Origin of the sequence: Variovorax sp. Varisp85, assembly GCF_047304045.1 — a bacterium.
GTDB lineage: Bacteria > Pseudomonadota > Gammaproteobacteria > Burkholderiales > Burkholderiaceae_C > Variovorax.
The window spans coordinates 1-56778 of sequence record NZ_JBGLYN010000022.1 but is presented as its reverse complement, the minus strand read 5'-3'; the positions used below and the strand labels follow the sequence as shown (position 1 = coordinate 56778).

The window sequence follows — 56778 nt, the reverse complement described above, 5'->3', positions numbered from 1 at the left end:
CCGCCGAACACCTCGTGGATGTCGCGCACGGTGAAGGCCACGTGGTTGAGCCCGCGCTTGCCCGAAGGAATCTGCAGCAGGAACAGGTCGTGGTGGCCACCCTCCGCCGCGCAGCGCATGAAGGCGCCGCGGTTTGGATAGCTGTCGGACGAGACGAAGCCGAAGCGCTGCGCATAGAACGCGCTGGTGGCCTTCACGTCGCTCACGAAGAACACGACGTGGCCGACCTCGATGGGCGTCGCGCGTTCGTAGATGGGTGCGGCCTGGTTGATGCGCGGCTTGGCGTTCCAGGTGTTCATGGCGCCGCATTCGACGTCGACGGCATGCTTGCGGCTGACCTGCAGGCGCACGGCGAGGCCGTTGGGGTCGATGCAGCCGATGCGGCGTGCGCCGTCGACGGTGCTGTCGGTGAAAGCCGGGTCCTGCGCGATGGCGGCGGCGTAGCGGTCCAGGTCGGCGTCGCTCTCCACGCCCCACACCACTTCGCGCAGCGTCGGGCCCTCTTCCATCGCGGGCGGCAGGCCGGGCTTGTCCAACGCCGCAACGACGACTTTGCAGCCATTGAGACACTCGAAGACGAGTTCGTCGGCGGCCTCCGACTTCAATGCAAGGCCCCAGTCCTGGAAGAACTGGCGGCAGGCGGGCAGGTCGTCCGCCCCGTAGGTGATCTGGTCGATGCCAAGTACGCTCATGTCAGTGCCCACGACAAGGGTTGTTCGTTCGTGCCCCAGTACATGCTCTTCTGCTCCATGTACTGGAAGATGCCTTCGCGGCCCTTCTCTCGGCCCAGGCCGCTGTCGCGCCAGCCGCCGAACGGCGTGGACACGGAGAACTGCTTGTAGGTGTTGACCCAGACCGTGCCGGCCTGCACCGCGCGGCCGAGCTTCCAGGCGCGCTTGAAGTCGCGGCTCCAGACGCCGGCGGCCAGCGCGTAGACGCTGTCGTTGGCCTGCGCGATCAGCTCTTCCTCGTTGTCGAAGGGCATCGCGACGAGCACCGGGCCGAAGATCTCTTCCTGGCTGATGCGCGCACTGTTGTCGAGGCCCTCGATGATGGTCGGCTTGTAGAAGTAGCCGTTGTCGTAGACATCGCCATGGGGCCGGACACCACCGGTGCGGATGCGCCCGCCTTCGGACACGCCCAGATCCACATAGCGCTCGATGCCCTCGCGGTGCTTCGCCGTGATGAGCGGCCCCATCTGCGTGCGCTCCGAGGCCGGATCGCCCACGCGCAATGCATTGGCGCCTTCGGCCAGCCGCGTGAGGAACTCGTCGTAGATGCCGCGCGCCACGAACAGGCGCGAACCCGCGATGCACGACTCGCCCGACGAACTGAAGATGCCGTACAGCACGCCGCTCACCGCATGGTCGAGGTCTGCGTCGTCGAGCACCATGGTGGGCGACTTGCCGCCCAACTCCAGCGACACCGGCATCATCTTGTCGGCCGCGATGTGCGCGATGTGCTTGCCGGTGGTGGTGCCACCCGTGAACGACACGCGCTTGACCAGCGGATGCTTGGTGATCGCATCGCCGATGACCGAGCCCCTGCCCGGCAGCACGCTCACGATGCCTTTCGGCACGCCGGCCTGCTCGCAGATGCGCGCCAGCTCCAGCGCCATCAGCGGCGTGACTTCGGCGGGCTTCACGACCACCGCGTTGCCGGCTGCGAGCGCGGGCGCGAGCTTCTGGGCTTCGCTCGCAATGGGCGAGTTCCACGGCGTGATGGCCGCAACCACACCCATCGGCTCGTGCACGCTCATCGTGACGAAGGCGCCGCGCGAAGGGGTGATGGTTTCTTCCAGCGTCTCGAGCGCTGCCGCGAAGAACTGGAAGGTGCCCGCGGCACTGGCCACGAGGTTGCGCGTTTCAATGATCGGCTTGCCGTTGTCCAGGCGCTGCTTCTGCGCGAGCGACTCGCCCTCTTCGCGGATCAGCTGCGCCACGCGGTGCAGCACGGCGGCGCGCTCGTGCGGCAGGCGCTGGGCCCAGCCACTGGTGCGGAACGCGTTGTCGGCACGGGTGATGGCCTCCTCGACATCGGCGAGGCTCGCGGCCTTCAGGCGTGCGATGGGTTCGCCGGTGGCCGGATAAAGGCTCTCGTACACGTCGCCGCCGCCCAGGCGCCATTCGCCGGCGATGCAGATCGGGAGAAGTTCTGAGGAAATCATGGGGTGACTCAGATGGAGAGCGCGGCAACGCGGTTGCGCAGCGCGCGCACGGCGCTGTACACGGTCAGCGCCGAGGTCTTGGGATTGGCCGCGAGCGGCTTGTTGCGCATGGTCAGCTCGAAGCTGCCGAAGGCGCCTTCGGCTTCGACGGTGTGCACGTTCTCGGTGGTGGCAGGGTCCGCAATGAGGCGCACCAGCGTCTTGTCCAGGCCGAGCCCCGCGAGCGAGACGGTGGCCGCGACGTTGGCGTTCTTCGGAAACAGCAGGGCCGCTTCGCGCGCACTACCTTCGAAGATCACGGTTTCCTGCGCCAGCCTGTCGAGGTCGCGGCCCTGCTCGGCCGGCGTGCCCTTCCAGGCCTGCGGCGGCTTGCGGCCGGTGTAGCGCACGCTGTCGAGGCCGCCGATGCGGGCCGCGGCGAGCGCGTCGATGGCGCCGATGGCACCGGGAATCAGCTGCACCTGCGTGTTGCCGGCAATGGCGGCGGCCTCGAGCTTCTCGGCGAAGCCTGTGGCCGACAGCGCGCCCACAGACGCCACCACGCAGGGCGTGCCGCGTGCCAGCGCAGGCAGCACGTGCTCTTCGATGGCGGCATGGCCGGCCGTCTCGACCACGAGGTCGATGCCGGCGGCGGGCACGGCGCTGCCCACCTGTGCGTCGGGCGCGGCCTTCTGCGCGGCGGCGACGCCCTCCGCGGGCACGACGATGGCCACAACCTCGAGGGCCGGATCGCCCCGGAGCAGTTCGAGCACCGAGGTGCCGATGGCTCCGCAACCGATGAGTGCAATGCGCGTGATGGCGGGCATGGGAAAGGCTCCGCTCACTTGGCCGCGCCGAGCGCAGGAATCTGCGTGACCGTGTTGGTCGGCGGGCCGGCGAAGGTGGTCTTGAAACCGCCGATCGACAGCATGTCGATCTCCAGCAGGAACGGGCCGTTGGCGGCCAGCGCCTCGTCCAGGCGGGCCGGCAGATCGGCAAGGTCCTGCACGCGCGCGTGCGGCAGCGCGATCGACTTGCACAGCAGGTCGTAGTCGGGCGTGTGCAGCTCGGCATAGCACTGGCGGCCGCCGTACTGGGCGTCCTGGATGTTCTTGATGACGCCGTAGCTCTTGTCGTTCATGAGCACGATCACCATGGGCGCCTTCTCCTGCACCATGCAGGCCAGTTCGCCCAGGTTCAGGATGAAGCCGCCGTCGCCGGCCAGGCAGAAGGTCTTGCGGCCCGAGCCCGTCACCGCCGCGCCGATGGCCGCGCCGATGGCCATGGGCATCCCCTGGCCGATGCCGCCGCCCGTGGCATGCACGCCGGCGCTGGGTTCGAAGACGCGCAGTTCGCGGTTGCCCCAGGTGCTGTTGGAAACGGTGACGTCGCGCACCCAGTTGAACTTGCGGCCGGCCACCGATTGGATCTGGCGCACGAGTTCGGCGTACGGGCCGAGGCCGTCGCGCAGCGTGGCGACCGCCTGGTCGTGCGCGGTGCGCAGGTCGACCAGCAGCTGCGGGTCGGCCTTGTACTTGGCGGCTTCGAGGCGGTCGGCCAGGCCGTCGAGGGCCAGCGCGGAATCGCCGCAGACGAAGGCCTCGGACGCGTAGCAGCGGCCCTCGGCGGCGGCATCGGCGTCGATGCGGTACAGCGGATGCGGCAGCTTCAGTTCGTACTTCAGCGTCTCATTGCCGCGCAGGCGCGAACCGACCACGAGCATCGCATCGCAGGTCTGGTAGAGGGCCTCGACCGGCTTCTGGATGTTGTAGGCGCCGAGCGAGCCGGCATCGTCCTCGGGTACGGTGCCGCGGCCCTGCGTCGTGGTGACGACGCCGAAGCCCAGCTTCTGCAGGCGCTGGATGGCGGCGCGGGCGTGGCGTGCACCGCCGCCGACCCACAGCATCGGGCGCTTGGCAACGACGAGGCGCGCGGCCAGCGCGTCGAGCGCGGCGGCCGAGGGCACCGGCCGCTCGATGGGCAGCGGCGACAGGTCGGCCGGCATGGTCGTCAGCGCCGACTGGATGTCGATCGGAATCTCCACGCTGACCGGACCGGTGGGTGCGGTCAGCGCAAGCTGCACCGCGCGCTTGAGCGTGCCGAGCACCGTCTCGACGCTGCGCACACGCAGCGCGGCCTTCGACACGGCCTTGAGCATGGTGAGCTGGTCGGGCGCCTCGTGGATGTACGACATGCCCTTGTCCAGGTACGGCGTCTCGATCTGCCCGGTGATGTGCAGGAGCGGCGCACCTGCCGTCAGTGCCTCGACCATGCTGCCCGCGATGTTGCCCGCGGCCGGGCCCGTGCTGGTGATGCACACGCCCAGGCTGGCGGTGGAGCGCGCATAGGCATCGGCCATGTTGCCCGCGCCCGCCTCGCCCCGCGCCGAGATGAAGCGGATCGTGCTGCGCTGCGCGAAGGCATCGAGGATCGGCATGTTGTGGATCGAGATCACGCCAAAGGCAGCCTTGACGCCGCACTGCTCGAGGAAGGCGGCAACGACTGCGCCGACCGTGACGGTTTTGTTGGGGTTATGCATGGCGCGAAAGGCCTCCGGAAATGTCGATGTGGCTGCCCGTCGTGTACGACGCGAGGGGCGAAGCAAGAAAAAGGATCGCGCGCGCGGCTTCGGTCGGAAGCCCCAGGCGACCCAGCGGGATGTGTTTGTTCTTCGCGAGTTGGCCGCTCCAGGCGGCCCAGTCCTGCGACCTGTCTTCGCGCGCCTCGAAGCGGCGGCGCCACTGGCCGGACTCGACGAGGCCGATCAGGATGCCGTTGACGCGCACGCCCTGCGGCGCGAACTCGGTGGCCATCGAGCGCACGAGGTTCAGCAGGCCGGCGCGCGCGGCCGAGGTCGCGACCATGTGCGGCTCGGGCTGGCGCGCGAGCAGCGAGTTCGCGCAGACGATGGAGGCGTCGCCCAGCACCGCGCGCTGCGCCTCGAGCTGCGGCAGGAAGGCACGCGTGGGATTGATGACGGAGAAGAACTTCAGGTTGAGCTCTTCGGTCCAGGCCGCATCGTCGGTGTCGGCGAAGGTGGAGACGCGGCCCTGCCCTGCGTTGTTGACGAGCATCGAGGCCGGCCCGAGCGCGGCTTCGCTGGCGGCGGCAAATGCCTTGACCGATTTGGCGTCGAGCACGTCGCAGGCCTGCGCGAAGAGCTTCGCATCCGGGTGCTGCTTGCGCAGGCCAGCCACGGCCGCGTCGAGCCGTTCGGCATTGCGGCCACACAGCGCAACGGCCGCACCGCAGCCGAGCAGCAGCTCGACGGTCGCGAGGCCGATGCCCGACGAGCCGCCCGTGACCACGGCCACGCGCCCGGCCAATGCGTCGGCGGCAAGGAGGGAAGAAGAATGCGTCTTCATGATCGTCATGCGCTGCGAAGCGGCACCACTTTTGCAGCGCGCGCGGGCGAATAGTTCAGCAGGCCCGAGATCTCGTCGGCCGTGCCGCGCACGCGCAGCACCATCTCGTCCATGCGGCTCTCGTCGATGTGGTCCGAGGTGACGGTGGCTCCCAGCGCCGCCACGATGTGGCCGCTGTGGTCGCGCACCGGCGCGGCGATGCTGGAGATGTTCGATTCGAAGAAGCCCTCGCCCAGCACATAGCCGCGCTGGCGGTCGGCCTGCACCATGTCGAAGAGTTCGTTCACGGTCTTGGGCGTGCTCGGCGAGAAGGTTTCGAGCTTGTCCTCGGGGTAGAGCGCGCGCAGCTGCGGCAGCGTGAGGTCTTCGAGCAGGATGCGGCCGAGCACCGTGGCATGGGCCGGCAGCCGCGTGCCCACCGTCACCGAGCTGGCGAAAGGCGTAGGCGGCGCGACCTTGGCCACGTAGACGATGGAGCGGCCGTCGCGCACCACCAGGTTGCAGGGCGTGCGCAGTTCGTCGCACAGGCGGTTGAGCAGCGGCGTGCCGAGTTGCGTGAGTTCCAGCGACGCGAGGTATTCGAAGCCCAGGCGCAGCACGGCCAGGCCCAGGCGATAGTCGCGCCCGCCCTCGGCGCGTTCCAGAAAGCCCATGTTCTCCAGCGTGGTGAGCAGGCGGAACACGGTCGAGCGCGGCAGGTCGAAGCGGCGGGCCAGTTCGGGGGCGGAGAGCGTGCGGCTCTCGCGGCTGAACTCGCACAGCAGGCGCAGGCCGCGCTCCAGCGCCGGCACGTTGTAGCGGTCGGCGCCCTCTTCCATCGCTTCGTTGTCGTTGGTGGCCATGCCTGTTCTTTCCTTGAATTTCTTGTCTGTGTGTATTGCGGTCAACCGGCGAGCGATTCGCGCAGCAGCGTGGCAACGGCCTGCGGTTGCTCCACATAGCCGGCGTGCCCCGCATCGTCCAACAATTCGAGCGTCACGCCGCACTGGCGCGCGACCTCGGCGCACGACGCCGGCGGCGTGACCACGTCGAGCGCGCCGCAGGCCACGCGCACCGGCATCGGCGGCGGCAGGTCGGCCAGCAGGTCGGCGTTGCACAGCAGCTCGACGGCCTGGCGGTAGCCATGGTCGTTGAGGCGGGCCATGTTCCAGAGCACCCACCGGCGGGCATGGTCGCTCGCCTTGTCGGACACGAGCCGGCCCGCACGCTTCGCGGCCATGCCGGCGATGCCGAGTTCGTCGAGTGTGGCGAGGCGTTCGGTGCGGACCTTGGCGCGGGCTTCCGCGCGGGACGGCGCGCCGTAGCCGATGGCGGGGCTGACGAGCACGAGGCGGCGGATGCGCGAATCGGTGCGTGCGGCCGAGGCGGCGGTGATCGCGCCCAGCGAATGGCCGACGAGTACGCACGAATCGATGGCGAGTGCGTCCAGCAAGGCGCCCAGCCGCGCCGCGTAGTCGGCGGCAGTCGGTGCGGTGGCTTCGAGCGGCGTCGATTCGCCGTAGCCCGGCGCGTCCCACGCGATCAGGCGGGCCTGCGACGCCAGCAGCGCGGCGGTGTCGAGCCACGACGCCGCACCCGAGCCGATGCCGTGCAGGCACACGACCACCGGGCCCTGACCGCATTCGCGCACCGACACGACGGCACCGCCGCCCACGCCCACATGGCGGGCCGGAAAGCGGGCGTCGAGCCGGGCCAGCTCGGAGGCCGGCAGGTCGGAAGCGATGGCGTCGTTCATGGCCGGCTCGCTCAGCGCTTGATCTTGGCCAGCGGGTGATCGGCAGGGTACGTCGGCGTGACCGGCTTCTTCGCGCCGAGCATCACGCACATCAGCGCGTCTTCGTCGCCGATGTTGATCTCCTCGCGGTACACGCCGGGCGGCACCGAGATCAGGTCGCGGTCGGTCATGATGGTCTCGAAGCGCTCGCCGTCTTTCTCGATCACCACCTTGAGCTTGCCGCGGATCAGGAAGAACACTTCTTCCACGTCGGTGTGCAGGTGCGGCGGTCCTTCGTGGCCGGCGGGGATCACCATGGTCGAGAAGGTGAAGTGCTCGGCGGGCACGGTGTTGACGTCCTTCGCAACGCCGGTGCCGCCCGTGCCCACGTAGCGCATCTGGGCGCGGCGGAACTTGGGGTCGAAGTCGGCCTGGAACTTCAGCGCATCCCAGTCGTACTTGCGGGTTTCGTAGCGTGCGATGCGGGTGTTCATCCACTCCGCGAGGCTCGCGCCTTCGGGCTGCGCCAGGCTGCTGTTGCCATCGGTGATCTTTTGCTGTTCGGACAGATCGCTCATCAGGTGTACTCCTTGGTCGGAAAAATTCGTTCAGTGCATCGCAAAGCCGCCGTTGACGGCAAGCAGTTGGCCGGTCACGAAGCGCGAGAGGCCGGAGAGCAGGAACAGGGTCGCGCCGCACACGTCGGCGGCCTGCTGCTCGCGCGGGATGGCGCGGCCTTCGAGGTATTTCTGGTGGCGCGCCATCGGCACGTACTCGGTCGCCTCGACCAGCGTGAGGCCGGGCGCCACGGCGTTGACGGTGATGTTGTCGCCGCCCCATTCGCGTGCCAGCGAACGGGTCATGGCAATGACGGCGCCCTTGCTCGACGCATAGGCCAGCAGGTTGGGCGCGCCCCACAGCGCGGTGTCGGACGCGAGGTTGACGATGGCGCCGCGGCCGCTTTCGGCCAGTGCGGGCCGGCAGGCGCGGCCCATGAGCCAGCTGCCTCGCACGTTGACGTCCATCACGCGGTCCCACATGTCGATCTCGAGCTGGTGTGCGTCGCGCCCGCCCGAGTTGGTGATGGCGGCGTTGTTCACGAGGCCGTCGAGGCCGCCGAGCAGTCGAACAGCTTCGGTGGCGCAGGCCACGATGGAGCCCGGATTCGACAGGTCGACCGGCAGCGCGTGGGCGATGCGGCCCGCTTTGCGCAGCGCCTGCGCTTCGGTGTCGGCCAGCTCGCCCAGGATGTCGGCCAGCACCACGCTCGCGCCTGCCGCGGCGATGCACTGCGCGAAGGCAAGCCCGAGGCCGCGCGCGCCGCCGGTCACGAGGATGCGGCGACCCGCCAGCAGGTTGGCGGGCAGTTCGGCCAGCAGTGCCTGCAGGCTCGAAGGATCGGGAATGGCTTTGAGTTCGGACATGGGATGCGTGGTTCAGTCGGCCTGGATGCCGAGCTCCTTGATGACCTTGCCGAAGCGCGTGTAGTCGGCGGCGTTGGTCTTGCCGAGCACGCCGGCCTCGCCGCCCACGGGCGTGGTGCCGAGCACCGCCATGCGTGCTGCAATGTCGGGCATCCTGAGGATCTCGTTGAAGTGGCCGTTGAGCATCTTCACGATCTCGGGCGGCAGGTTGCGCGGGCCCCACAGGCCGTTCCAGGCCGTGACCTCGACGTCCTTGTAGCCCATCTCCGCCAGCGTCGGCACGTTGGGCGCGAGCGGCGAGCGCTGGGCCGAGGCCACTGCCAGCGGGCGCAGCTTGCCGTTGGGGATGTACGGCGCCACCGGGCCCAGCGTGATGAAGGTGACCGGCACGTGGCCGCCGAGCACATCGTTGATGGCGGGTGCCACGCCCTTGTAGGGCACGTGCGAGAGGCTCGCGCCCGAAGTGCGGGCGAACATCTCGCCGAGGATGTGCATCGGCGAGCCGCTGCCCGGGCTCGCATAGCTCAGCGACTTGCCGTCCTTCGCAGCGGCCACCGCATCCTTCACGCTCGCGAAGCCGCTGCTGCCGGCGGCCACGAGAAACAGCGGCTGGCTGCCCGTCTGCACGATCGGCGTGAAGCCGTTCAGCACGTCGTAGCCCGCGGAGCCGTTTGTCTTCAGCACCAGCTGCGCGATCGAGAAGGTGCTGGGCGCTAGCAGCAGCGTGTACCCGTCGGGCGCGGCCTTGGACACGTAGGCGCTGCCGATGATGCCGCTGGCGCCGGGGCGGTTGTCGACCACCACGGGCTGGCCGACGCGCGTCGACAGCTTTTCGGCGAAAAGCCGCGCCAATGCGTCGGTGTCGCCACCGGCCGGATAGGCAACGACCAGGGTGATCGGCTTGCTCGGGTAGCTTTCTGCCCAGGCGAGTCCGGTGGCGCAAGCGGCCGCCAGGGAAATGGCAGCGGCAAAGGCATGGCGGCGTGTGTGTTTCATCGGGTTCTTTGGATCGTGGTTTTGTTTCACTAACGAAACAACGATTTATTAATGGAACGCCACCAAGAATACCGAGGAAGACAACTTCATGACTAAGTACAAACCCTGATCTCTGTGACACAACGAAAACAGGGCGGCCTTTGCGGGCCGCCCTGCGGGATTGGAAAGCGCGGTTGCCGCTTCAGCCGCCGTAGCGCGCCACGGTGAGACCTTCCATGTCGATCTCGGGCGCCCGGCCCGCGATCAGGTCGGCCATCACGCGGCCGGTGCCGGCCGCCATGGTCCAGCCAAGGGTGCCGTGGCCGGTGCTCAGCATCAGGTTGGGAATGCGGGTGGCGCCGATCACCGGCGTGCCGTCGGGCGTCATGGGGCGCAGGCCGGTCCAGAAGGAGGCGTCGCGCACGTTGCCGCCCCTGGGGAACAGGTCGGTCACGACGTGTTCGAGCGTGTCACGCCGACGCGCGTCCAGGCGCAGGTCGAAGCCCGAGAGCTGCGCGGTGCCGCCCACGCGGATGCGGTTGCCAAGCCGCGTGACGGCCACCTTGAAGGTCTCGTCCATTACGGTCGACTCGGGCGCGCCGCCGGCATCGGAGATGGGCACGGTGATCGAGAAGCCCTTGACCGGATACACCGGCAGGCGAATGCCCAGCGGCCTGACCAGCGCGGGCGAGTAGCTGCCGAGCGCGACCACGTAGCGCTCGGCGGTGAAGCTGCCGGCATCGGTGCGCACAGCCGTCACGCCCTTGACTGCATCGTGCTCGAGGGCCTGGATGTTCACGCCGAACCTGAACTTCACACCCTCGGCTTCCGCCAGCTTGGCGAGTGCCTGCGTGAACTTGAAGCAATCGCCGGTCTCGTCGCCGGGCAGGCGCAGGCCGCCCACGAACTTGTCCTTCACCGATGCAAGCGCGGGCTCGTACTGCACGCAGCCTTCACGGTCGAGCACCTGGTAGGGCACGCCGGAGGCCTTGAGCACTTCGACGTCTTTCGAGGTGCCGTCGAGTTGGTGCTGCGTGCGGAACAACTGCAGCGTGCCCTGCATGCGCTCGTCGTAGGCGATGCCGGTGTCGGCGCGCAGGGCCTTCAGGCAATCGCGGCTGTACTCGGCGAGCCGCACCATGCGGCCCTTGTTGACCTCGTAGCGCGCCTGCGTGCAGTTGCGCAGCATCGCAAGGCCCCAGCGCCACATGGCCGGATCGAGCATCGGCTTGATGACCAGCGGGCTGTGCTGCATCAGCATCCACTTGATGGCCTTGACCGGCACGCCTGGCCCGGCCCACGGCGCCGAGTAGCCGGGCGAGACTTCGCCCGCGTTGCCGAAGCTGGTTTCGAGCGCGGGCGCCGGCTGGCGCTCCAACACCGTCACCTCGTGCCCGGCACGCGCCAGGTAGTAAGCCATCGAGGTGCCAATGACACCGCTGCCGAGAATCAGGACCTGCATGAGAACAACCCCTTGAAAGCTGCTGCAACGCAGCCGAGGGTACAGGCTAAGCGCTACAGGCCGAGCGCATCCTGCAATTGCCGTGCCGTCCAGCGCTTGGGGCTCTGCGGCCAGGCCTCGAGCAGCGAGACCATGCGCGCATTGCGCGGCGCGCTCAGGCCGTGCTCCTGCGCGAGGCGCACGACCTCGCCGCTGAGCGAGTCGATCTCGGTGCGGCGGCCCAGCGCCAAGTCGTCGGCCATGCTGGAGCGGGCCTTGGCATCGATGCGCAGCATGCGCGCCGCAACGATGCGAAACAGCCAGTCGGGCAGGCGCAGCAGGTTGACCAGCCGGTGCGCCGGAACGGCAGCGACCTGCGCCGGTGCAATGCCCGCGACCTTGAGGATGTCCAACGCCTCCTCGATCAGCGACGCGAAGCAGCGGCGATAGCCGCGCAGCATCAGCTCTTCGCGCAGCGGCAGGCCCGAGAGCGCGTTGACCGAATTGTTGAGGTTGAGCATCAGCTTGCCCCACTGCACGGGCAGCAGGTCGGCATGCAGGTCGAGCGGCACGCCGGCGCGCTCGAACACGGGCAGCCAGGGTCGCAGCGCCGCATCGTCTTCCGCGGCCAGCCGGCCAGCGGTGCCGCGATGGAAGGCGCCGGGGCCGATCTCGGCCACGTTATACGGCACCATGCCGGCCCGCACATTCAGCGAGGGGCCGGTCTGCGATGCGGCCGCGGAATTGGAGATGCCGTTCTGCAGCGAGACCACCGTGGTGCCCGCGGGCAATGCAAAAGCCAGCTCGCCGGCCGCCGCGGCAGTGGCGCCGCTCTTCACGCACAGCAGCACCAGCGAAGGCCGCGCACCCACCGGGACCTGGTCGCACAGCCGCAATTTCTCGGCAGGCAGCCTGCGCGTCGCCCCGTCGATGTCGGTGAGCGTCAGGCCATGCGCCGCGAGCTTGTCCAGCATGCGCGGACGTCCGACGAAAGTGACGGGCACGCCGGCCGCTGCAAGGCTGCCGCCGATGAAGCACCCGATGGTGCCCGCCCCCATCACGAGCACTTCACCGGGGATTGCGTCTGGCATGAAGTGCTTGTGCGGGTCGAGACGGGTGGATGGTCAGGCGCGTTCCGCAACCCAGGCCTGCACCGACTGCAGCGCGGCCGCAAGGCCCGCCGCGTTGGTGCCGCCGGCCATGGCCATGTCGGCCTTGCCGCCGCCCTTGCCGCCGACCTGCTGGGCCACGAAGTTGACCAGCTCGCCGGCCTTGACCTTGCCCACGCTGTCGGCCGTGACGCCGGCCGCGATCTGCACCTTGTCACCGTCGACGGCGGCCAGCACGATGGCGGCGGTCTTGAGCTTGTCCTTGAGCTTGTCCATGGTGTCGCGCAGCGTCTTGGCGTCGGCGCCGTCGAGCTTGGCCGCGAGCACCTTGATGCCGTTGACGTCCACGGCCTGCGAGACGAGCTCGTCGCCCTTCGACGACGCGAGCTTGCCCTTGAGCGCCCCCACTTCGCGCTCGAGCGCCCTCACCTGTTCCAGCACCTGCGTAAGCCGGCCCTGCAGCTCGGCGGCCGGCGACTTGAGCGTGGCGGCCACGCTGTGCACGGTCGATTCGAGGTCCTGCAGGTAGGTGAGCGCGTTGGCACCCGTAACGGCCTCGATGCGCCGCACGCCGGCGGCCACGCCGCCTTCGCTGACGATCTTGAAGAGGCCGATGTCGCCCGTGCGGCCCACGTGGGTGCCGCCACAGAGTTCGCGGCTCGTACCGATGTCGAGCACGCGCACGGTCTCGCCGTACTTCTCGCCGAACAGCATCATGGCGCCGGTTTTCTGGGCCGACTCCATGTCCATCACGCGGGCCTGGGTCGGCGCGTTGGCGAGGATCTCGGCGTTGACGCGCTTCTCGATCTCGACGATCTGGTCGTGCGAGACGGGCGCGTTGTGCGCGAAGTCGAAGCGCGTTTTGTCGGCATCGACCAGCGAGCCCTTCTGCTGCACATGGTCGCCCAGCACTTCGCGCAGGGCCTTGTGCATCAAGTGGGTGACGCTGTGGTTGCGCATGGTGGCGGCGCGGCGGGCGGTGTCGACCGCGGCCTTGACCGCGTCGCCGACCTTCAGCGTGCCCTGCGTCTGGGTGCCGTGGTGGCCGAACACGTCGGCCTTGATCTTCTGCGTGTCTTCCACGCCGAACTGCACGCCTTCGGCAACGAGCACGCCCTGGTCGCCGACCTGGCCGCCGCTCTCGGAATAGAAAGGCGTGGTGTCGAGCACCACGATGCCGGGTTGGCCTTCCTTCAGTTCCTGAACGGCAGCGCCTTCGAAGTACAGCGCCACGACCTTGGCGTTTTCTTCGAGGTGGTCGTAGCCGGTGAAGGTGTTGCCCGCACCGGCGTATTCGACGTTGCGGTCCATCTTGAACTTGCCGGCGGCGCGGCCCGCAGCCTTCTGCTTTTCCATGGCGGCGTTGAAGCCGGCCTCGTCGACGCTCACGCCACGCTCGCGGCACACGTCGGCCGACAGGTCGAGCGGGAAGCCATAGGTGTCGTGCAGCTTGAAGGCGACTTCGCCCGGCAGCACCTTGGCACCACCGGCCAGCGCCGCGTCGAGGATTTCCATGCCGTTGGCCAGCGTCTCGAAGAAGCGCTCTTCCTCGGCCTTCAACGTATCGGTGATGCGCTTCTCATCGGCCACCAGCTTGGGGTACGCATCGCCCATGAGCTTCACGAGGTCGGGCACCAGCTTGTGGAAGAAGGGCTTCTTCTGGCCCAGCTTGTAGCCGTGGCGAATGGCACGGCGAATGATGCGGCGCTGCACGTAGCCGCGGCCTTCGTTCGACGGGATCACGCCGTCGGCCACCAGGAACGAGGTGGCGCGGATGTGGTCGGCAATCACCTTGAGCGAGTTGTTCGCGAGGTCCTGCGTGCCGGTCTCGCGGCCGGCCGCCTTGATGAGCGCGTCGAAGATGTCGATCTCGTAGTTGCTGTGCACGTGCTGCAGGATCGCGGCCAGCCGTTCCAGGCCCATGCCGGTGTCGACGCAGGGTGCGGGCAGTTTCTTGACCGAGCCGCCGGGCTGCATGTCGAACTGCATGAACACGTTGTTCCAGATCTCGATGTAGCGGTCGCCGTCTTCGTCGGGCGAGCCGGGCGGGCCGCCGGGGATCTCGGGGCCGTGGTCGAAGAAGATCTCGGAGCACGGGCCGCACGGACCGGTGTCGGCCATCATCCAGAAGTTGTCGGACATGTAGCGGCCGCCCTTGTTGTCGCCGATGCGCACCACGCGCTCGGGCGGCAGGCCGATTTCCTTGGTCCAGATGTCGTAGGCCTCGTCGTCTTCGATGTAGACGGTGGCCCAGAGCTTCTCGGCCGGCAGCTTGTAGACCTCGGTCAGCAGCTCGAAGGCCCACTTGAGCGATTCGCGCTTGAAGTAGTCGCCGAAGCTCCAGTTGCCCAGCATCTCGAAGAAGGTGTGGTGGCGCGCGGTATAGCCCACGTTCTCGAGGTCGTTGTGCTTGCCGCCGGCGCGCAGGCAGGCCTGGACCGAGGCGGCGCGCACGTAGTTGCGCTTGTCTTCGCCCAGGAACACGTCCTTGAACTGGACCATGCCTGAGTTGGTGAACATGAGGGTCGGGTCGTTGCCCGGCACCAGCGAGCTCGAGGCCACCACCGTATGGCCCTTGGAGGCGAAGAAATCGAGAAAGGTCTTGCGGATGTCCGCGACCGTGAATGTGGGCTGGCTCATCTTTGGATTCGTCTTCTGTCGAGGGCGGCGCGGCGATGGCGACCCTCATGTCGAACCCACTGCGGCGAACCGGCCTAACTGCTTGATTTGCTTGAACAAACGATTATAGGTTTGGCCATGCGCCCGCGCCGCCTCGCAAGCTGCACGATCCGGAGGCCACGGCTAATATGTGACTTGGCGCAAAAGAAGAGAACCAAATACGGCCGGCGCCATCCGTACTTGTACGGACACAAGATCAAGGAGCTCGAATGGCAAGCCAAGAGGCGGATCAGCACTGGAAGATCGAAGACCTGGATTTCTCGCGCATCGCGCTCGACAAGGTACGCCCGGACGAAAATCTCTTCTACCTGGTGACCTCCGCCTCCTTCGTCGAGAGCGGCTCGGACCTCTACACACACAACCTGGTCGATTTTTTCCGGGGCGACGACGAGGTCACCGACTGGTTGTCGAACCACTGGGAACTCGAGGAACTGCAGCACGGCAGGGCCCTGCGCGCATATGTCCGCCACGTCTGGCCGGAGTTCGAATGGGATGTCGCCTATCAGGGCTTCCTGGAGGAATACGCGACCTACTGCAAGGTCGAGTTGCTGGCCCCGACCCGCGCCCTCGAAATGACCGCCCGCTGCGTGGTCGAGACCGGCACCGCCACCTACTACCGCGCCATGGCGCGCTGCACCGACGAACCCGTGCTGCGGGACCTGGCGACCCGCATCGCGACCGACGAGGTCAACCACTACAAGCACTTCTACCGCTTCTTCCGCCGCTACCGCGAGCAGGAAAAGCTGGGCCGCCTGCGCGTGATGGGCACCATCGGCCGCCGCACGCTCGAACTCAAGAGCGAAGACGCCGACTGCGCGATCCGCCACGTGGTGAAGACGCGCTCGCCCGGCCGCGCCACCGACACGGCCTACGTGCAGCAACTGAGCGCGGACATGAACAGCACCATCCGCACCAACCTGAGCCCCGGCCACACGCTCAAGATGCTGATGCGGCCGCTGGAACTACCGGCAAAGGTGCAGACGGTCATCCAGTACCCGATCATGCAGTTCATGCGGCACGTGTTCCTGCGCTGATGGCCGGAAAAATATTGCCAAATAGTTCACGTTTTTATGAGTGTCCTACGGCAACTGCCTATTTCCGACTGACACCCGGACCCCAGGGGGGCATCGACGATACCGATGCTGTCACGCAACAGGGCCCATAAAAGAAGAGCTCTCGGTCAGTGCCCAGAGCGCCCCTCCATGGGCTATTCGTACCCGCTTCGGCGGGTATTTTTTTGGACTCGCCCCACGCACGGCCCAGAGGCCGCCCCCTGGCTCAGGTCGCCGAAGTCAGCCCGGGTTTGCGGGTTCCGTCCAGCGAATACAACTGCGGCCGCTCGTCGGCGGCGGCACCTTCGGCGGGCATTCCGTGCGCCACATTCTGCGGCTGGCGATAGAGCTCGTTCTCGAGACGCCTGACGCGTTCGGCGTACATCCTGGCGAGGGCGCTGTGATGCTCTGCCGCAGCCTGATGCTCGATGCGCGCCATCTGCGCCTCTTCCAGAAGTGCCGCCGCGCGCCGGAGATACGCGGTGTGAGTCGGGCGAAACAAGAAGTCGAACGTCATTTCACGCTCCTTTCCGCGAGGGTGCGGTGGGAAGCCATGTTCCTCCGCGCCAGCCTTCAAGTCTGTCGGAACACGCCTACCTTCGGGTTACCTGCTTTTGTTGCGGCATTTCCGCCCCTGCTCCATGCCCGTGGCACGTTGTCCGTTCTTTGTTTGATCCGATGGCGACGAAGCTACCCCAAGTCCGACCGCTTGCAATCCAGGACCGTGCTTGTCTCGATCGTTCGCAGTGCCGGCACCTTGCCGACGAACGTCACCCCGGCACGTATCAGGCGCCACTCCCCTGCCTTGAACAGCTTGAAGAGGTGCGTAACTTCGTCACTCGCGGCGGGAATGGCGTTGAACACGTAGACCGGCTCGCCCCCCTGGGTCTCGTCCATGCTCAGCAGCTCGGCCCTCATCTTGCCCATGGTGTCCGCGTCTTTCGTCCTCTGGCGAACGACGTCCATGTTGACGGTGCGAGAGTGCTCGTCGATCGAGATCCTGCGGATCCAGGGAGCCGGCCCTGCGCCGCTCGAAGCAGGCGCGCACACGATCGTTCCAGCGGCGCACGACCCGGCTGCCGCGGCGAGGAGCAGATGGACAGCCAGCCTGGTGGGTTTGAATTTCATGCTCGATATGGTGCCAGCCTCCTCCTCGGTGGGGTGAGCATCGAAGGACATGCCACCGCAGTTCGAGCGGGAGGGAGCGGCCCGGCGCAGGCACGTTCTTCAGTAGGAGCCGGGCGGCGGCGTGTGCTTGAAACGTCGCGCCGTCGTCATGCTGATGAGCCGGGCGCGCGCGGCGCCGAGCCTGGCGCGCCCTGCACCGACCATGCCGCCGAGGGCCGATTTGACTGCGTCCGCGGTGGGCGATTCCCTCGGATACGAGGGGGACAGGCCGCACTTGCGCATCAGCCGGTTCACCTGATGGATGCGGGCAACCTCGCGCGTGGCAGCGGTGTAGAAGGTCACCCCGATCGAAATCGACAGGCGATCGCCTGGGCCAGCCCCGTCGACCTTGGATCTCGTCATGTGGGGCGAGGTGCTCGGGAAATAGATGGCATCCCCTGGCTGCGCATTGAACTCCAGCCCGCGCGGCAGGAACGCTTCGTCGAAACGCACTTTCTTGAGCGACTGCGTGACGATGAAGTCCTCCACGGCATCGGCCGGCACGATGGTGCGATCGCGGTGATCCCAGACGTTGAGGGTCTTGTGCCCATGCAACTGCAGCCAGAAGTTGTTCTCTCGGTCGATGTGAAAGGGCGTGACGGACGGCGGCGCAGAGAAGAAGACGAATCCGTTCACCCTGAAGATGTCCGGCTGCTCACGTTCGACGAGAGCGCGCATCGAATTCACCACCGACATCAGCAGGGCCTGATAGCGGGGAATGACTTCGATGTTGTAGAAGGAAACCGACGAACCCGGCTCCTCCATGCGCTGGAAGAATTCCTCGATGCTGCGCCCGTCAGGATGCCGGCTGTCGTGCGCAAGCGTGGACGCGACCGTCCTGTTCGGGTTCATGAACCTGCATTGGTCCAGCTTCGAGAGTTCCATCCCGAGCTTCACGAGTTCGGGCACCTGAAACAGGGGATGCTCGTGAAAGTTGTGGTGCATCGGCGTGATCCTCTGGGTGGAGAAGCCGCCAGGGTCATCCGGCCACACGCGAAACGTCGTTTCCGAAGTCCCGACCCAATTCAAGTTGGTCACGCGCATCGCACCCTCCAGATCGCTTTTGGGCCCCTGCCGCCGAACCGAGGCTCGGGCAAGGCCTGCGAGCGAAAGTAGTACTTTCTATTTCAATGCTGGATCGAATACCTGACCTCCACCTGACAACGGGAGGCTTGTCGGGAAAGTCCCTATGGCAGCGAGGAGGTTGTTGAGCGCGCGAGCCTTGAGCAGGCTGGGAAATACATACCGCCTGTACCCGGCGAGTAGGTGCGTTCGCTGCGGCGATGACATGGCCTGCGTAGCAGGCATGGAGCGGGTGAAGGGAATCGAATTAGTTCTTCTACCTCCCAAGAAAATTGAAGATCATCCCTTGGATGCAATACTTGTTCCCCGCTTTGTTCCCCTGAACTTGGGATTCGAATCCCTTGAGGATGCTGCCCGAGTGAATTTGTTGCCCTCCCGCGACGCGATATCGGACTAAGCACCCTGCTTGCACCCCGCGGTATCCCGCGAACATCGGTAGGCATGTTCCGTCGACTCAGGTGCAAATGCCCTCGAGGTGTGCGCGTACGGACTCGGCGACCGGCCAGACCGAATGGTCAGCCGGATAGCTGCAGCAGCCCTTTCACTCGCACCAGTCGAGCGCCACCGTGGTGGCGGCCCTTGCGCCATGCGCAGAAATGCACGCGCCCGTCTTCTTTACTTCCCAACCCTTTCTGGCAATCAAGGTTGGTACAGTTGAAGTGAGGGCCCCACGCCCTCCCTTCGAGCAATCGAAAGGACGGAAGGCAACTTTTCGAGAAGACCCGGCGTGCAGAAGACCGATATCCAACTTCCCCTCGATGATCCCATCGATCTTTGGGATTTCACCCGGCTCATCGCCAAGTCCATCTGCCCCAGCATGCGAGAAGCCGAAGACTATGCCTGGCTCCAGAAGAAACTCGTAAAGCTGCCGACCTCGGATCTCGAGGTTCAATCCGATATGTCAGCGGCAGAACGAACAGCGCTGCTTCGAATCCTGCCAGGTCTGCCACCACACGCCGGCATGCCCCCAAAAGAGCGAGAGGCGTTCATGGATGCCTATCTGAAGCATCCCGACCGCCTCCCTTGGAGGCCCGTGTTTGTGAGCGAAGAAGCGGTTGCCGCCAACGGCTACCAGATACTCCAAATTCAGGAGCAGCATCGCCTCGCACTTCAACAAGAAATCGCATCAGGCAATCTCATCGCATTCAATCAGCATCACATCGACGAGGGCCGTGCAGGAAAGAACACTTTCATCCGTCGCGAAGATGCGTTGAACTACCTCAAGGCACATCGGTTTCGCACGGTTGATGATCCGGCCTCTCGCTCCACCCACTCCGCATCGAAACTGAAAGCTTCGGCCACAAAAGCGGCAATACCGCCCAAAGCACTTGAAGCCGATCACCAAAGTGATTTGGTGAAAGAAAATTCGACCAAAGGCGCAGAAGGGACGACAGCACTCGTTGACTTCGCTGCTCCCGTAACGACGTCAATCGCGGCATCGCCGCGGCCGAAAATGAAGCCGCCATCCTCCCGACAGGACAGCAAGACTGAGCGATCACCGAGGGAAAGCCAAGAAGCTTGGGTAGCACCCACGCAGCACAGCACTGCCACCGTGATCTTGCGCCGGCGCCAAGTCGAGGCCCGAACCTCGTTGTCGCGCTCGGCCATATATGACCGACTCGACGCAAACTCCCCGCGCTATGACCCCACCTTTCCCAAGCAGGTGAAACTCGGCAGTTCAAGCGTCGGTTGGCTGGAAAGCGAAATTGAAAACTGGCTCGCCTCGAGGACACGCGCGTCGCGCCTCTGAAGCCAACGAGAGTCAAAGCAGAGCTACCGGAAAGACGAACTTGATGCCTGGATCGCATCTCGCCCGCCGAAGGAACGTTGATTCTCGCCGACGTTGATAAATCACGATCAACTGCAGCAATGAGCCCATTCGCTTATGCCCGTTCATCGTCGCGCGCAACTTCCAGACATTCGGACAGTCGCTCAAGATAGGTTGGATTTGTATCTGAGCCGATATGGCGCCACTGATAGTGCGGTTGATCGATGGCAAGTTGACCCAGCGCGGTAGCCCACAAGTGAGCGCTCAACGTTGCAGCATCACAGACTGAACTGCGATTCCGAATGGCTGTGCAAAGTACTGCGCGAAGCCGCTCCAGTCCAGCTTGCATGCCAAGTATCTGGTGGATGCGATCGGCCTCCTCGCTCGCTAGGCGCGCGCCCATCTCACTCTCGCGCGCTAGCGTGGACTGCAGGCTGACGCCGATTCGGGCGTCGCGATTCGTTCTGCCTACGCCGGTTGCGGTGGAGGCAAGCATCAACTCGGAAATTGCGATGGTGAGCTCTTCAGCGGAGGCCGGCGGCGGCTCTGGGTTGTCCGGCTCGAAGACGCCAATTTCGCGGTCTGCCCGCTCGCGCAGGAGCGCCGGCCGAATCTCGCCCATCGCAACCAGCAGATCGACCTCGACTTCCGAGACACGCCGCGCGATAGCGAGCCGCTCGATGCTGCGGTCGCTCCCGTTGCGCCAGGCTAGCCCCATCGCGTCGCATGTGATACCCCACTTCAGGGTGCCCAGAACCTGCCAGTAGTGAACGCGCTCCTCATCCACACGCCGCCCCGATTCGGCCTCGTAGCCAGCGAAGAGCTGCGCCCGTGTGCCCAGGCCTCCGGCCTCCAGCCCCACGTTACCGAAGCGCCAAGAATTGACACAAAACCATCCCAAATCCTCCATCGGATCGCCCAGGTGCGCGAGCTCCCAGTCAAGCACCGCCCGCACGCCGTCCGCGCCTACCATGAGGTTGCCGTTGCGGAAATCGCCGTGAACGAGCACCAATGGCTCGCTATCCGCGGGCTCATGTTCCGCAAGCCAGCGCAGCGCCAGCTCGAACACCGGCCGCAGCGTGCCGTTGGCGCGATGTGCCGCTTCCCAATGTCGATGCTCCTGCACCGCACCGCCGCGGCGCAGACAAGGTAACTTCGCCTCCGGCATCGCATGGATTCGAGCCATCAGTGCGCCGCATTCGGCAGCCAGGGTGCACCGTGCCTGCGCAAAATCCGAATTGCGAAGAATCGCGCGAGCCGACGACTCACCCTCCACCCGTCGCATCAGGTAGCCATCGCCCAGCCCGTCGGATGGCAACAGTTCGCCGATCACCTCGGGCACCGGCACACCGGCCTCCAGGGCGGATCGCAACAACGCGGCCTCGGCGGCCATGCCTGCGCTGCCTTGCTGGCCGCTCTCACTCCATTGGCGGCTACGCCGCAGGATCAGCCCCTGCGCGCCACGCGGCGACAAGGCATCGAAAGACCAGACCTCCTGGCTCGCACCACCTGAAACCGCTCTCAGCGCAGCAATGGCCGACGCATCGGGGCGGTGGCGACGCAGTGCCATCAGCAATCGATCTGCGTCAACGGCCTGCACGGATGCCCTCGAACGCGTCACCGTCAGCAGGATCCTGATGGTCGAGATACTCCGCCATGCCGAAGCCGACGCGCTCGCCCAGGCGATAGCGCGTCATGCACTCCATGATCCGCGACTTGTCGGTGCGCCCATCGGGCAGCTTGCGCCAATGCCGGCACGGCACGCTAGCGAGCACTTCGCCCTCGATGTCGTAGCGTTGGCCCACGTCGTTCTCGAAGCTCAGAGAGAAGCCCGTGGGATAGCTTCGCGCGTCATAGCGCGTCTGCAGCCGCACGCTGTGCACATGGCGCAGGCGGCCGCTGCCGTCGTGCACGTAGCCCGTTTCCAGCAGTTCTCCGTCGCCCTTCTGAACCACGATCACGCACATCGCCAAGCCATCGCCGAACGTGCAGGGAAACCAGCGATACCACGGAATCGCTTGCCACAGCCGTGGACCCCAGGAATGATCGCGCAGGCCATGGCCTGAAATCTCCCAGGAGGTCTCTCCGACGCGCAGCGTGCCCTGCCCTCTCACTGACTGGTCGTAGTGCGCCCGTGCAAAGTAGCGCCCCTTCCCTTCGTCGAAGGGCTCGCCCTCGTCGCCCAGCAATTCGCCGCCGTGAGCGGGTGCTACGGCTTCGAAGACCAACGCGATCTCGGCATCCACCTGTGATTGCGGTGTAAAGGCGGCTCGCGGGTTCTCCATCGCCGCACCATCTGCCATCACGTGGACCGGCCCGGCGTAGTGCAAACGCGAACGCTGCATAGGCTGATCGAAGTCGAAGCGCAGCCCGGCGGCTTCGACGCCGTCCTGGCTGATCGTCCCAGGCTTCGCGAACATAAAGCCCACGCGTCCGTCCGGAAGGTACAGGCACACGGTCATCTCGGAAAAGCCCTGGTTCGCGCGCTGTCCGATCCGGAACCAGCCGCCGACGCGCTGACGTCCATCGATCAGATGGACGTAGCGGCTCTCGTTGAAGAAGGGATGCGCTTCGACCGGATGGTTGAAGTCGTCCTCCGGTCGCAGCGGGCGAACCGGGCGGTAGCGGCCGGAGTAGTCCATGTCAGCCCCTGCCGGCCAGCGCGATGAAGCTCACGCCATGAAGAAGCGCGGCCACTTCAAGCCTCCAGATAGCGGCCACCCGCAGCCGCCAGCTCGCGCAGTGCCGATGGCACCTCGAAGCGTTCACCGTGATGACGCGCCAGGTGGTCGCACTCCTCGACAAAGCGCGCCGCACCCACGGTATCGATGTGGCTGACCGCGCCACCCAGGGCCGCCGGAAATCCCCAGCCCAGCAACGAACCGACATCGGCATCACGTGCGCTGACCACGCCCTCGGCCAGGCAGCGCGCCGCCTCGAGCGACTGCGCATGCATCAAACGCCGGCGCACCTGCTCCACGTCCGGCTGATCGGCGGCGAGCGGATAAAGCTCCGCCAGGCCCGGCCACAAGGTCTTCTTTCCGTCGGCCGGGTGGTCGTAGAAGCCCTTGCCCACCTTGCGGCCGAGCCGCCCGAGTTTCTCCACCATGGTCACGAGCACGGCGTCCTGCGGCTGTTCGCGATAGGCGGCGCCCTGGTCCATTCGGCTTTGCTTGAGCGCCTTGTAGAGCAACTCGGCCGAGAACTCGTCGATGAGCGCGAGCGGCGGCATCGGCATGCCCGCCATGCGGCCGGCGTTCTCGATCAGGTTGGGGTTCACGCCTTCGGCCAGCATCGTCATGGCCTCGTAGGGGAACATGCCGAAGGCACGGTTGGCATAGAACGCCGGGCAGTCGTTGACCACGATCGGCGTCTTGCGGATGCGCTTCACGAAGTCGAGTGCCTGGGCAATGGTGGCCTCGGCGGTCGCCTTGCCGCGGATCACCTCGACCAGTGGCATCTTCTCGACCGGCGAGAAGAAATGCAGGCCGACGAACTGCGCAGGCCGCGCCGACACCTCGGCCAGCCCGGTGATCGGCAGCGTCGAGGTGTTCGACGCGAAGATCGCGTCGGGCGCTATCGCGGCCTCAGCCCGGCGGGTGGCCTCAGCCTTGACGGCGCGATCTTCGAACACCGCCTCGATCACGATCTGACACTCCGCCAGCGCCGCGTAGTCTGTGGTCGGCTCTATCAGCGCCAGCGTGCGGTCGCGCACGTCGGCGGTCATCCGGCCCTTGGCAACCTGGGCGTCGAGGATCTTCGCGCCGTAGGCCTTGCCCCTCTCCGCCGCTTCGAGGCTGGTGTCCAGCAGCACCACCTGCAGGCCGGCCAGCGCGCTCACGTGCGCCAGGCCCGCGCCCATCATGCCGGCGCCCAACACGCCGATGCGCGTGTAGTCGCGCTTGGGCACGTTCTTGGGTCGGTGCGCGAGCCGGTTGGCCTCGCCCATCGAATAGAAGAGTGTGCGGATCATGTTCTTGGTCGCCGCCGAAGTCGCCAAGTGCGCGAACTGCCGCTGCTCGATCTTCAGTCCAGCGTCGATGCCGACCTGGCAGCCGTCGTACACGCACGCCAGGATGGCTTCGGGTGCGGGATACAGGCCCTGCGTCTTGCCCAGCAGGTTGCCGGCAATGCCGAAGTACAGCTGCGTCGGCCCCGGCGTCTGCGGCGTACCGCCCGGAAACTTGAAGCCCTTGGCGTCCCAGGACTTGACGGTGGCTTGCGGACCTTCGGCCAGCACCCAGGCCTTGGCGCGCGACAGCAACTGGTCGGCCGGCACCACTTCGTCGATGAAGCCGGCTTCGAGTGCCTGCGCCGGTGCGACCTTGCGGCCTTCGAGCAGGTAGGGCAGCGCGGCCTTGATGCCGATCATGCGCGGCAGGCGTTGAGTACCGCCAGCGGCCGGCAGCAAGCCCAGCAAGACTTCGGGCACGCCAAGCTGGATCTTCGCGTCGTCCGCGACGATCCGACGATGGCAGGCCAGGCAGATCTCGAGCCCGCCGCCCAGCGCCGTGCCGTTGATCGCGGCGACGAAGGGCTTGCCCGAGGTCTCCAGCGTGCGCAGCGTGCGGCTGAAGGGGCCGGAGCTGGCCATCGATTCCTCGGCCGTGCGAATGCGGCGGATCAGGTCGAGGTCGCCGCCAGCCACGAATTCGGGCCGCGACGAGGTGACGATGACGCCCTTCACGGCGCTGTCGCCGATGGCGCGCTGGACCGCCGCGTCGAAGGCGGCGATGGACGCCAGGTTCAGCACGTTCATCGGCCGGTCGGCCACGTTCCAGGTCAGGGTGGCGATGCCGTCGGCATCGAGCGTGTAGTCGATCATTTTTCTTGCTCCTGCGTCAGACGCGTTCAATCACCATCACCGAACCCATGCCACCGCCCACGCACAGCGTGACCAAGCCGGTCGACAAGTCGCGGCGTTCGAGTTCGTCAAGCAGCGTGCCCAGCAGCATGCCGCCGGTCGCCCCCAGTGGATGGCCCATCGCGATGGCCCCACCGTTGACGTTGACCTTGTCGTGCGGCACGCGCAGCGCCTGCATGAAGCGCAGCACCACCGCGGCGAAGGCCTCGTTGCACTCGAACAGATCGATGTCGCCGGCGCTCATGCGGGCCCGCTTGAGCGCTGCTTCGGCGGCCGGCGCGGGGCCGGTCAGCATGATGGTCGGCTCGCTGCCGATGGTGCCGAAGGACACCACGCGCGCGCGCGGCTTCAGCCCGAGCCGGTCGGCCATTTCGCGCGAGCCGATCAGCACCGCCGAGGCGCCGTCGACGATGCCCGACGAATTGCCGGCGTGGTGCACATGCGTGATCGCACCGAGCTCCGGGTAGCGCTGCAGCGCCATCGCGTCGAAGCCCATCTTCTCGCCCTGCACGGAAAAGGAAGCCTCGAGCTTGGCCAGCGTGTCCATCGTGGTGTCGGCGCGGACGTGCTCGTCCTGCGCCAGGATCTCCACGCCGTTCATGTCGCGCACAGGCACCACCGATTTCGCGAAGCGACCCTCGGCCCAGGCGACGGCTGCGCGGCACTGGCTTTCCACCGCGTAGCTGTCGACGTCCTGGCGGCTGAAGCCGTAGAGCGAGGCGATCAGGTCGGCCGACACGCCCTGCGGCACGATGTGGTTCGGAATGGTGATCTGCGGGTCGGTGATCCAGGGCCCGCCGCCGACGAACATGGGCACGCGCGACATGCTCTCCACGCCCCCGCCGATGGCCAGTTCGGCCTGGCCCGACTTGACCAGCGCCGAGGCGAAGTTGCAGGCCTCCAGCCCTGAGCCGCAGAATCGGTTGAGCTGCACGCCCGGCACCGCATGGTCGTAGCCGGCCGCGAACACTGCGGCCTTGCCGATGTTCGACGCCTGCTCCAGCGCCGGCTCGGCGCAGCCGAGGATCACATCGTTGACCAGCGCCGTATCCAGCCGGTTGCGGTCGCGGATCTGCTGGAGCACCTGGGCGGCGAGGCGCGCCGGTGCGACTTCATGCAGCGCGCCGTTGGCGCGCCCCCGGCCGCGTGGTGTGCGCACGGCGTCGAGAATGTAGGCTTCTGTCATCTGTCGTCCTTAGGGTTCTTGTCGTTGGTTGTGGAGTGCCTCGGCGCGCGAATCAGCGGCCCGTGAAAGCGGGGCGACGGCGCTGCTGGAAGGCTGCAATGCCCTCCTTCAGGTCGTCAGTGGCGAACACCTTCTGCAGCTGGCGTGCTTCGTGGGCGAGCATCGAATCGAAATCACCGCCTTCCAGAAGCACCTCTTTCGACAGGCGGAAGGCCGCGGTCGGCCCGCTCGCGATGTTCTGCGCCAGCTTCTGCGCCTCTTCCGCCACGGCACCCGTGGGCACTGCTCGATTGACCAGGCGCAGCGCGGTGGCCTCGGTGCCGTTCACGAGGCGACCGGTGTAGATCAGCTCGGAGGCCAATGCAAAGCCCGTGCGGCTCAGCAGGATGTTGTGGGCGCCGGTGTCGGGCACCATGCCGATGTGCCGGAACGGACTGCCGAAGAGCGCGTCTTCTTCTGCCAGGACCATGTCGCAGCACAGCGCCAGCCCGAAGCCGAAGCCCAGCGCGGGCCCCGCCACCGCGGCGATGGTGGGCACGGGCAGAGCCCGCAGCCGCTGGCACAGCGGGCCGACCACCTGACCGATCATGGCCATCGGGTCATCTGCGGCGGGGTCGATGGAACCGATGTCCCAGCCCGCCGAGAACACCGCACTGGCGCCGCGCAGCACCACGCAGCGCGCGCCGCCTTCGAGCGCAGCATCGAGCTGGGCGCCGAGGGCCTTAGCGTTCTCGACGCGAAAGCTGTTCTTGGGTTGGGGAAGGTCGATCGCGATCGTGGCGACCGCGTCCTGGAATTGCAGTGTGATGCCGGCCACTGCGATGCCGTTGTGCGGTTGATGTCCCATGCCTGGAACTGTCGCCGCAGCGAACCCGCCCGGTATCGTCGCATCCGACGAATTCGGCCCGCTCAGAGGTTGCGCGAGATGAGCTCCTTCATGATCTCGTTGGTGCCGCCATAGATCCGCTGTGCGCGTGCGTCAACGTACGCCCTCGCGATCGGCACCTCGGCCATGAAGCCATAGCCGCCATGCAGCTGCACGCAGGCGTCGACCACCTTGCATTGCAGGTCGCTGCACCAATACTTGGCCATCGAGGCGGCTTCGGCGTCGAGCTCGCCTTGCATGAGCTGCTGCAGGCATCGGTCGACAAACGTGCGACCGATGCGGATCTCAGTCTTCAATTCGGCCAGCACGAAGCGGGTGTTCTGGAAATCTGCGACAGCTTGGCCGAAGGCACGGCGGCCGCGCACGTACTCGACCGTCATGCGGTAGGCGTCTTCCGCGGCAGCGATGGCCGACACCGCGATCTGCAGCCGCTCCCAGGGCAGCTCCTGCATCAGGTACGCGAAGCCGCGCCCCTCCTCGCCAAGCAGGTGGTCGACGGGCACCAAGACATCCTCGAAGAACAACTCGCCGGTGTCCTGCGCCTTGAGGCCGATTTTCTTGAGCGGCGAACCTTTCTTCACGCCGGGCAGCGTGGTGTCGACCACGAGCAGGCTGACGCCCTTGGCTCCGGCCGCCGGGTCGGTCTTGGCAACCACCACCACGAGGTCGCAGGTGGTGGCATTCGAGATGAAGGTCTTGGCGCCATTGAGCCGATAGTGGTCCCCTTCGCGCAGCGCGGTGGCACGCACCGCCTTCACGTCGGAGCCGCCGTCGGGCTCGGTCATCGCGAGCGCCGCGACGGCCTCTCCGCTGACCATGCGCGGCAGCCACTTCGCCTTCAGCGTCTCGCTAGCGAAGTGCAGGAAGTAGTTGGTGACGATCTCGGAGTGCATCGTCAGCGACAACCCGAAGTTGCTGTACGGCGCCGCTTCCTCGAGCACCACGGCTGAGTACAGCAAGTCGGCGCTGGGGCCACCATAGGCCTCGGGCACGGTCGGGCACAGCAGGCCGAGTTCGCCGGCGGTGCTGAACACCGCGCGGTCGAAGCAGCCCCGCTCGGCCCAGCCCTCGAGCTTCGGGCCGACATGCTGCTGCAGGAAGCGACGCACGCTGTCGCGGAAGAGTTCGTGCTCGGGACGGAAGAGGTTTCGGTTCATGGGGTGGTGTTCCTTCAGGCGACGCGGCGCTCGCGGCCTTGCCAGTACGCTTCGCGCAGCTGGTGCTTGAGCAGCTTGCCGGCGCCAGACACCGGCAATTCGCTGCGAAACTCGACGCTGCGCGGGCACTTGTAGCCGGCGATCCGCTCCTTGCAGTGCGCGATCACGCGGGCCTCGTCGATCTGCGCGCCGGGCTGCAGCACCAGCACCGCGTGCACGCGCTCGCCCCAGTCGGCATCGGGCACGCCGAGCACCGCGCACTGGGCCACGCCGGGCAGCGAGAGGATCGCGTTCTCGACTTCGGTCGAGTAGATGTTCTCGCCGCCGCTGACGATCATGTCCTTCAGCCGGTCCACGATATGCAGCAGGCCCTCGGGGTCGAGCCGACCGCCGTCGCCTGTGCGCATCCAGCCCTGGTGCAGCACCTGCGCGGTCTGCTCAGGCAGGTTCCAGTAGCCCAGCATGACACCCGGGCCGCGCAGCCAGATCTCGCCGACCGCGTCGGCGGGCAGGTCATTCCCCTCCGGGTCCACCACCCGCACCTCCATGCAGGGTGTCGGCACGCCCGCGGCCAGGTGGCGGCCTCGCGCACGGCTCTCAGCGCTGTGGCACCAGGCCGGCAACGCCACCGCGATGCCCGCGGTCTCGGTCATGCCGTAGAACTGGGTGAACCCGACATCGGGCAGGCATGCGATGGTCTGCTCCAGCAATGTGCCGTCGATTGGTGAGGCGCCGTAGTACATGCGTTTCAGGCTCGACAGGTCGCGGCTGCAGATGTCCGGGTGGTCCACCACACGCTTGATCATGGTGGGCACCAGCGCCGCCTCGGTCACGCGTTCGCGCGCGATCAACGCCAGGAACACGGCCGGGTCGAAGACCGGCAGCATCAGCTGCGTGCACTGACCCACCATGGCCTGCAGCACGACCGCCAGGCCGCCGACGTGGAACATCGGCAGCGCGTGCAGGCAGATCGCCCCGGGCGCGCGCTCGCCGATGGCGATGGACGCGAGTGTGTTGCCGAGGAGTCCACCATGCGACAGCAGCACGCCCTTCGAGCGGCCCGTGGTGCCGCCGGTGTAGAGCAGCACCGCCGGCGCATCGCCCCCGACATAGGCATCGTCCATGGGAGCGCCGTGCCCGAGCAGTTCCTCGTAGCGCCACGCGCCTTCGGGCGCCTTGCCAGATTCACCTATGGCAACGACGGTGGGCGTCGACTGCGACTTCTCGCGCAGGGCCGGCAGCAGCGGCACGAAGGCGTCGTCCAGCAGCAGCACGCTGGCGCCGCTGTCGGCCAGCGCAAAGGCCAGTTCGTCAACGCTCCAGCGGCAATTGAGCGGCGTCAGCACCGCGCCAAGCCACCATGCGGCGTAGGCCACGGCCAGGAAGCGGTCGGTATTGGGTGCCAGCACGAGCACGCGGTCGCCGCGGCGCACGCCCGCGGCGTGCAGGCCGCCCGCCAGTTGCGCGACCTGCGCATGCAGCTCCGCGTAGGTGGTACGCCGGTCGCCGCAAATGGCCGCCAGCCGGTCGGGATGTTCACGTCGTGCCTTGTGCAGCGCCAGGGTGAGGGGCATGAAAGTCTCCGGATTCTTGTGGGGTCGCGCCACAGAGGTCGTCGCGACACGGCGCCGAGTGTGCAATCGGCATGGCGCCTCGATATCGTCGCATCCGACGAGATTGCGCCGGCGCTTTTCCCCACGCGAAGCCGGGACGCTCAGACGATAAGTCCCGCGCGCCGCGCGAACGCGATCGCCTCCATCCGGTTGCGCGCATCGAGCTTGACGTTGATGTTGCGCAGGTGTGTACGCACCGTGGTCTCGGCGACGAAGAGACGCTCCGCGATCTGGTCGTTCGACAGGCCCTCGGCCGCCAGCCGCATGACCTGGATCTCCTTGCGAGTGAGCAGCTCACTGGGCGTTGACGCGCCCATGCGCTGGCCCGCCTCGGTTGCGATCGCTTCGCCGCCTGCGACGGCAGTGATCGGCTCGCGCAGCATCCGGTCGATGAAAGCCAACGGGGCATCGTCGGAGACGGCAGCATCCTCGTCCAGCAGCGCATTGGGCGCGGAGCGCAGGTCGCGCAGCATCGTCAGCACCAGCGGGCCTTCGTCAAGAAAGGCGCGCACGTACCCTTCGGAGGCCGCGAGGCAAACGGCCTTGGCCAGCACGCGCATCGCCTTGTTGCGCTGCTCGTCCCGGTAGAGGGCCTGGGCCAGCAGGAGCCGCAATGTGAGCGCCCGGCGCTCGCGCTGAGCGCGTTCGGCGGCGTCAAGCTCCTGGCGCAGCGGAGCAACCATCTCCGCGGCGTGGCCGCTGGCGATCGACCAACGCGCCTGCGCCACGTCGTAGGTCTCGACCACATTGGCGCGCAACGAGAGGCGCGAGACGCGCGCCCACAGCAGCTTGTCGTTGCAGCGATCGAGTTCGGTCCTGGCACGCGCGAGTCGGCCTTCCACCACCGCCATGCGCACGCGTTCGAGCCGCGCGCTCGCCACCACGCGCGACAGCCCGTCGCGGTGTCCAATGTGCTCGAGTTCGGTGAGCAACTGCTGCGCGCGGTCGGCATCGCCTTGGTCGAGCGCGATGCGGGCCATGATCACGTGCGCGCAGATCAACTGGTCCGGAATGCCGACCCGGCAGATCAGCGGGATGTAGACCGCCAGCAGGCGCTCGGCTTGCTCGCACTGGTCGGCTTCATACAAGGCCTCGGCCAGCAGCACGCCGGCCATGGCGTTGCCATTGGTGGCGCGCGAAGGATCGACCGTGCCCGCACTCACCGCCAGCCGCAGGCGTGCGATGGCCTTGCGCAGCCGGCCCTGCGTCAGATCGACCGCGCCCTCCGCCGCCTCGGACAGGGCGAAGTTGAAGCTGCTGCTGTGCTCGGGCTGGCGGCTGCGCGCCGCATCGACCAGGCGAAGGGCCTCGTGGTAGCGCCCTGCGATCATGGCTAGGTTGGCCAGCACCACTTCCAGGAAGCCGCGCGCGAAGGTGGCCTCGACGGGCAGCGCCACCAACAGCTCGGTGGTCAGCGGCATCGCCTCATCGATACGGTCTGTCAGCACCATCAGCAAGGGTTTCATCGCCAGCCGGTGGGCGCGCACCTCGACGTCATCGTCGGTGCGCTGCTCCAGCCGCTCGAGCAACGGGGCTGCGGCCCGCGGTCCGCGCGCCAGGCAGACAGCCCAGGCGTGCAGCACCTGGAGCATCGGACGGTCGGCAAGCTGCCCGGCTTCAAGCAGCGGATCGAGCCAGCGCGACAGCAGCCTGACACGCCCCTGGTCGAGCAGCGAATGGGCCTCGGCCTCGAGCAGCGGAAACGCGAGCGCCAGGTCCCTGGCCGCGAGCGCATGCTCGATCGCCGGCACCGGGCGCCCGACGCCCAGGAACCACTGCGCAGCGGCGCTGTGCAGCGCCGGAATCTCCTGCGCGTGCTGTCGGGCCAGCTGGGCCCGCAGGAACTCCGCGAACATGCCGTGGTATCGGTACTCGCTGTGGTCGGCCTGCAGCGGGATGAGGAACAGATGGGCCTGTTCGAGGACGCGCAACATGGCGGCACTGTCGTCGCGCTGGCACACGGCATCGCACAGCGACGGATTGAGCTGAGCCAGGATGCTGGTGCGCAACAGGAAACCGCGCACATCGTCGGACTGCCGCGAGAGCACGTCTTCCACCAGGTAGTCAACCACCGCCGCGTTCGACCCCGAGAAGCCGGCGATGAACCGGCCCGGCTCGTCGCGGTGCTCCAGCGTCACGGACGCCAGCCACAGCGCCGCAGCCCAGCCCTCGGTGCTGCGGTGCAGGCGACGGATGTCCTCCGGCTGCAAGGTGAGGCCGCGCTGCTGGCGCAGGAATCCATCGACCTCAGCCTCGGAAAAGCGCAACTGCGTCGGCTCGACTTCGAGCAGTCGACCCCGTGCGCGAAGCCGGCCCAGCCCCAGCTCGGGCACTCCGCGCGAGCCGATGATCAGCTGCGCGCCGCGCGGCAACTGATCGATCAACTCCTGGACCAGGCCGAGCACGACGGGGCTCTGCAGCACCTCGAAGTCGTCAAGGAACAACGCCAGCGGTGCCGGATGCGCCGCCACAGTATCGATCAAGGCGAAGGCGAGTTCGTCCGGCCCCTGTCCGTCGAGCGGCTGCAGCTTGCGTAGCGCAGGAATCAGCGGCTCCAGCGAAGCCGTCAACGCCGCCAGAAAGCGCCCGACATCGTTGTCGGCGCGATCGAGCGTGAGCCAGGCCTGTTGCAGTCCGGTTTCCTCGAAGCGCCGGCGCACCTGCAGCATCACCGTGGTCTTGCCGAAGCCCGCTGGCGCACGCAACAACACCAGCCGCGCGGCGCCGGCATTGAAGATGCGCTCGCAGATTTCGGTGCGCTGCAGCTCGAACGCCGTGGCAAGCGGTGGGCGAAGTTTGCCGGCCAGCGGGAACGTTCGCAGCGCGGGCTGCGGCACCGTGACCGGAGGCGCGGCACTCCGGCGAGTGGGATCGTCTGTGTGACCGGGGGTGCCGGTCGGCATGGCAGGCTCCTCGAGGTTCGTCACGTCCGCGCCGCCGTGGCGACGGACCGGGGTCAGGGTTCCATCGCCGTGCACGGCCTCAGTCCCGTTGGTAGAGCGTCACCACGCAGGCGCCGCCGAGCCCCAGATTGTGCTGCAGAGCGACACGCGCGCCCTCGACCTGCCGGGCGCCGGCCTGCCCGCGCAGTTGCCACACCAGCTCGGCGCATTGGGCCAGCCCGGTCGCACCCAGCGGATGGCCTTTGGACAACAAGCCGCCCGAAGGATTGGTCACGACGCGACCACCGTAGGTGTTGTCGCCGTCGAGCACGAAACGCTCGGCACCGCCCTCGGGCGCGAAGCCCAACGCCTCGTAGCTCAGCAGCTCGTTGGTGGTGAAGCAGTCGTGCAGCTCGGCCACCGGGACGTCGTCGGGGCCGATGCCGGCTGCCTCGTACACCTGCTGCGCCGCCCGGCGCGTCAGGTCGTAGCCGACCAGCTTGCGCATGTCCTTCTCGTCAAAGCTGCTGTTGCCGTCGGTGCTCATGGCCTGCGCCGCGATCCGGACGCGGGCGTCCAGGCTATGGCGACGTGCAAAGTCCTCTGAGCACAGCACGGCTGCGGCACCGCCGCAGGTCGGCGGACAGCACTGCAGCCGGGTCAACGGGTCGAACACGGCCGGCGAGGCCAGCACTTCGTCGAGCGTCAGGGGCTGGCGGAAGATCGCGTTGGGGTTGTTCTGCGCATGGCGTCGCGCCTTGACCGCGATGCGAGCGAAGGTGTCGGCGCGGGTGCCGTAGAGCTGCATGTGCATGCGCCCGGCGCCCCCGAACAGCTGCGCCGCAATGGGCGCCTCGGCGTCCGTTCCCTGGATCTGCTGCATGGTGTCGAGCAGGCGTTGCGAGGGATCGGGGCGGTCCTGGAAATGCACACCCAGCGCGCCGCGCGCCATCTGTTCGAACCCCAGGGCCAGCACGCACTCTGCCGCGCCGCTGGCCACCGCCTGGCGCGCCAGGAACAGCGCGGTGGAGCCGGTGGCGCAGTTGTTGTTGACGTTGATCACCGGCACGCTGGTGAGCCCGACGTGGTAGACCGCCGCCTGCCCACTGCAGGAGTCGCCATAGACGTAGCCGGCGTAGACTTGGTTCACCGACTGGTAGTCGACCCGCGCATCGTCCAGCGCAGCCTTGGCGGCGCGAGCGCCGAGCATTGGGTAGCTCTCGCTGGCCCCGGGCTTGGCGAAGGGCAGCATGCCTACGCCGGCAACAATCACCTTGCGGTTCATCGGCATCCCTTCATTGCATCTGGTCATAGTCCAGCACGACCTTCCAGCGGCCGCCCTGCAGCTGCGAAAGACGCGACCGGTCCGAGCCCAGGTGCCGCGTCGGCGAGAAGTGCATGGGCGGATTGCCGAACATGTCGCCCGGCACGTCACCCAGGCTGTCCATCGCCTTGCCGAAACGCTCGGCGTCGAGATCGGGACCGGCCTTGCGCAGGCCCTTGGCCAACAGTTCGATCATCGTGAAGCCATAGACCGAGAAGACGGTCGGCGCTTCCTTGAACTGCGCCTGGTAGCGCGCCGCCCAGGCAGCAATGGCCGGCGATGCATCGTCGAGGTAGGGCTGTTGCGCGGTGGTCACCGCGTAGAGGCCGTCCATGTCCTTGCCGCCCAGTTTCGGGATCAGGTCCGAGTAGGCGGTCGAGGCCGCCACGAAGGTCGGCGCGTATTGCAGCTTGCGTGCCTCGGCGATCGCACCCACTGTCTCGCGGATCACGGTGCCGAGCACCACGAAGTCGCAGTCGGCCGACTTCAGCCGCGCGACCTGCGACGAGAAGTCGGTCGCGCCGCGCTTGTAGCTGGTGCGCTCGGCGAGCACCGCACCGATCGACTGCAAGCCGGCCTCGGCGCCCTGCACCACCTCGCGCCCGTAGTCGTCGTCTTGGTACAGGGTGCAGGCCTTGCGCGCCTTGCTGCGCTGATAGATCCCCGGCACTACGCCGCGGATCTGGTCCACCGATGACGGCAGCATCGCGTACTTGAGCTTGCTCAGTGGCTCGTACATGTCACGCGACAGCGCCATCGGGAACAGGCTGAAAACGCCCTTAGGCGCCTGCACCTGCATCGCCGCCAGCGCGTGCGGCGTGCCGAAGGTGCCGACGAGCGCAAACACCTTGTCCTGGTTCACCAGCTTCTGGGCCGCCAGCACGGTGCGCTTGGGGTCGTAGCCGTTGTCCTCGACCAGCAGGCGCAGCTTGCGCCCGTGCGCCCCGCCCTGCGCGTTGAACTCGGCCACCCCCATGAGCAGGCCGTTGCGCACGTCCTTGCCGTAGCCCGCGACCGGGCCCGAGAGGTCCAGAACGCTGCCCAGGGTGATCTCGTCCTTGCCGATGCCCTGGGTCTGGGCCGACGCAGCGGCGCCCGCAAGACCCAGCACAGCCGCGGCGCCGAAGCGCGCGATCCGGTCGATTTGCATGGAATGCTCCAGTTCGTCAGGTGAGAGAGATCACTTCGCCTGGTCGTAGTCGAGAACGACCTTCCAGCGGCCATCCTGGATCTGCGACAGCCGCGCCTTGTTGGAGCCCAGGTGCTGGTCCGGGCCGAAGCTCATCTCGGGCATGCCGAACATGTCGGCCGGCACCTTGAACGACTCGAGGCTCTTGACCAGCGTGTCGAGGTCGAGCTGGGGACCGGCCTTGTCCATCACCCGCACCAGCCGGTCGAGGATCACGTAGCCGTAGATCGAGTAGGCCGAAGGCGCTTCGTTGAAGCGGGTGCGATAGCTGGCCATCCAGGGCTTGAGCGCCTCGGGCGCCGTGTCCTCGTAGGGGTGCTGCACCGTCATCGTCGAGTAGAAGCCGTCCATCGCCTTGCCGCCCAGCTTGTGGATCAGATCGGTGTAGGTGCCGAAGGCGCCCAGGAAGGTCGGGTTGAAGTCGAGCTTGCGCGCCTCGTTGATCGTGCCCACGGTCTCGCGGATGAGCGTACCGGTGACCACGAAGTCGCAGCCTGCCGCCTTCAGGCGCGCCACCTGTGAAGAGAAATCGGTGGCGCCCCGCTTGAAGCTGGTCTTCTCGACCAGTGCCGCGTCGACGTTCTTGAGCCCGGCCTCGACGCCGCGCAGGATCTCCAGGCCGTACTCGTCGTCCTGGTAGATGATGCAGGGCTTCTGCGCCTTCTTCTCCTTGAACAGGCGTGCCGAGGCCGGCGCGATCTGGTCATAGTACGAAGACAAGAAGGCGAACTTGAGCTTGCTGATGGGCTCGTACATGTCGCGCGACAGCGCCGCCGGGAAGAAGTTCATCACGCTCTTGGCGTTCTGCACCGGCAGCGCGGCGTTGTTCACGCCGGTGCCCAGCGAGCCTGCCATAACGAAGATCTTTTCCTGATTGACCAGCTTCTGCGCCGCGAGCACGGCTTTCTTGGGGTCGTAGCCGCTGTCTTCGACCAGCAGCCTGATCTTGCGGCCGTGCACGCCGCCCTTGTCGTTGGCCTCGGCGACGCGCTGCAGCATGCCGTTGCGCAAGTCCTTGCCGTAGCCGGCGAGCGGTCCCGACAGGTCCTGCAACGTGCCGAGCACGATCTCGTCCTTGCTCACGCCCTGGGTCTGAGCCGCCGCGGCTGCGGCGAAAGCGACGGCGGACACTGCCAGCAGGCAGCGCGCGTGGCGGATGATCTTCTTCATGGTGCTTGTCTCCTTCGGGTGGTTGTAGTCAGCGGTGTCAGCGGTACATCGCTTCGATCTGCTCGGCGTACTTCTTCTGCACGAAGCTTCGCTTGAGCTTCATCGTCGGCGTGAGCTCCTCGTCCTCGGCGCTCAGCTGAGTCTCGAGCAGGAAGAATTTCTTGATCTGTTCGACGCGCGCGAACTTCTTGTTGACCTTCTCGATCTCCTCTTGAATGAGCGCAAGGATCTCGGGCGCACGTGCCAGGCTCGCGTAGTTGGAGAAAGGCACGTCGTGGTCTTGCGCGAACTTCTCGACGTTCTCCAGCTCGATCATCACGATCGCGCTGAGGTAGGCGCGTCGGTCGCCGATCACCACCGCATCGGTCACATAGGGCGAGAACTTGAGCTCGTTCTCCCATTCGCTGGGCGTGATGTTCTTGCCGCCGGCCGTGATGATGATGTCCTTCATGCGGTCGGTGATGCGGAAGAAGCCATCGCCGTCCTCTGCGCCGACGTCGCCGGTGTGCAGCCAGCCTTCGGCATCGATGGTCTCGGCGGTCTTCTCAGGCTGATTGAGATAGCCCATGAAGACATTGGGCCCGCGCACCAGCAGCTCGCCCGTGGTCGGGTCGAGACGCACCTCGTTGTAGGCGCTGGCTGTGCCGATGGTGCCCAGGCGGATCCGGCCCGGCGGCATCGAAGTCGAGATGCCGCCCGACTCGGTCTGCCCCCAGGCCTCGAGCATCGGCAGGCCCAGTGCCAGATACCAGCGGATCAAGTCGGGCGAGATCGGCGCCGCGCCGGTGACCAGGAAGCGGCAGCGCTGGATGCCGATGAAGCGACGCACGTTGTTCAACGCAGCCAAGCCGGCCAGGTGGTACTTGAGCTTGAGCCAGCCGCCAACAGGCTGACCGGCGAGCACGCGCTCAGCGGCTGCGTGCCCCACCGACAACGCCCAGGCATACAGCGCCTGCTGCAGCGGGCCAGCTTCCTTCACGGCGATGGTCACGGCCGAATAGAACTTCTCCCACAGCCGCGGAACCCCGCCGAAGACCGTGGGCGCGATCTCGCGCACGTTCTCCGGCACGGTGTCGGGGTTCTCGACGAAGTTCATCCGCGTGCCGGTGTAGATCGAGGCGTACAGGCCCACCACGCGCTCGGCCACATGGCACAACGGCAGGAAGCACATGCGTTCATCGCGCTCGTCCTGCGGCAGGAAGACGTTCAGCCCCTGCACCACGACCAGTAGGCCCCGGTGCGAATGCATAGCGCCCTTGGGCTTTCCGGTCGTGCCGGAGGTGTAGATGAGGATGGCCAGTTCGTCGGGGCCGCGCAGCGCGCACAGCCGATCGAACTCGCCGGGATGGGCCTGGTCGTAGGCGGCGCCTTCGCGGCGCAGCGCTTCGAGGGTGGTCACCATCGGGTCGCTGTACCGGGACAGGCCGGTCGGGTCGATCAGCACGATCTTGCGCAGGCGTGGCAGACGCGCTCGTGCCTCCAGCGCCTTGTCGAGCTGTTCCTCGTCCTCCACCACAAGCACCACGGTGTCCGAGTCCTCGCAGAGGAACTGCACCTGGCCCGCCGAGTCGGTCGGATAGATGCCGTTCGAAACGCCCGCGGCGCTCAACACCGCCATGTCGAACCAGACCCACTCGACGCGCGTGTTCGACAGGATCGACGCGCAATCACCCGGCTGCAGGCCGGCGGCCGCGAGGCCCATGGCAAGCTCGCGCACGATCACGCCGACATCGCGCGCGCTCCAGGCCTGCCACAGTCCGAAGGCCTTCTGGCGCATCATCACGGTGTCGCCGCGTGCGGCGACCGCGTTCCAAAACATGCGCGGTACGGTGTCGCCCGGCATCACGATGTCGTGGTGCGGCGCCAGGTGATCGAGGTTCCAGAGTCTGGGCATGTGCATCGGTTTTCTCATCGCCATGTCTTCTTCTTTTTCCAGCGGCGTTCGCCGCGTGCGCCCTCTTCCTTCATGCCCAGGTAGAACTCCTTGATGTCGTCCTTCTCGCGCAGGCGCTCACAGGTGTCTTCCATGACGATGCGGCCGTTCTCCAGCACGTAGCCGTAGTCCGAAGCGTTGAGGGCCATGTTGGCGTTCTGCTCGACCAGCAGGATGGTGGTGCCGCGCTCGCGATTGATGCGCACCACGATCTCGAAAATTTCCTTGGTGAGCTTGGGGCTGAGGCCCAGGCTGGGCTCGTCGAGCAGGATCATCTCGGGGCCGGCCATGATGGCGCGCGAGATCGCGAGCATCTGCTGCTGGCCGCCCGACAACAGGCCGGCGTCCTGCGCGGCCCGCTCCTTCAGGATCGGGAAGTAGCCGAACACGGTCTCGATGTCGCGCGCGACGCCATCACGGTCGCGGCGGGTGTAGGCGCCCATCAGCAGGTTGTCCTTCACCGACAGCAACGGAAAGACTTCACGGCCCTCCGGCACGTGGCTCAGGCCTTGCTGCACGATGTGCGCGGGGTCTTTCGCCGTGATGTTCCCGCCCTTGAACTCGATGCTGCCCTTGCGCGGATCGATGATCCCCGAGATGGTCTTGAGAATCGTCGTCTTGCCAGCGCCGTTGGAGCCCAGCACGGTGGCGATCTCCCCGGCACGCACCTTGAGGCTCACGCCTCGGATGGCCTTGATAGGGCCGTAGGCGCTCTCGACGTTGAGCAGTTGGAGGATGACGTCGCTCATGCCTTCCTCCGCAAGCTGCTCACATCGTCGACAGTCCCGAGATAGGCCTCGACAACGCCGGGGTCCGCCTGCACCTCGGACGGCGTACCGACTGCGAGCACAGCCCCCTGGTTCATCGCCAGCACACGGTCCGACACCTTCGACACCAGCCCCATGTCGTGCTCCACCATCAGGATGGTCACGCCGAGGTCGCGCCGGATGTCCTCGATCCAGAATGCCATGTCGCCCGTTTCCTCCACGTTCAGGCCGGACGAGGGCTCGTCCAGCAACAGCAGCTTGGGTTCGGTGCACAGCGCGCGCGCCAGCTCCACGACCTTGCGCACGCCGTACGGCAGGCCCGCCACCAGCGCATCGCGGTAGTGCTGCAGTTCGAGCAGGTCGATCACCTCCTCGACCTTGCGGCGCGTGCGGCGCTCGGCCTCGCGCACCGCGGGCGTGAACAGCATCTCGGCCCACACGCCGGTGCTGCGACGGATGTGGCGCCCGATCAGCAGGTTCTGCAGCACCGTCGCATGCTCGAAGAGCTCGATGTTCTGGAAGGTGCGCGCAATGCCGAGCGCGGCCACACCGTGCGGCGGCACCGCGTCGAGCCGCTGGCCGTCGAAGCTGAGCGTGCCGCCGGTCGGGGTGTAGATGCGGCTGATCAGGTTGAACACCGTGGTCTTGCCCGCACCGTTGGGTCCGATGAGCGTGAAAACCTCGCCCGCATGGACGTCGAAGCTGACCTTGTTGACCGCCAGCACACCGCCGAAACGCACGCTGAGATCGCGCACCGAAAGCAAGGGAGCGCTCATTTCAACCGCTCCGATTTCTGGAAGGACTTCTGCCGCTTGAACATGCCGCGCCGATAGAAAGGGTACAGCTCCAACCAGGTCCTCACCTTGAGCCATCGCCCGTACAGGCCCATCGGCTCGAGCATCACGAAGGCGATCAGCACTGCGCCGTAGACCACGCTCTGCAGGCCGGTGGCCTGCCCGATCGCCGCCGGCAGGTAGTCCTTGCCCAGCGAGATCAGCTGCGGCATGCCGATCAGAAAGATCGCGCCGAAGAAGGCGCCGTGAATCGACCCCAGCCCGCCGATCACCACCATCAGCACCAGGTCGATCGACTGCACCAGACTGAACTGCTCGGGCGAGATGAACTGCATCTTGTGGCCGTAGAGCGCACCGCCCAGGCCGGCGAGCGCGGCCGAGATCGCGAACGAGAGCGACTTGTAGCGCGCCAACTGGATGCCCATGCTCTGTGCGGACACTTCCGAGTCGCGGATCGCCACGAAGGCCCGTCCGGTCGGCGCGCGCAAGAGGTTGAGCACCACCAGCGTGCTACCCACCACGCACACCAGGCACAGGAAGTAGAAGCTCTCGGTGCTGTCGAGCGCATAGCCAAACACCTGCGGCGCCGGCACCGACTTTCCCGCATTCCCGCCAGTCACGCTCTCCCAGCGCGCCAGCGCTTCCTCGACGATGAAACCGAAGGACAGGGTCGCGATGGCCAGGTACATGCCTTTGACGCGCAGCGCCGGCAAGCCAACCACCACGCCGGCCGCCGCGGCCAGCGCCATCGCGCAGGCCAGGCTCGCCGCCAGTGGCCAGCCCCGCGCCGCCAGATAAGCCTCGGCGTAGGCGCCGATGCCCATGAATGCAGCATGGCCGATCGAGAACTGCCCGGTGAAGCCGGCCAGCAGCATCAGGCCGACGGCAACGATGGCATAAATGAACACGAAACTGAGCTGGGCCAGCCAGTACTCCGGCAGCAGCCAGGGTGCGGCGACGAGCGCCAGCATGAGCAGTGAGTACCAGAAACGGTCGCCGCAGTGGCGGGCGAGCGCGATGTCCTGGTCGTAACGGGTCTTGAATACGAAGCGCATAGGTGGCCTTGGTTTTCTTGCGGTCCTAGACCTTCTTGCGCGCGCGATCGCCGAACAGCCCGGTCGGCTTGATCGCCAGCATCAGCAGCACCACGACGTAGGGCATCACGTCCTTGAAGCCCTCGGGCAAGAAAAAGCCCGAGAGCGACTCCACCACGCCGATGATCAAACCGCCCACGATGGCGCCCGGCAGGCTGCCGAAGCCGCCGACGATAGCCGCCGGAAAGGCCTTGAGCCCGATGAAGCCCATGTTGGCGTGCACGAAGGTGATCGGTGCCAGCAGCAGTCCGGCCACCGTGGCGGCGGCCGCGGCCAGCGCCCACACCAGGCCGTTGAGGCGCTGCACCGGAATGCCCATGTAGTAGGCCGCCAGCTGGTTCTGCGACGAGGCCTGCATTGCGATGCCGACGCGCGTGTAGCGGAACAGCAGCCAGAGGCCGCCGCACAGCGCGGCGGTGGCACCGATGATCACCATCTGCTCGCCGCCGACCACCACAGCCCCCAGGTCGAGCGTGCTGCCCTTGTAGGGCACGGCCAGCGCATGCGTGTCGGTGCCGATGCCCGGCACCATGGTGACGCCGCCGCGGGCGATGTAGCCCAGGCCGAAGGTGAGCATCACGATGGAGAACTGCGGCTGGCCGAGCACGGGGCGGATCACCGCGCGCTCGATCAGCATGCCGGCCAGCGCCATCACTGCGACGGCCGCGAGCGCAGCCAGCCAAAAGGGCCAGCCCAGCACGCTCATGCCGGCCAGGCCGGCGAAGGCGCCGAGCATCATCAGGTCGCCCTGGGCAAAGTTGACGGTCTCGGTCGCCTTGTAGATGAGCACGAAGCCCAGGGCAATGAGGCCGTAGACACAGCCCTGCGCAATGCCCGCGACGATGATCTGCAATACCAGCAAGCTGTGTCTCCATCGGGGCCCCGTCGTCAGCTCCAGGGGAGCGTGCGGGGCCTGTTGTTCGAATGCCGTGCCCTTCGTTCAGGCGCACCATGGACATTAAGGAGAGGCCTCGCGCGAGGTATCGTCGTATCCGACGATCCCCGTGGCATTGCGCTGCGGGCTTTCCCGCATGTGGGCCCGCAGTGAAAAAGCCCGGTGCGACTGCACCGGGCTTCGGGGTCCGTTCGGGGCGCATGAACGCCTCATGCCGCCTCGCGGCTTCTACGCATTTCGTCGCCCGGCAAAGACAGGCGGACGCCGCTCGGCGAACGCGCGCACGCCTTCCGCAAAAGAGTCGCCATCGATCAGCGCCTGCTGGCGCTCGCATTCGAGGATCAGCTGCTGCTCCAGGCTGTTGCGGCCGGCGGCCGACGCGAGTGCGCGTGCCTCCAAGATCGCATGCGATGGCAGACGCGCCAGGCGCAGCGCCAATGCCCGGGCCGCCTCTTGCAGGATCTCGTCATCCGTACACGCCCAGATCAATCCCCACTCCGCAGCCCGTTGCGCATCAAGCTTCTCGCCGGTCAGTGCCAGGCCCAGCGCACGTGCAGGGCTGACGGAGTGCGGCACCAGCCAGCTGGAACCCATGTCCGGCACCAGCCCGAGCGAGGGCATGAAAGGCAGGTAGAAATAGGCGGAGCGCGCGGCAAGCACCATGTCGCCGGACAAGGCCAATCCCACACCGCCGCCGGCGGCCACTCCGTTGATCGCGCAGACGACGGGCACCGGCAGTGTGCGCATCTGCAGCATGATCGGACTGGCCTGCTCACGCAGCAGTTGGCCGACGTAGTCACTCAAGGTGCCGCTGGCCGGATCGGCGGCGCGACGCCCGAATTCCTGCAGGTCCGCCCCGACGCAGAAACCGCGGCCGTTGGCGGTCAGCAGCAAGGCGCGAATGTTCGGGTCTTCGCGTACGCGGTGCAGTCCGCCGAGCAGACCTTGGAGCAGCGGCTGCGTCAACGGGTTGAGCCGCGCGCCTTCATTCAGGGTCATCGTGGCGACGCCGTCCTGAACATCGAAAAGCACAGCGTCATTCATGGCGAAGGTTTCCTATGGAATTGGGGGAAGTAGGTCCGGACGACTTCGCCGTCCAGCCGGAGGGCATGGCAACCGCCCAGCGGCGTTTGGCGTTGCTCGCTGGCGCGCGCGTCTTGCGCGGCAAAGCTGCCATCGGCCCAGAACAGCTGGAAGGCGGTACTCGCCATCAGGGGCAGGAGTTCCGTGATGTGGGTGCAGCCTGCGATGCCGCGGAACAAGCGCTTCACCTGCTGGGTGAAGCCCGGCTCGATGCACAGGCCGATCACCTGCCGATAGCCGGCTTCCACGCCCGAGCATGTGGAATAAGGTGTGTGCTCGCTGAATGCGGTCGCATCCACGATCTCGCGCTGCGCGTTGAGCACCAGGCGCACCCGCATCTGGTGAATGGGCTCCTCGGCCGGGACCACCCGGCACACCAGCTGCAGCGGCATGGGCTTGGTATCGATCAGCGTGGCTTCCAGTTCGAGGAGACCATCTTCGCGCCGGAAACCTTCGCAATGGATGCGGCGGGAATGCAGCGGCGTTCGTGCGCAGGGCAGTGGTGCAAGGCTCATGCGACAGCCCCGGCCAAGTGAATAACGCCGGCCTCGTGCAGCGCGCGGATGTCCTCGGGCGCAAAGCCTGCGTGGGCGAGAAGTTCTCCGGTGTGCGCCCCCACCGTGGGTGCGGGCTGCGGAAGCCCCGAAGGCGTTCGATCGAATCGTGGCGCCGGCGCGGGCTGGCTGACGCCCTGCGGGGCGACAAAGGTGCCGCGTGCCCGGTTGTGCGGGTGCAGGGGTGCCTCGGCCATCGACAACACCGGCGCGAAACACGCATCGGTGCCTTCCAGCAGCGCGCACCATTCGTCACGCGTGCGCTGGCGCATCACCGCGTCGAGCTTGCGGCGCAACGCGGGCCATTCCCCCTGCGCCCATTGCTTCCGGAACTGCGGATCGTCGATGCCGCACAGCGTCAGCAGTTGGCTGTAGAACTGCGGCTCGATGGCGCCGATCGATACGTAGCGGCCATCCGCGCACTCATAGGTGCCGTAGAAGTGCGCCGCACCGTCCAGGAAGTTGCTTTCCCTCTGGTCTTGCCAGAAGCCCTTGGCCATGAGCCCGTACTGCGCAGCCATCAACAGCGCCGCGCCGTCGGTCATGGCCGCATCGACCACCTGCCCCTTGCCCGAGCGCTGGGCCTCGGCCAGCGCGGCGAGCACACCCACGACCAGCAGCATGCCGCCGCCGCCGTAGTCGCCCACCAGGTTCAGCGGAGGTACGGGGGGACGATCGGCCTCGCCCATGGCGTGGAGCGCGCCCGACAAGGAGATGTAGTTGATGTCGTGGCCGGCCGCCTGAGCCAGCGGCCCGGTCTGGCCCCAGCCGGTCATGCGGCCGTAGATCAGTCGCGGATTGCGCGCATGGCACACCGACGGGCCCAGGCCCAGCTTTTCCGCGACGCCGGGGCGAAATCCTTCCACCAGGATGTCGGCGCGCTCCATCAGCTGGAGCACCGCCTCGACGCCGCGCGGGTCCTTCATGTTCACCGACACCGAGCGCCGGCCGCGGTCGACGATGCTGTCGTTGCGCATCAGGTCTTCAAGGCCGCCCCTGGAAGGAGGTCCGGGTAGGCGATCGACCCGAACGACCGTGGCGCCCAGGTCGGCCAGCATCATGCAGGCGAACGGCCCCGGGCCGATGCCAGCCAGTTCAATGACAGTGATGTGGGAGAGAGGCCCGGACATGACACAGCTTTCGAAAAGAAGGGAGAGCAGAAGAATTCATGCGCAGGCGCGGCGGTCGCGCCACAGCGTCGGTGGGTAGTAGCCGGTCCAGTCGGCCTCGATGCGTTGAAAGGGCACGTCCGACCAGATGCCGTGATCGCGCAGGTATTCCATGTGCACCAATCCGTCGGCCTTGAACTGCTGAAGCACCGCGTCTTGCGTGCCGTCGAACTCGGTCGGCGGCACGCCCATCAGCGCGCACAGTTCCTTGTTGAACGCGGGCACAGCCTTCACCCAACGACCTTCCAGGTAGAGCGCGGCCCAGCCGTGGTGCATGAACACTTCGCGCCCGCCCATGGCCTGTTGCATCTTCGGCGTGCTGAAATGATTGACGACGTCCGACAAGCCGATTGCGGCCGGGATGCCGGCGCGGCGCGCCGCGGCCACCAACAGCGCCGCCTTCGGGATGCAGAAAGCCTCGCCTTCCGCCACCACGGTACTGGCCCGAAAGCCCGCGGGGGTCAACCGCACGTTGCCCGCGTCATAGCGGACCTGATCGCGCACCGCGCCAAACAGCCGAACAGCCTTCTGCGTCGGCGTCGTCGCGTCCCGGATTGCATCGGCCACGAACTGCGCGACCGAAGGAGCGCTGAAGTCCAGGAACTCCGTGGCCGCCAGGTAACGATCACCCGGTTCGGGCCAACCGTAGGGAGTGAATTCCGTCTCGTTCATCGCCGCTCACATGCGCTTGGCGACTTCTTCGAGCATCACCTCGGTGGCACCACCGCCGATGGTCAGGATGCGGGCGTCGCGTGCCATGCGCTCCACCGGCGTGCCGATGATGAAGCCGGTGCCGCCGTGCAACTGCAGGCAGGTGTGCACCACTTCCTGCAGCGTCTCGGCTGCGAAGGCCTTGAGCATCGACACCTCGCGCACGGTGTCCTTCCCCTCGGCGATCATCTGGGCACACTGGTAGGTGAGCGCACGCGCTGCCGCAGCCTTGGACGCGATCCAGGAGAGCTTGTTGCGCACCACCTGCTGGTCCCACAACGTCTTGCCGAATGCCTGGCGTTGGCGCACGTAGTCCACCGTCAGTTCGATGGCGCGGGCGCAGGTGCCCGAGACCAGCGCGCCCACCACCAGCCGTTCGTTCTGGAACGTGCTCATGATGTAGTAAAAGCCCTTACCCTCCTCGCCCAGCAGCGCATCGGGCGCCAGCTTCATGTCGTCGAAGAACAGCTCTGCGGTGTCGGACGAGCGCCAGCCATGCTTGTCGAACTGACGCGCGACCTTCAGACCGGGGTTCCCTTTCTCGACGATGAACAACGAGATGCCGCGACTGCCCTTCGCATCGGGATCGGTGCGGGCCGCCACGATGAAGATGTCGCCATATACGCCGTTGGTGATGAAGGTCTTGGAACCATTGAGCACCCAGCCGCCATCGGACGTGCGCTGCGCGCGCGTCTTGAGGCCGGCGACGTCCGAGCCCGCGTTCGGCTCCGTGACGCACACGGCGCCCACCTTCTCACCCGCGCAGGCTGCAGGCAGGTACTTCAGTTTTTGTTCGTGCGTGCCGCGGTGCGCGATGTGGCCGATGGACATGTCGCTGTGCACCGTGAGGGCCGAGGCCACGCCGCCATAGCCGGAGCGTGCCAACTCCTCCCCCAGGACGACAGAAGCCAACGGGCCCATGCCACCACCGCCGTACTCGACAGGGTGGCGCATCCCGAGGAACCCGAGCTGGCCCAGATCGCGGAACAGCTCGCGCGGGATCTCGCCCGAAGCTTCCCAGGCATCGGCGCAGGGAACGATGCGCTCGCGGACAAAACGGCGCACCTGCTCGCGCACCATGCGCAGGTCTTCGTCGAGGAGGTCAGGTTCCAGAAATTCGAATTCGGTCATAGGGGTGGATGCGTGATGGATTCAGTTCGAAGAACGGGCATGCCGAACCATTTAATAGACCGGCGTGTCGGTTTATTTTAATGATGCAACTGACTCTGTGCAAGCAGCGCTTGCTACACTTCCCGCCCCAAGGAGGACCGCATGCCCCGCGTACGTTCAGACGACTATGAATCCAAGAGCCAGGCCATCATGGACTGCGCTGCCGCCCTTTTTGCCAAGGAGGGCTACCCTGCGGCCAAGATGCAGGATGTGGCCAAAGCGTGCGGGGCGACCAAGTCGATGCTCTACCACTACTTCCCGGCGAAGGACGATCTGCTGTTTGCGATGCTGCAAGAGCATCTGCAGCGGCTGATCGCCGCGCTGGAGGAAGCGCTGACCGGCAAGGGCAAGCCGGGCGAGCGTATGCAACGGCTGGTTCAGGCCTACATGCAGAAGTCGGTCCAGTCGCGCCGCCGTCACATGGTTGCGATGAGCGATGTGAAGTTTCTTCCCAAGGCCAAGCAGGCGCCGCTCATTGCGCTGCAGCGCCAACTGGCCGAACTCATCGCGGGCCTGTTGCGGGAGCTGAACCCCCATCTGGCCGACAACCTGTACAAGCCCTACACCATGATGCTGGTGGGCATGCTCAACTGGACCGACTTCTGGTATTCGTCCACCGGCCCGGTGAAGCCCCAGGAACTGTGCGACCGCATGGCGCGCCTTTTTCTCAACGGCTTCCTGGCAGAGAAGGGTTGAGACGAGGGGGCGCACCCTGCGCCCCTGCCCGTTCTCACTGCACCAGTTTGTAGGTCGAGGTGGCCGGATCGGCCTTGAGCAGGAACAGCTTGGGCGCCGCCAGATGGTTCGTCGCCGAGAAGCTGATCGGCGTCATGGCACCCGTTTCCAGCTTGCTGAGCTTGGCCAGTTCAGCGTTGGTGCAGTCCCAGGTCAGCGCCTTGCCGCATCGCTCCATCGCCGTGAACAGCGCGCGCGCCGCCGCGTAGCCGGTGAACGAGTAGCGGTTCACGCGCGTGCGCTCCTCCGCGGAAAGATGCCGCTCCAGCTTCTCCATGAAGCCCTTCGCCTCCGGAGCGCTCTCCAGGTAGACGTAGTCCACCGTGTACACGTTTTCACCGGCCGAGCCCATCATCTTGGCACTGGCGGGCACGCGCGAAACGTAAGTCACGCCGACCGGGATCTTGTGACCGATGCGCTCGAGCTCCTTGACCATGGTGACGTTCTCGCCGAGCACGCCGCCCGCCATCAACGCTTCGGCGCCGGCCTGCTTGACCTTGAGGATTTCCGACGAGAAGTCCGACTGACCCTTCTTGAAGATCTGGCTGGAAACCAGCTCCAGCTTCTTCTCCTTGGCCGCGCGCTCGAACCCGTCGCGCACGTTCTCGCCGTAATCGTCGTCCTGCGAGATCAGCGCCCATTTCTTGCCGGGGTAGCGCTCCGCCATCTGGACCACCAGGCCGTAGACCGCTTCGCGCATGTCGTAGCCCACGGCGAACACATTCTTGATGGTCGGCTTGTACAGCCCTTCGTAGGTGGTGATGGGCGCCATGGCGGGCACGCCGGCCTGCTTGAAGAGCGACATCGCGGCCTGGGCCTGGGCCGTGCCCGAGATCGAGGTGAACGCAAAAACCTTGTCGCTGTTCAGGAGCTTGCGAACGCCCTGGATCGTGCGCGAAGGCACATAGCCGTCGTCCTCGGAGACCAGGCGCAGCTTGCGGCCATGGATGCCGCCGTTGGCATTCGCTTCGGCGACCGCGACCTTCACGCCCAAGTTGTGCGCCACGCCCAACATGGCGGGCGGACCGGTCAGCGGCAGGATGTCGCCGATGACGATCTCGCTGTCCGTCACGCCCTGCTGCTGCGCCGATGCAGGCGCAGCGACGCCGGCGGCCAGCAAGCTGGCGGCAGCAAGCTGCAAGAGTTTGTGCTTCATGGATGTCTCCTGATAGTTGTGGCAATCAGCCGTTGGGAAAACTCGCGGAATCAGTAGCGCAGCGGCCAGAACACCCACGCGTGGCGCAGGTCGTGCCACATGCCGCGCAGGCCACGCGGATCGAAGCGCAGGAAGGCGACGATGGCCAGGCCATAGAGAATGGTCTTGATCTCGTGCGCGCTGGTCGTCATCAGCTCGGCCAGGCGACCGCCGAGGCCGGCCATCAGCGCCGAGAACACCTCGGGCATGCTGACGATGAACACGGCGCCGAGGACAGCGCCGAGCACGGAGCCGATGCCACCAACGATGATCACCGCCAGCGCCTCGATGCTCAGCAGGAAGGGATAGCCCTCCACCGAGACGATGCCCATGTACATGCCCATCAGCGCCCCGGCCACACCGGTGAGCGCCGCGCTCACGAGAAAGGCCAGCAGCTTGTAGCGCACCAGGCTGATGCCCATGGTGCGCGCCGCGATGTCGTTGTCGCGGATCGCCACCAGCGCCCGGCCGACATAGGAGCGCCGCAGGTTCAGCACCACCATCACCGCCAGCACGCACATCGCCACGCAGAACCAGTAGAAGGCCCTGTCGCTGGACAGGTCCATGCCGAGCATCACCGGGCGCTCGACGGCGATCCCGCTGCCCGCCCCGGTGAACTTGCCGCCCGCGAGGATGCCGGCGCTCACGATGTGCGCGAACGCCAGGGTCGTGATGGCCAGGTAGAGCCCGTGCAAGCGCAGCGAAGGAATGCCCACGATCAACCCAAAGGCTGCCGGCACGACGGCCGACATCACGAGCGCAAGTTCGGGCGGCAGGCCCAGCCGCGTGACACCGATCGCATAGGCGTAGCCGCCGAGCATGAGAAAGCCGACGTGGCCCAACGAGATCAGCCCGGTGAACCCGGTGAGCACCATCAGGCCCAGTGCGCCCACGATCGTGAACAGGATCACCGTCATGTGCGACAGCACGTAGTTGCTCATGACGAACGGCGCCCCGATCAGCGCGACCAGCAAGACCGCCACCCAGGCTTTCACCGCGGGCGAGTCCGTCAGGACCACCAGGTCGCTGTACTTTTGTTTGAAGAAGCCGCTGCGCATCAGACCCTCTCAATTCTTTTTTCACCGAACAGACCGAAGGGCCGCACCATCAGGACCACCAGGATCAGGACGAAGCCGGCAATCTCCTTGAGCGTGCTGGGCAGGTAGCCGCCCACAAGGTTCTCCAGCACGCCGATCACCAGGCCGCTGACGCCCGAGCCCAGGATGGCGTCGAAGCCACCCAGCACCGTTGCGGGAAAGGCTTTCAGGCCGAGTTCGAAGAGGGTGGGCGCCAGGCCATAGATGACCGCGAAGAACGCGCCAGCGAGACCGGCAAGGCCGGACGCTGCCGCCCACGCCACCGCCTGCACGCGCGCCGTGGACACGCCCATCAGGCGCGCCGTTTTCTCGTCCGCCGCCACCGCGCGCATGGCCACGCCGAAGCGGCTGCGGCTCAGGAAAAACCAGAAGCCCGCCAACGCCAGCAGCAGCACGGCGATCACGGCGATCTGGCTGACACGCATGCCGATTCCGCCCAGGTGCACGATGGTGTCCGCGCCCGCCACCGCAAACTTTTGCGGAGAGGCGCCCCAGATCAGGGTCACCAGGGAGCGCAGCATCACGGACAGGCCCACCGTCACCAGCACGACGGACAGCACCGACTCGCCGAGCATGGGTCGCATGATGAGCCGCTCGCAGATCAGGCCCAGGAGCGCGCCCACCACCACCGCCACGAGCACCGTCAGCACGGCGCCGGTGCCCAGGGTGACGGCGATCGACCAGGAGGTGTAGGCGGTGAGCATGCCCATCTCGCCCTGTGCGAAGTTGACGATGCCGGTGGCCTTGTAGATCACCGCGAAGCCCATGGCGACCAGTCCATAGATGGCACCGATCGCCATGCCCGAGACGACCAGTTCGATGAAATAGCTCATGACGCTTGCCCGTAGATCTGTTCGAGCTCGCGCCCGAACTTCTTGTTGATGAGGCCGCGGCGGACCTTCTGCGTGGCGGTGATTTCGCCGTCGTCGTGGTCCAGCTCCTTTTCGAGGAGCACAAACCTGCGGATGTTTTCCACCCGTGCAAAACGCGAGTTCACCTCGTCGACCACGCCCTGGATGAGCGCCACCACATCGGGCAGGAGCGTCACCGACTTGAAGGTGGTGTATTGCAGGTCGCGCTCGGCGGCCCACCGGCCCACGCTGTCGAAGTCGATCTGGATCAGGCCGCCCAGGAACTTGCGGCCCTCCCCCACCACGATGGCCTCGCGGATGTACGGGCTGTCCTTCAACGCGTTCTCGATCTCCGAGGGCGCGATGTTCTTGCCGCCGCTGGTGATGATGATGGCCTTCTTGCGGTCCACCACCGCGACCTCGTCCTCTCCGCGCAGCTCCACGATGTCGCCGGAGGCGAGCCAGCCGTCGGCCTGCAGGATCTCGCTCGTGCCCTTGTCGTCGAACAGATAGCCCTTGAAGACACCGGGCGAGCGCAGGAAGACTTCACCGTCCGCGCCGAGCTTCCATTCAGTTCCCGGCATCGCGGGTCCGCAACTGGCATTCAGGAAAGGGCGTCCCGGCACCTGCACGAACCCCAGCCCGCACGACTCTGTGAGTCCGTAGCCCTGGCCCACCGGCACGCCGATGATGTCAAAGAAACGCAAGGTCTCGGGCGACACCGACGCGCCGCCGCACATGCGGGTGTGGGTGCGGTTCAATCCCATGTGGCGCTGCATGTTGCGAAACAGCGCGGCGTACCAGAAGCCAAACTCCAGCCGATCGCCCAGTGCCGTGAGCCGGCCCTTGGCCGCACGGCGGTCGGACAGCACCCGCCCGCGCTTCATGCCCACACGGTAGACCCAGCGAGACAGACGGCTGGCGTCCTGCATCTTGAACTCGAAGCCCTGCTGCAATTTCTCCCAGATGCGCGGCACGCCGAGAAAGAAGGTCGGAGCGATCTCGCGGATGTTGGTGGCCACCGTGTCGACGGACTCGGCAAAATTCACGCAGCCGCCCGAGATCAGGTGCTGCACCGTGGAGTAGGCACGCTCGGCCACGTGGCACAAAGGCAGGTAGCACACCGACTCGAACGGCTGGTCGTGCATCCGACGCGCCGCGCGGTAGGCGTAGGTGCCATAGATGAAGTTGCGGTGCGTGAGCATCGCGCCCTTCGGCGGCCCGGTGGTCCCGGAGGTGTAGACCAGGATGTTGACGTCGTCCGGCACCAGGCTCTCGATGCTGGCATCGAGCCGCTTTTCCGCCGTGGCATCCTCGGCCGCGAGCTGGTCGCCCAGCGCCATCAAGTGCGCGAAGCTGTGCGGCCGGCCCGGCTCGTAGCGGCGCAGTCCTTTCATGTCGACGCAAAAGAGATGCTGCAGATGCGGCAAGCCGGCTTCGCTGGCCATCGCATCGAGCACCTTGTCGGTCTGTTCCTGGTCGCCGGTGATCGCCACCTTCGCCTGGCAGTGGCCTGCGATGTACAGCACTTCGGCCCAAGGGTTGGTGGGATAGATGCCCACCACCTGGACACCGATCATCTGGGCACCCAGGTCGGCATAGAACCACTCTGGGAGCCCTTCGGCCGCGATGATGATGCGGTCGCCGCGCCGCAGGCCGAGCTTCATCAGGCCCAGTGCCGTGCGGCGCGCGTCGCGGTAGTAGTCGGCCCAGGTGCGCGTGCGCCAGATGCCGTTGACCTTCTCGCGCAGCGCCACCTGCGCGCCGCGCTCGCGGGCACGGGCGCGCAGCAGGGCCGGCAGCGTGCCTTCGCCGCGAATCAATTGTTCGTGCTCAAACATGGCTGCCCTCCTCTCCGAGGTAGGCCGCCAGCACGGCCGGGTTCGCAGCCACCTCGGCCGGCGTTCCCTGCGCGATCAGGCAACCGAAATCCAGCACGTACACACGGTCCGAAAGGTCCATCACCACTTGCATGTCATGTTCGATCATCAGCACCGCGACGCCGAATTCGTCGCGGATGTCCAGGGTGAAGCGGGCGATGTCCTCTTTCTCTTCACGGTTCATGCCCGCCACGATTTCGTCGAGCAGCAACAGGCTGGGCTCGCAGGCCAGCGCCCGGCCCAGCTCGACGCGCTTTTGCTGGCCATAGGCCAACTGGCTCACCGGCTTGTCGCGCAGCTCTTCGATCTCCAGGAACTCGATGATCTGTTCGACCTTTTCACGCGCGGCGATCTCCTCGCGCCGCGGGCGGCCCCAGAACGCGAGCGACTCCAGCACGGAATAGTTGAAGTGGATGTGGCGCCCGACCAGCAGGTTCTCGATCACGCTGCCTTGACGGAACAGCGCCAGGTTCTGAAAGGTGCGGCCGATGCCCAGGCGGGCAAACTCGGAAGACTTGAACTTCGCCGTGTCCTGGCCCTTGAACAGGATCTGCCCCTCGCTGGGCGGCAAGACGCCGCTGACGAGGTTGAAGGTGGTGGTCTTGCCGGCGCCGTTGGGGCCGATCAGGCTCACGATCTCGCCCGGCATCACCTTCAGGCTGACTGCGGTCACGGCCTTGACGCCGCCGAAACGCTTGGAGATGCCGATCGCCTCCAGGACCGGGGCGTGCGCAGGCGTGCTCATGACAGCCACCTCTTGCGGCGCTTGTAGTGCTTGACGTCTTTCATGCTGGTGCGCCCGGGCTGCGAGCTCAGGCCAAGGTAGAACTCCCGCACGTCGGCGTTGCGGCGCAGTTGCTCGCTGGTGCCGTCCAGCACGACGCGGCCGTTCTCCATGATGTAGGCGTAGTCGGCGATGGCCAGGGCCCGGTTGGCGTTCTGCTCGACCAGCAGGATCGTCAGGCCGGTGGTGTCGCGCAGCTTCTGGATACTGTGGAAGATCTCACTGACGATCAGCGGCGCCAGGCCCAGCGAAGGCTCGTCGAGCGCCAGCACGCGCGGCCGACTCATGAGCGCACGCCCGATGGCCACCATCTGCTGTTCACCACCGGACAGGTAGCCCGCAACCGTGCCGCGCAGGTCGGCCAGCCGCGGGAACAACGCGAACACTTCTTCGCGTCCACGCGCCAGGCTGGCTGCAGCCTGCAGGTGCGCCCCTGCGATCAGGTTCTCTTCCACCGTCAGCGTGGCGAACAGGCGGCGCCCCTCCGGCACTTGCACCATGCCTTGACGCACGATGGCAGGCGCCAGCGCCTTTTCGATGGCTTGGCCGTTCAGCAGGATCGAGCCCTTCTCGATCTTGCCGTCTTCGGCATCCAGCACGCCCGACACGGCCTTGAGGACCGTGGACTTGCCCGCGCCGTTGGAGCCCAGCAAGGCCACGATCTGACCTGGCCGGACTTCCAGCGACACGTCACGCACGGCTTCGATGGCTCCGCCGTAAACCACTTGGATGTTGTGGATGGCAAGCGCAGGCTTCGGTGGGTCGCCTGAAGGTTGAGTGATGACCATACATCGAGAAATTTGAGGCCGGCGCCGCCGGCCTTGTGGAAAGGAACATGCTCTTTTATAGACCGTCTCGTCGGTCTGATAATGAGCGAATTATGGGAGGCTTCGAGAGCCCTGACGCTGGGGATTACCCTCGAAGGGACCGTGTTCTCGCGAAGCGGAATTTCTGGCGCCCTGCACGGCCTCCCGCACGTGCGTGCGTGCCGCTCAATCAGTCCGCGTAGGCCAGCAGGCAGTCCTGAGTGGCCGTTGCCACATGACGCCCCTCGAGGTCGTGGTAATGGGCAATGGAGAGTCCACGCCCATGCGCCGCATGCAGGCTCTCGGACGCCACGTGCAGCCAGCCGTCGCAGCGCGGCACCCGGTGCAACCACACGCCATGGTTGAGGCTGGTGATGTAGATCGGCCGCTCGCCCGCCCGCTTCAGGTGCGGCGCCATGCTGCAGAAGTTGAGCCACCAATCGGACAGATAGGCAAAGCACGCGGCCTGCACCCGCGGCGCATCGGGAAGGCCGTGCGGCACCCGCATCCAGTAGCGGAAGCGATGGTCTGCCGTAGTCCCATCCAGTTGGCGTTCTGCGTCCGGAATGCGGAACTCGATGCAGTCGTTGACATCGCGGCCATAGCCACCCATCAGCGCCAGCTGGTCGCGCAGCGTCGATGACACCTGCGCCAGGCGAGGCAGGCGCCCGGGAACTTCGTCGGCAGGCGCCAAGCTCGGCCGCGCGTGCGTCGGCCCATCAAGAGGCAACGCGCAACTCACCTGAGCCTGGAGCACCGTGCGCTCACCCTGCGCCCCACGCACTCCGACCGAGTGAAAACGCTTGCCACTCTGCAGGTCCGACACCGTGTAGTCGACCGGCTGGTCCGGCATCGCGCCCTGTAGAAACAGGAATTGCATCGCCGTGGGCTCTCGCTCCGGCGGCGCATCGAGCAACGCCGCATGGAACGCCTGCCCCAGCAACTGGCCTCCATAGGAGCGGCCGTTCTGGTTCGAGTCGCTGTAGCGGCTGCGCCAGGTCTGCGGCGCAATCCGGTCCAACGCCATTCGCTGCGCCAGCGTGATGGCGCGGTCCACAGCCGCGTCGTTCATTCCGCGGCCAGCTCGGGCCGGCGATGGCCGTTCGTGCGCGGTGCGATGCCCGGCTTCAGGCGCCAGTCCGCACCGAATTCATCGAGCCGGTGCAACGGCATGGGCGCCTCCTGGCCGATGCCACGCAGTCGCTGGGAGAACGCATCGATGTAGCCGGCGCGCGTCTCGGGTGTGGTGTAGTGGATGGACCACGACGCATGCGGCGCCAGTACCTCGAAGCCCGCGTAGGCCAGCGTGCCATGGAGCAGGTGCCACAGATTCACGTCCAGATGGGCCAGCAGGCCGTCGGGCTCGACCATGCCGGGCAGGCACGCGGTGCTGGTGCACACGAGCGCGCGCCGCCCCTTCATGCCGCCGGCGTCGAAGCGCCGGCCCTTGCCGTACACCACGCCATTGACGAACACGCGGTCGAACCAGCCCTTCATGATGGCCGGCACCGAGAACCACCACAGCGGGAACTGCAGGATCAACATGTCGCACGCGAGCAGCTTGTCGATCTCCGCCTGGATGTCCGGCGCGAAGGCCTGGTGTTCGTGGGCATGCTTCTGCTCACGGTCGTATTGCAGCGCATCGGGGAAGCGCCGCTCGCGGAAGTCCTCGGCACTGGCGACGGGATTGAAGCCCATGGCATAGAGGTCGGACACCACGACCTGGTGTCCCTCCTCCTGCAGCACCTGTATCGAGCGGTCCAACAGGCCGCGGTTGAAGGATTTCGGTTCCGGGTGGGCGTAGACGATCAGTATGTTCATAGACAAGGGGCTTGCGCCCTCCTCGTGATTTCGTTGTTGCAGTGAGTCAATGGAAAGTGGCCTCAACCGGGGCTGTCCCGGCTTACCCAAGCAGCGCGGCAGTCGCGGGCGCCGCTGGCGAAGCCGGCAGACAATCCTTGAGGGACACGGATTCGTCGCCCAGCACGGAGGCATCCACCACCCCACCCGCGGCAACCAACCGCTTGGCGAGCATGAAATCGGCTGGCCGGTTCACTGCATCGGCTGCGATCACCACCCCTTTTGCCAGATAGAAGGCGATGAAGCGCCGCGACGCAGGATCGCCTCGCAGAACGCAGGCCTCGTGCCCCTGCGACAAGCCGACCATCTGCAACTTGAGGTCGTACTGATCGGACCAGAACCACGGCACCGCGTGGTTGGGCTTGGGCTTGCCGCACAACGCCGAGGCAGCGGCTCTGGCCTGCTCCAATGCGTTCGGGACGGACTCGAGGCGAATGTGCCGGTTGTAGAGCGCACTGTGATGCGCGGTGCAATCGCCCGCCGCAAAGATGTCGGGGTCGGAGGTTTGCGAGAACTCGTCGACCACGATCCCGCCGTCGATGGCGAGTCCGGCCGCCTGCGCCAGTTCCACGTTGGGAAGCATGCCGACGCCGGCCACCACGATGTCGGCAGCAATGCGTTCGCCCGAAGCACACACCAACGCGGTGATTGCGCCATCGTCCGCCAGTTCTGCGCGTTCGACGGACAGCCCGGTGCGCAGTTGCACGCCCGCCTCGCGATGCACGGCTTCGTAGAAGGCCGCCACCTGCGCACCGGTCACCCGAGCAAGCACACGCGGCAGTGCCTCGATCACCGTCACCTCGGCGCCGAACTTTCGCGCCGACGCCGCCAACTCGAGCCCGACATAGCCACCGCCCACGACGACCAGGCGTGCGCCTTCTTTCAGCCCGGCGCGAATCGCATCGGCATCCGTGAGCGTTCGAAGGTAGTGCAGGTTGCGTGGCTTTGCACCTGCGTCCAGCCCAGGCAACACGAGCGTGCGCGGGCGCCCGCCCATGCACAACGCCAGCTTCGTGTAGGGCATGACCCGGCCGTCCTGGAGACGGACACGATGACCCGCCCGGTCGATCTGGACAAGATGCGCGCCCGAATACACCTGCACCCGTGCCGCCTCGTAGGCCGACGCAGGCCGCAGTGCAAGTGACTCAAAGCTCGCGGCACCATGCAGGTATGCTTTGGACAGCGGGGGTCGCTGGTACGGCAGCA

49 protein-coding genes (1 of these 49 only partly in view) are annotated in these 56778 nt (G+C 66.5%); 3 read left to right on the top strand and 46 right to left on the bottom strand.

Annotated elements, in window-relative coordinates:
• The 13 genes from ACCC97_RS11575 to alaS form a co-directional block, all read right to left on the bottom strand.
• Positions 1-692, bottom strand: the 5' portion of a protein-coding gene (locus tag ACCC97_RS11575) for a VOC family protein (RefSeq protein WP_413332889.1). Its footprint begins 280 nt before the window's first position; only the first 692 of its 972 coding nucleotides appear in the window; the start codon lies at positions 690-692; its stop codon lies beyond the left edge, outside the window.
• A complete protein-coding gene (locus ACCC97_RS11570) occupies positions 689-2167 on the bottom strand; it encodes an aldehyde dehydrogenase (RefSeq protein WP_413332887.1) in 1479 nt (492 codons plus the stop codon). Before ACCC97_RS11570 ends, ACCC97_RS11575 begins: the two co-directional genes overlap by 4 nt.
• Positions 2168-2175: 8 nt before the next feature.
• Entirely contained in the window at positions 2176-2973 is a 798-nt protein-coding gene (locus ACCC97_RS11565) for an aspartate dehydrogenase (protein WP_413332885.1), read from the bottom strand.
• A 14-nt stretch (positions 2974-2987) separates the two neighbouring features.
• Positions 2988-4685, bottom strand: a complete 1698-nt coding sequence (locus ACCC97_RS11560; RefSeq protein WP_413332883.1) for a thiamine pyrophosphate-binding protein — start codon at positions 4683-4685, stop codon at positions 2988-2990.
• Positions 4678-5511, bottom strand: coding sequence for an SDR family oxidoreductase (locus ACCC97_RS11555; protein WP_042673604.1), 834 nt, complete (start codon positions 5509-5511; stop codon positions 4678-4680). The genes ACCC97_RS11560 and ACCC97_RS11555 overlap by 8 nt, the downstream gene beginning before the upstream one ends.
• 5 nt (positions 5512-5516) lie before the next feature.
• Positions 5517-6353 (bottom strand): IclR family transcriptional regulator, encoded by an 837-nt coding sequence (locus ACCC97_RS11550; protein ID WP_007834759.1) that lies wholly within the window; start codon positions 6351-6353, stop codon positions 5517-5519.
• A 41-nt stretch (positions 6354-6394) separates the two neighbouring features.
• A complete protein-coding gene (locus tag ACCC97_RS11545; protein ID WP_413332881.1) occupies positions 6395-7246 on the bottom strand; it encodes an alpha/beta fold hydrolase in 852 nt (283 codons plus the stop codon).
• An 11-nt stretch (positions 7247-7257) separates the two neighbouring features.
• On the bottom strand, positions 7258-7803 hold the full coding sequence (locus ACCC97_RS11540) for a cupin domain-containing protein (RefSeq protein ID WP_007834755.1): 546 nt from the start codon (positions 7801-7803) through the stop codon (positions 7258-7260).
• Between the two features lie 30 nt (positions 7804-7833).
• Complete coding sequence (locus tag ACCC97_RS11535) at positions 7834-8649, bottom strand: SDR family oxidoreductase (RefSeq protein WP_007834753.1); 816 nt, start codon at positions 8647-8649, stop codon at positions 7834-7836.
• 12 nt (positions 8650-8661) lie between these two features.
• On the bottom strand, positions 8662-9645 hold the full coding sequence (locus ACCC97_RS11530; RefSeq protein ID WP_007834751.1) for a Bug family tripartite tricarboxylate transporter substrate binding protein: 984 nt from the start codon (positions 9643-9645) through the stop codon (positions 8662-8664).
• A 181-nt stretch (positions 9646-9826) separates the two neighbouring features.
• Complete coding sequence (locus ACCC97_RS11525) at positions 9827-11086, bottom strand: D-amino acid dehydrogenase (RefSeq protein WP_413332878.1); 1260 nt, start codon at positions 11084-11086, stop codon at positions 9827-9829.
• A gap of 53 nt (positions 11087-11139) precedes the next feature.
• Positions 11140-12156 (bottom strand): 2-dehydropantoate 2-reductase, encoded by a 1017-nt coding sequence (locus tag ACCC97_RS11520; RefSeq protein WP_007834747.1) that lies wholly within the window; start codon positions 12154-12156, stop codon positions 11140-11142.
• Positions 12157-12189: 33 nt separating this feature from the next.
• A complete protein-coding gene (gene alaS / locus ACCC97_RS11515; protein ID WP_413332876.1) occupies positions 12190-14814 on the bottom strand; it encodes an alanine--tRNA ligase in 2625 nt (874 codons plus the stop codon).
• Positions 14815-15062: 248 nt separating this feature from the next.
• On the opposite strand from alaS, the gene ACCC97_RS11510 reads away from it, so the two are divergent.
• Positions 15063-15887 (top strand): ferritin-like domain-containing protein, encoded by an 825-nt coding sequence (locus tag ACCC97_RS11510; RefSeq protein ID WP_413312073.1) that lies wholly within the window; start codon positions 15063-15065, stop codon positions 15885-15887.
• A 244-nt stretch (positions 15888-16131) separates the two neighbouring features.
• Here the strand turns inward: ACCC97_RS11510 and ACCC97_RS11505 are convergent, their stop codons facing one another.
• The 3 genes from ACCC97_RS11505 to ACCC97_RS11495 form a co-directional block, all read right to left on the bottom strand.
• Positions 16132-16422: a hypothetical protein gene (locus tag ACCC97_RS11505; RefSeq protein WP_007834733.1), complete on the bottom strand. Its 291-nt coding sequence runs from the start codon at positions 16420-16422 to the stop codon at positions 16132-16134.
• A 173-nt stretch (positions 16423-16595) separates the two neighbouring features.
• Positions 16596-17033 carry a hypothetical protein gene (locus ACCC97_RS11500; protein ID WP_413332874.1) on the bottom strand — a complete coding sequence of 146 codons (438 nt, stop codon included), beginning with the start codon at positions 17031-17033 and terminating at the stop codon, positions 16596-16598.
• A gap of 99 nt (positions 17034-17132) precedes the next feature.
• Entirely contained in the window at positions 17133-18116 is a 984-nt protein-coding gene (locus ACCC97_RS11495) for a JmjC domain-containing protein (RefSeq protein WP_413332872.1), read from the bottom strand.
• A gap of 766 nt (positions 18117-18882) precedes the next feature.
• Between ACCC97_RS11495 and ACCC97_RS11490 the strand changes: the two genes are divergently transcribed.
• Positions 18883-19905, top strand: a complete 1023-nt coding sequence (locus ACCC97_RS11490) for a helix-turn-helix transcriptional regulator (RefSeq protein ID WP_413332870.1) — start codon at positions 18883-18885, stop codon at positions 19903-19905.
• 133 nt (positions 19906-20038) lie between these two features.
• Here ACCC97_RS11490 and ACCC97_RS11485 read toward each other — a convergent pair whose 3' ends face one another.
• The 21 genes from ACCC97_RS11485 to ACCC97_RS11385 all read right to left on the bottom strand — a co-directional run bounded on the left by ACCC97_RS11485 (position 20039) and on the right by ACCC97_RS11385 (position 46325).
• On the bottom strand, positions 20039-21493 hold the full coding sequence (locus ACCC97_RS11485; protein ID WP_413332868.1) for a phosphotransferase family protein: 1455 nt from the start codon (positions 21491-21493) through the stop codon (positions 20039-20041).
• 16 nt (positions 21494-21509) lie between these two features.
• Positions 21510-22565, bottom strand: a complete 1056-nt coding sequence (locus tag ACCC97_RS11480) for a hypothetical protein (RefSeq protein ID WP_413332866.1) — start codon at positions 22563-22565, stop codon at positions 21510-21512.
• A gap of 56 nt (positions 22566-22621) precedes the next feature.
• Positions 22622-24748, bottom strand: coding sequence for a 3-hydroxyacyl-CoA dehydrogenase NAD-binding domain-containing protein (locus tag ACCC97_RS11475; protein WP_413332864.1), 2127 nt, complete (start codon positions 24746-24748; stop codon positions 22622-22624).
• Between the two features lie 16 nt (positions 24749-24764).
• Positions 24765-25973, bottom strand: coding sequence for an acetyl-CoA C-acetyltransferase (locus ACCC97_RS11470; protein ID WP_413332862.1), 1209 nt, complete (start codon positions 25971-25973; stop codon positions 24765-24767).
• Positions 25974-26025: 52 nt separating this feature from the next.
• Positions 26026-26820, bottom strand: a complete 795-nt coding sequence (locus tag ACCC97_RS11465; RefSeq protein ID WP_413332860.1) for an enoyl-CoA hydratase/isomerase family protein — start codon at positions 26818-26820, stop codon at positions 26026-26028.
• Positions 26821-26882: 62 nt separating this feature from the next.
• Positions 26883-28016, bottom strand: a complete 1134-nt coding sequence (locus ACCC97_RS11460) for an acyl-CoA dehydrogenase family protein (RefSeq protein ID WP_413332858.1) — start codon at positions 28014-28016, stop codon at positions 26883-26885.
• 14 nt (positions 28017-28030) lie between these two features.
• The gene (locus ACCC97_RS11455) at positions 28031-29590 is read right to left on the bottom strand and encodes a class I adenylate-forming enzyme family protein (protein ID WP_413332856.1); all 1560 of its coding nucleotides are present in this window, start codon (positions 29588-29590) and stop codon (positions 28031-28033) included.
• 140 nt (positions 29591-29730) lie between these two features.
• Positions 29731-32532, bottom strand: a complete 2802-nt coding sequence (locus tag ACCC97_RS11450) for a LuxR C-terminal-related transcriptional regulator (protein ID WP_413332854.1) — start codon at positions 32530-32532, stop codon at positions 29731-29733.
• A gap of 79 nt (positions 32533-32611) precedes the next feature.
• Entirely contained in the window at positions 32612-33796 is a 1185-nt protein-coding gene (locus ACCC97_RS11445; RefSeq protein ID WP_413332852.1) for a lipid-transfer protein, read from the bottom strand.
• Between the two features lie 10 nt (positions 33797-33806).
• The gene (locus ACCC97_RS11440) at positions 33807-34985 is read right to left on the bottom strand and encodes an ABC transporter substrate-binding protein (protein WP_413332850.1); all 1179 of its coding nucleotides are present in this window, start codon (positions 34983-34985) and stop codon (positions 33807-33809) included.
• A 30-nt stretch (positions 34986-35015) separates the two neighbouring features.
• Positions 35016-36194 (bottom strand): ABC transporter substrate-binding protein, encoded by a 1179-nt coding sequence (locus ACCC97_RS11435; RefSeq protein ID WP_413332848.1) that lies wholly within the window; start codon positions 36192-36194, stop codon positions 35016-35018.
• A 37-nt stretch (positions 36195-36231) separates the two neighbouring features.
• Positions 36232-38088 (bottom strand): AMP-dependent synthetase/ligase, encoded by a 1857-nt coding sequence (locus tag ACCC97_RS11430; protein ID WP_413332846.1) that lies wholly within the window; start codon positions 38086-38088, stop codon positions 36232-36234.
• 14 nt (positions 38089-38102) lie between these two features.
• A complete protein-coding gene (locus tag ACCC97_RS11425; protein ID WP_413332844.1) occupies positions 38103-38876 on the bottom strand; it encodes an ABC transporter ATP-binding protein in 774 nt (257 codons plus the stop codon).
• Positions 38873-39670, bottom strand: a complete 798-nt coding sequence (locus tag ACCC97_RS11420; protein WP_139701749.1) for an ABC transporter ATP-binding protein — start codon at positions 39668-39670, stop codon at positions 38873-38875. The genes ACCC97_RS11425 and ACCC97_RS11420 overlap by 4 nt, the downstream gene beginning before the upstream one ends.
• A complete protein-coding gene (locus ACCC97_RS11415; protein ID WP_413332842.1) occupies positions 39667-40743 on the bottom strand; it encodes a branched-chain amino acid ABC transporter permease in 1077 nt (358 codons plus the stop codon). The genes ACCC97_RS11420 and ACCC97_RS11415 overlap by 4 nt, the downstream gene beginning before the upstream one ends.
• A gap of 25 nt (positions 40744-40768) precedes the next feature.
• Positions 40769-41644 (bottom strand): branched-chain amino acid ABC transporter permease, encoded by an 876-nt coding sequence (locus ACCC97_RS11410; protein WP_139701751.1) that lies wholly within the window; start codon positions 41642-41644, stop codon positions 40769-40771.
• Positions 41645-41905: 261 nt separating this feature from the next.
• Positions 41906-42721 carry an enoyl-CoA hydratase-related protein gene (locus tag ACCC97_RS11405; RefSeq protein WP_413332839.1) on the bottom strand — a complete coding sequence of 272 codons (816 nt, stop codon included), beginning with the start codon at positions 42719-42721 and terminating at the stop codon, positions 41906-41908.
• Positions 42718-43275 carry a DUF2889 domain-containing protein gene (locus ACCC97_RS11400; RefSeq protein ID WP_413332837.1) on the bottom strand — a complete coding sequence of 186 codons (558 nt, stop codon included), beginning with the start codon at positions 43273-43275 and terminating at the stop codon, positions 42718-42720. Before ACCC97_RS11400 ends, ACCC97_RS11405 begins: the two co-directional genes overlap by 4 nt.
• Positions 43272-44444 (bottom strand): CaiB/BaiF CoA transferase family protein, encoded by a 1173-nt coding sequence (locus ACCC97_RS11395; protein WP_413332835.1) that lies wholly within the window; start codon positions 44442-44444, stop codon positions 43272-43274. The genes ACCC97_RS11400 and ACCC97_RS11395 overlap by 4 nt, the downstream gene beginning before the upstream one ends.
• A gap of 36 nt (positions 44445-44480) precedes the next feature.
• On the bottom strand, positions 44481-45155 hold the full coding sequence (locus tag ACCC97_RS11390; RefSeq protein ID WP_413332833.1) for a transglutaminase domain-containing protein: 675 nt from the start codon (positions 45153-45155) through the stop codon (positions 44481-44483).
• 6 nt (positions 45156-45161) lie between these two features.
• Complete coding sequence (locus ACCC97_RS11385; protein ID WP_413332831.1) at positions 45162-46325, bottom strand: acyl-CoA dehydrogenase family protein; 1164 nt, start codon at positions 46323-46325, stop codon at positions 45162-45164.
• A 141-nt stretch (positions 46326-46466) separates the two neighbouring features.
• Between ACCC97_RS11385 and ACCC97_RS11380 the strand changes: the two genes are divergently transcribed.
• A complete protein-coding gene (locus tag ACCC97_RS11380) occupies positions 46467-47060 on the top strand; it encodes a TetR/AcrR family transcriptional regulator (protein WP_413332829.1) in 594 nt (197 codons plus the stop codon).
• Positions 47061-47094: 34 nt separating this feature from the next.
• Here ACCC97_RS11380 and ACCC97_RS11375 read toward each other — a convergent pair whose 3' ends face one another.
• From ACCC97_RS11375 to ACCC97_RS11335, 9 genes are all read right to left on the bottom strand, one after another.
• Positions 47095-48255: an ABC transporter substrate-binding protein gene (locus ACCC97_RS11375; RefSeq protein WP_413332827.1), complete on the bottom strand. Its 1161-nt coding sequence runs from the start codon at positions 48253-48255 to the stop codon at positions 47095-47097.
• Between the two features lie 50 nt (positions 48256-48305).
• Positions 48306-49352: a branched-chain amino acid ABC transporter permease gene (locus tag ACCC97_RS11370; RefSeq protein WP_413332825.1), complete on the bottom strand. Its 1047-nt coding sequence runs from the start codon at positions 49350-49352 to the stop codon at positions 48306-48308.
• Positions 49352-50224, bottom strand: a complete 873-nt coding sequence (locus tag ACCC97_RS11365; RefSeq protein ID WP_413332823.1) for a branched-chain amino acid ABC transporter permease — start codon at positions 50222-50224, stop codon at positions 49352-49354. Before ACCC97_RS11365 ends, ACCC97_RS11370 begins: the two co-directional genes overlap by 1 nt.
• Entirely contained in the window at positions 50221-52083 is a 1863-nt protein-coding gene (locus ACCC97_RS11360) for an AMP-dependent synthetase/ligase (RefSeq protein WP_413332821.1), read from the bottom strand. The genes ACCC97_RS11365 and ACCC97_RS11360 overlap by 4 nt, the downstream gene beginning before the upstream one ends.
• Positions 52076-52867, bottom strand: coding sequence for an ABC transporter ATP-binding protein (locus ACCC97_RS11355; RefSeq protein WP_413332819.1), 792 nt, complete (start codon positions 52865-52867; stop codon positions 52076-52078). Before ACCC97_RS11355 ends, ACCC97_RS11360 begins: the two co-directional genes overlap by 8 nt.
• Positions 52864-53694, bottom strand: coding sequence for an ABC transporter ATP-binding protein (locus ACCC97_RS11350; protein WP_413332817.1), 831 nt, complete (start codon positions 53692-53694; stop codon positions 52864-52866). The genes ACCC97_RS11355 and ACCC97_RS11350 overlap by 4 nt, the downstream gene beginning before the upstream one ends.
• Before the next feature lie 208 nt (positions 53695-53902).
• On the bottom strand, positions 53903-54784 hold the full coding sequence (locus ACCC97_RS11345) for an acyl-CoA thioesterase (RefSeq protein WP_413332815.1): 882 nt from the start codon (positions 54782-54784) through the stop codon (positions 53903-53905).
• Positions 54781-55533 (bottom strand): NAD(P)H-dependent oxidoreductase, encoded by a 753-nt coding sequence (locus tag ACCC97_RS11340; RefSeq protein WP_413332913.1) that lies wholly within the window; start codon positions 55531-55533, stop codon positions 54781-54783. The genes ACCC97_RS11345 and ACCC97_RS11340 overlap by 4 nt, the downstream gene beginning before the upstream one ends.
• Positions 55534-55615: 82 nt before the next feature.
• A partial coding sequence (locus ACCC97_RS11335; RefSeq protein ID WP_413332813.1) for an NAD(P)/FAD-dependent oxidoreductase occupies positions 55616-56778 on the bottom strand: 1163 nt, incomplete at its 5' end.

What these genes read in the sequence shown, in the direction of transcription:
- ACCC97_RS11570 (WP_413332887.1), bottom strand. Translation starts at nt 2,167, where the DNA reads ATGATTTCCTCAGAACTTCTCCCGATCTGCATCGCCGGCGAATGGCGC.
- ACCC97_RS11565 (WP_413332885.1), bottom strand. Translation starts at nt 2,973, where the DNA reads ATGCCCGCCATCACGCGCATTGCACTCATCGGTTGCGGAGCCATCGGC.
- ACCC97_RS11560 (WP_413332883.1), bottom strand. Translation starts at nt 4,685, where the DNA reads ATGCATAACCCCAACAAAACCGTCACGGTCGGCGCAGTCGTTGCCGCC.
- ACCC97_RS11555 (WP_042673604.1), bottom strand. Translation starts at nt 5,511, where the DNA reads ATGAAGACGCATTCTTCTTCCCTCCTTGCCGCCGACGCATTGGCCGGG.
- ACCC97_RS11550 (WP_007834759.1), bottom strand. Translation starts at nt 6,353, where the DNA reads ATGGCCACCAACGACAACGAAGCGATGGAAGAGGGCGCCGACCGCTAC.
- ACCC97_RS11545 (WP_413332881.1), bottom strand. Translation starts at nt 7,246, where the DNA reads ATGAACGACGCCATCGCTTCCGACCTGCCGGCCTCCGAGCTGGCCCGG.
- ACCC97_RS11540 (WP_007834755.1), bottom strand. Translation starts at nt 7,803, where the DNA reads ATGAGCGATCTGTCCGAACAGCAAAAGATCACCGATGGCAACAGCAGC.
- ACCC97_RS11535 (WP_007834753.1), bottom strand. Translation starts at nt 8,649, where the DNA reads ATGTCCGAACTCAAAGCCATTCCCGATCCTTCGAGCCTGCAGGCACTG.
- ACCC97_RS11530 (WP_007834751.1), bottom strand. Translation starts at nt 9,645, where the DNA reads ATGAAACACACACGCCGCCATGCCTTTGCCGCTGCCATTTCCCTGGCG.
- ACCC97_RS11525 (WP_413332878.1), bottom strand. Translation starts at nt 11,086, where the DNA reads ATGCAGGTCCTGATTCTCGGCAGCGGTGTCATTGGCACCTCGATGGCT.
- ACCC97_RS11520 (WP_007834747.1), bottom strand. Translation starts at nt 12,156, where the DNA reads ATGCCAGACGCAATCCCCGGTGAAGTGCTCGTGATGGGGGCGGGCACC.
- alaS (WP_413332876.1), bottom strand. Translation starts at nt 14,814, where the DNA reads ATGAGCCAGCCCACATTCACGGTCGCGGACATCCGCAAGACCTTTCTC.
- ACCC97_RS11510 (WP_413312073.1), top strand. Translation starts at nt 15,063, where the DNA reads ATGGCAAGCCAAGAGGCGGATCAGCACTGGAAGATCGAAGACCTGGAT.
- ACCC97_RS11505 (WP_007834733.1), bottom strand. Translation starts at nt 16,422, where the DNA reads ATGACGTTCGACTTCTTGTTTCGCCCGACTCACACCGCGTATCTCCGG.
- ACCC97_RS11500 (WP_413332874.1), bottom strand. Translation starts at nt 17,033, where the DNA reads ATGAAATTCAAACCCACCAGGCTGGCTGTCCATCTGCTCCTCGCCGCG.
- ACCC97_RS11495 (WP_413332872.1), bottom strand. Translation starts at nt 18,116, where the DNA reads ATGCGCGTGACCAACTTGAATTGGGTCGGGACTTCGGAAACGACGTTT.
- ACCC97_RS11485 (WP_413332868.1), bottom strand. Translation starts at nt 21,493, where the DNA reads ATGGCACTGCGTCGCCACCGCCCCGATGCGTCGGCCATTGCTGCGCTG.
- ACCC97_RS11480 (WP_413332866.1), bottom strand. Translation starts at nt 22,565, where the DNA reads ATGGACTACTCCGGCCGCTACCGCCCGGTTCGCCCGCTGCGACCGGAG.
- ACCC97_RS11475 (WP_413332864.1), bottom strand. Translation starts at nt 24,748, where the DNA reads ATGATCGACTACACGCTCGATGCCGACGGCATCGCCACCCTGACCTGG.
- ACCC97_RS11470 (WP_413332862.1), bottom strand. Translation starts at nt 25,973, where the DNA reads ATGACAGAAGCCTACATTCTCGACGCCGTGCGCACACCACGCGGCCGG.
- ACCC97_RS11465 (WP_413332860.1), bottom strand. Translation starts at nt 26,820, where the DNA reads ATGGGACATCAACCGCACAACGGCATCGCAGTGGCCGGCATCACACTG.
- ACCC97_RS11460 (WP_413332858.1), bottom strand. Translation starts at nt 28,016, where the DNA reads ATGAACCGAAACCTCTTCCGTCCCGAGCACGAACTCTTCCGCGACAGC.
- ACCC97_RS11455 (WP_413332856.1), bottom strand. Translation starts at nt 29,590, where the DNA reads ATGCCCCTCACCCTGGCGCTGCACAAGGCACGACGTGAACATCCCGAC.
- ACCC97_RS11450 (WP_413332854.1), bottom strand. Translation starts at nt 32,532, where the DNA reads ATGCCGACCGGCACCCCCGGTCACACAGACGATCCCACTCGCCGGAGT.
- ACCC97_RS11445 (WP_413332852.1), bottom strand. Translation starts at nt 33,796, where the DNA reads ATGAACCGCAAGGTGATTGTTGCCGGCGTAGGCATGCTGCCCTTCGCC.
- ACCC97_RS11440 (WP_413332850.1), bottom strand. Translation starts at nt 34,985, where the DNA reads ATGCAAATCGACCGGATCGCGCGCTTCGGCGCCGCGGCTGTGCTGGGT.
- ACCC97_RS11435 (WP_413332848.1), bottom strand. Translation starts at nt 36,194, where the DNA reads ATGAAGAAGATCATCCGCCACGCGCGCTGCCTGCTGGCAGTGTCCGCC.
- ACCC97_RS11430 (WP_413332846.1), bottom strand. Translation starts at nt 38,088, where the DNA reads ATGCCCAGACTCTGGAACCTCGATCACCTGGCGCCGCACCACGACATC.
- ACCC97_RS11425 (WP_413332844.1), bottom strand. Translation starts at nt 38,876, where the DNA reads ATGAGCGACGTCATCCTCCAACTGCTCAACGTCGAGAGCGCCTACGGC.
- ACCC97_RS11420 (WP_139701749.1), bottom strand. Translation starts at nt 39,670, where the DNA reads ATGAGCGCTCCCTTGCTTTCGGTGCGCGATCTCAGCGTGCGTTTCGGC.
- ACCC97_RS11415 (WP_413332842.1), bottom strand. Translation starts at nt 40,743, where the DNA reads ATGCGCTTCGTATTCAAGACCCGTTACGACCAGGACATCGCGCTCGCC.
- ACCC97_RS11405 (WP_413332839.1), bottom strand. Translation starts at nt 42,721, where the DNA reads ATGAATGACGCTGTGCTTTTCGATGTTCAGGACGGCGTCGCCACGATG.
- ACCC97_RS11400 (WP_413332837.1), bottom strand. Translation starts at nt 43,275, where the DNA reads ATGAGCCTTGCACCACTGCCCTGCGCACGAACGCCGCTGCATTCCCGC.
- ACCC97_RS11395 (WP_413332835.1), bottom strand. Translation starts at nt 44,444, where the DNA reads ATGTCCGGGCCTCTCTCCCACATCACTGTCATTGAACTGGCTGGCATC.
- ACCC97_RS11390 (WP_413332833.1), bottom strand. Translation starts at nt 45,155, where the DNA reads ATGAACGAGACGGAATTCACTCCCTACGGTTGGCCCGAACCGGGTGAT.
- ACCC97_RS11385 (WP_413332831.1), bottom strand. Translation starts at nt 46,325, where the DNA reads ATGACCGAATTCGAATTTCTGGAACCTGACCTCCTCGACGAAGACCTG.
- ACCC97_RS11380 (WP_413332829.1), top strand. Translation starts at nt 46,467, where the DNA reads ATGCCCCGCGTACGTTCAGACGACTATGAATCCAAGAGCCAGGCCATC.
- ACCC97_RS11375 (WP_413332827.1), bottom strand. Translation starts at nt 48,255, where the DNA reads ATGAAGCACAAACTCTTGCAGCTTGCTGCCGCCAGCTTGCTGGCCGCC.
- ACCC97_RS11370 (WP_413332825.1), bottom strand. Translation starts at nt 49,352, where the DNA reads ATGCGCAGCGGCTTCTTCAAACAAAAGTACAGCGACCTGGTGGTCCTG.
- ACCC97_RS11365 (WP_413332823.1), bottom strand. Translation starts at nt 50,224, where the DNA reads ATGAGCTATTTCATCGAACTGGTCGTCTCGGGCATGGCGATCGGTGCC.
- ACCC97_RS11360 (WP_413332821.1), bottom strand. Translation starts at nt 52,083, where the DNA reads ATGTTTGAGCACGAACAATTGATTCGCGGCGAAGGCACGCTGCCGGCC.
- ACCC97_RS11355 (WP_413332819.1), bottom strand. Translation starts at nt 52,867, where the DNA reads ATGAGCACGCCTGCGCACGCCCCGGTCCTGGAGGCGATCGGCATCTCC.
- ACCC97_RS11350 (WP_413332817.1), bottom strand. Translation starts at nt 53,694, where the DNA reads ATGGTCATCACTCAACCTTCAGGCGACCCACCGAAGCCTGCGCTTGCC.
- ACCC97_RS11345 (WP_413332815.1), bottom strand. Translation starts at nt 54,784, where the DNA reads ATGAACGACGCGGCTGTGGACCGCGCCATCACGCTGGCGCAGCGAATG.
- ACCC97_RS11340 (WP_413332913.1), bottom strand. Translation starts at nt 55,533, where the DNA reads ATGAACATACTGATCGTCTACGCCCACCCGGAACCGAAATCCTTCAAC.